This is a genomic window from Flavobacterium sp. 1355, assembly GCF_017833415.1.
Taxonomy (GTDB): domain Bacteria; phylum Bacteroidota; class Bacteroidia; order Flavobacteriales; family Flavobacteriaceae; genus Flavobacterium.
On the sequence record NZ_JAFICC010000006.1, the window covers coordinates 230,685 to 288,355 of the forward strand.

Annotated in this window: 53 protein-coding genes (1 of these 53 only partly in view); 37 read left to right on the plus strand and 16 right to left on the minus strand. The window is 33.7% G+C overall.

The window, feature by feature from the left end; translation table 11 throughout:
- Positions 1-2,314 carry the 3' portion of an outer membrane beta-barrel family protein gene (locus JOD96_RS09775; protein WP_245188383.1) on the plus strand. 29 nt of this gene lie to the left of the window's left edge, so the window shows 2,314 of its 2,343 coding nt (coding positions 30-2,343); its start codon lies beyond the left edge, outside the window; its stop codon occupies positions 2,312-2,314.
- Positions 2,315-2,384: 70 nt separating this feature from the next.
- Here the strand turns inward: JOD96_RS09775 and JOD96_RS09780 are convergent, their stop codons facing one another.
- Positions 2,385-3,644 (minus strand): aspartate kinase, encoded by a 1,260-nt coding sequence (locus JOD96_RS09780; protein WP_209564093.1) that lies wholly within the window; start codon positions 3,642-3,644, stop codon positions 2,385-2,387.
- Positions 3,645-3,856: 212 nt separating this feature from the next.
- A complete protein-coding gene (locus JOD96_RS09785) occupies positions 3,857-4,330 on the minus strand; it encodes a GNAT family N-acetyltransferase (RefSeq protein ID WP_209564094.1) in 474 nt (157 codons plus the stop codon).
- 171 nt (positions 4,331-4,501) lie between these two features.
- On the opposite strand from JOD96_RS09785, the gene fbp reads away from it, so the two are divergent.
- Complete coding sequence (fbp, locus tag JOD96_RS09790; RefSeq protein WP_209564095.1) at positions 4,502-5,506, plus strand: class 1 fructose-bisphosphatase; 1,005 nt, start codon at positions 4,502-4,504, stop codon at positions 5,504-5,506.
- Positions 5,507-5,660: 154 nt separating this feature from the next.
- On the opposite strand, the gene JOD96_RS09795 is transcribed toward fbp, so the two are convergent.
- Positions 5,661-6,092: a TerB family tellurite resistance protein gene (locus JOD96_RS09795; protein WP_209564096.1), complete on the minus strand. Its 432-nt coding sequence runs from the start codon at positions 6,090-6,092 to the stop codon at positions 5,661-5,663.
- Positions 6,093-6,261: 169 nt separating this feature from the next.
- On the opposite strand from JOD96_RS09795, the gene JOD96_RS09800 reads away from it, so the two are divergent.
- From JOD96_RS09800 to JOD96_RS09825, 6 genes are all read left to right on the plus strand, one after another.
- The gene (locus JOD96_RS09800) at positions 6,262-6,855 is read left to right on the plus strand and encodes a HupE/UreJ family protein (protein ID WP_209564097.1); all 594 of its coding nucleotides are present in this window, start codon (positions 6,262-6,264) and stop codon (positions 6,853-6,855) included.
- 5 nt (positions 6,856-6,860) lie between these two features.
- The gene (locus JOD96_RS09805) at positions 6,861-7,292 is read left to right on the plus strand and encodes a deoxycytidylate deaminase (RefSeq protein WP_209564098.1); all 432 of its coding nucleotides are present in this window, start codon (positions 6,861-6,863) and stop codon (positions 7,290-7,292) included.
- The gene (locus JOD96_RS09810; protein WP_209564099.1) at positions 7,293-8,870 is read left to right on the plus strand and encodes a S41 family peptidase; all 1,578 of its coding nucleotides are present in this window, start codon (positions 7,293-7,295) and stop codon (positions 8,868-8,870) included.
- Positions 8,871-8,887: 17 nt separating this feature from the next.
- Positions 8,888-9,250 (plus strand): nuclear transport factor 2 family protein, encoded by a 363-nt coding sequence (locus tag JOD96_RS09815; protein ID WP_209564100.1) that lies wholly within the window; start codon positions 8,888-8,890, stop codon positions 9,248-9,250.
- 85 nt (positions 9,251-9,335) lie between these two features.
- Positions 9,336-9,647, plus strand: coding sequence for a hypothetical protein (locus JOD96_RS09820; RefSeq protein ID WP_209564101.1), 312 nt, complete (start codon positions 9,336-9,338; stop codon positions 9,645-9,647).
- Positions 9,648-9,825: 178 nt separating this feature from the next.
- On the plus strand, positions 9,826-10,050 hold the full coding sequence (locus JOD96_RS09825; protein WP_209564102.1) for a hypothetical protein: 225 nt from the start codon (positions 9,826-9,828) through the stop codon (positions 10,048-10,050).
- A 1-nt stretch (position 10,051) separates the two neighbouring features.
- Here JOD96_RS09825 and JOD96_RS09830 read toward each other — a convergent pair whose 3' ends face one another.
- The 3 genes from JOD96_RS09830 to JOD96_RS09840 all read right to left on the minus strand — a co-directional run bounded on the left by JOD96_RS09830 (position 10,052) and on the right by JOD96_RS09840 (position 11,540).
- Positions 10,052-10,657 carry an FAD-dependent oxidoreductase gene (locus tag JOD96_RS09830; protein WP_209564103.1) on the minus strand — a complete coding sequence of 202 codons (606 nt, stop codon included), beginning with the start codon at positions 10,655-10,657 and terminating at the stop codon, positions 10,052-10,054.
- Position 10,658: 1 nt separating this feature from the next.
- Positions 10,659-10,859 (minus strand): hypothetical protein, encoded by a 201-nt coding sequence (locus tag JOD96_RS09835; protein WP_047778985.1) that lies wholly within the window; start codon positions 10,857-10,859, stop codon positions 10,659-10,661.
- A gap of 102 nt (positions 10,860-10,961) precedes the next feature.
- Positions 10,962-11,540 (minus strand): MarC family protein, encoded by a 579-nt coding sequence (locus JOD96_RS09840; protein WP_035681888.1) that lies wholly within the window; start codon positions 11,538-11,540, stop codon positions 10,962-10,964.
- Between the two features lie 260 nt (positions 11,541-11,800).
- On the opposite strand from JOD96_RS09840, the gene JOD96_RS09845 reads away from it, so the two are divergent.
- The 17 genes from JOD96_RS09845 (at position 11,801) to JOD96_RS09925 (ending at position 34,000) form a co-directional block, all read left to right on the plus strand.
- Positions 11,801-12,370 (plus strand): DUF3109 family protein, encoded by a 570-nt coding sequence (locus JOD96_RS09845; RefSeq protein ID WP_209564104.1) that lies wholly within the window; start codon positions 11,801-11,803, stop codon positions 12,368-12,370.
- Positions 12,371-12,705: 335 nt separating this feature from the next.
- The gene (locus tag JOD96_RS09850) at positions 12,706-13,683 is read left to right on the plus strand and encodes a ribonucleotide-diphosphate reductase subunit beta (RefSeq protein ID WP_209564105.1); all 978 of its coding nucleotides are present in this window, start codon (positions 12,706-12,708) and stop codon (positions 13,681-13,683) included.
- Between the two features lie 265 nt (positions 13,684-13,948).
- Complete coding sequence (locus JOD96_RS09855) at positions 13,949-16,339, plus strand: ribonucleoside-diphosphate reductase subunit alpha (RefSeq protein WP_209564106.1); 2,391 nt, start codon at positions 13,949-13,951, stop codon at positions 16,337-16,339.
- A gap of 521 nt (positions 16,340-16,860) precedes the next feature.
- Positions 16,861-17,697 (plus strand): prephenate dehydratase, encoded by an 837-nt coding sequence (locus JOD96_RS09860; protein WP_209564107.1) that lies wholly within the window; start codon positions 16,861-16,863, stop codon positions 17,695-17,697.
- An 80-nt stretch (positions 17,698-17,777) separates the two neighbouring features.
- Positions 17,778-18,923, plus strand: a complete 1,146-nt coding sequence (locus JOD96_RS09865) for a pyridoxal phosphate-dependent aminotransferase (RefSeq protein WP_209564108.1) — start codon at positions 17,778-17,780, stop codon at positions 18,921-18,923.
- Between the two features lie 208 nt (positions 18,924-19,131).
- Positions 19,132-19,992: a prephenate dehydrogenase gene (locus JOD96_RS09870; RefSeq protein WP_209564109.1), complete on the plus strand. Its 861-nt coding sequence runs from the start codon at positions 19,132-19,134 to the stop codon at positions 19,990-19,992.
- Between the two features lie 12 nt (positions 19,993-20,004).
- Positions 20,005-21,087 (plus strand): bifunctional 3-deoxy-7-phosphoheptulonate synthase/chorismate mutase type II, encoded by a 1,083-nt coding sequence (locus tag JOD96_RS09875; RefSeq protein ID WP_026983484.1) that lies wholly within the window; start codon positions 20,005-20,007, stop codon positions 21,085-21,087.
- A 317-nt stretch (positions 21,088-21,404) separates the two neighbouring features.
- Positions 21,405-22,382 (plus strand): ribosome small subunit-dependent GTPase A, encoded by a 978-nt coding sequence (gene rsgA / locus JOD96_RS09880; protein WP_209564110.1) that lies wholly within the window; start codon positions 21,405-21,407, stop codon positions 22,380-22,382.
- A 74-nt stretch (positions 22,383-22,456) separates the two neighbouring features.
- A complete protein-coding gene (gene dtd / locus JOD96_RS09885) occupies positions 22,457-22,909 on the plus strand; it encodes a D-aminoacyl-tRNA deacylase (RefSeq protein ID WP_209564111.1) in 453 nt (150 codons plus the stop codon).
- A gap of 64 nt (positions 22,910-22,973) precedes the next feature.
- Positions 22,974-24,881 carry a DUF3857 domain-containing protein gene (locus JOD96_RS09890; protein WP_209564112.1) on the plus strand — a complete coding sequence of 636 codons (1,908 nt, stop codon included), beginning with the start codon at positions 22,974-22,976 and terminating at the stop codon, positions 24,879-24,881.
- Between the two features lie 9 nt (positions 24,882-24,890).
- Positions 24,891-26,912: a transglutaminase-like domain-containing protein gene (locus JOD96_RS09895; RefSeq protein WP_209564113.1), complete on the plus strand. Its 2,022-nt coding sequence runs from the start codon at positions 24,891-24,893 to the stop codon at positions 26,910-26,912.
- A 3-nt stretch (positions 26,913-26,915) separates the two neighbouring features.
- Positions 26,916-28,907: a DUF3857 domain-containing protein gene (locus JOD96_RS09900; protein ID WP_209564114.1), complete on the plus strand. Its 1,992-nt coding sequence runs from the start codon at positions 26,916-26,918 to the stop codon at positions 28,905-28,907.
- 2 nt (positions 28,908-28,909) lie between these two features.
- A complete protein-coding gene (locus JOD96_RS09905; RefSeq protein ID WP_012022600.1) occupies positions 28,910-29,236 on the plus strand; it encodes a nucleotide pyrophosphohydrolase in 327 nt (108 codons plus the stop codon).
- Between the two features lie 99 nt (positions 29,237-29,335).
- Positions 29,336-30,565, plus strand: a complete 1,230-nt coding sequence (aroA, locus tag JOD96_RS09910; protein ID WP_209564115.1) for a 3-phosphoshikimate 1-carboxyvinyltransferase — start codon at positions 29,336-29,338, stop codon at positions 30,563-30,565.
- A 345-nt stretch (positions 30,566-30,910) separates the two neighbouring features.
- Positions 30,911-31,960 carry a tRNA preQ1(34) S-adenosylmethionine ribosyltransferase-isomerase QueA gene (queA, locus tag JOD96_RS09915; RefSeq protein ID WP_209564116.1) on the plus strand — a complete coding sequence of 350 codons (1,050 nt, stop codon included), beginning with the start codon at positions 30,911-30,913 and terminating at the stop codon, positions 31,958-31,960.
- Between the two features lie 176 nt (positions 31,961-32,136).
- A complete protein-coding gene (kynU, locus tag JOD96_RS09920) occupies positions 32,137-33,414 on the plus strand; it encodes a kynureninase (RefSeq protein WP_209564117.1) in 1,278 nt (425 codons plus the stop codon).
- Between the two features lie 136 nt (positions 33,415-33,550).
- The gene (locus JOD96_RS09925; RefSeq protein ID WP_209564118.1) at positions 33,551-34,000 is read left to right on the plus strand and encodes a YMGG-like glycine zipper-containing protein; all 450 of its coding nucleotides are present in this window, start codon (positions 33,551-33,553) and stop codon (positions 33,998-34,000) included.
- A 58-nt stretch (positions 34,001-34,058) separates the two neighbouring features.
- Here JOD96_RS09925 and JOD96_RS09930 read toward each other — a convergent pair whose 3' ends face one another.
- Positions 34,059-35,864, minus strand: a complete 1,806-nt coding sequence (locus JOD96_RS09930; RefSeq protein WP_209564119.1) for a hypothetical protein — start codon at positions 35,862-35,864, stop codon at positions 34,059-34,061.
- Positions 35,865-36,029: 165 nt separating this feature from the next.
- Complete coding sequence (locus JOD96_RS09935) at positions 36,030-37,586, minus strand: hypothetical protein (protein WP_209564120.1); 1,557 nt, start codon at positions 37,584-37,586, stop codon at positions 36,030-36,032.
- Between the two features lie 102 nt (positions 37,587-37,688).
- Here JOD96_RS09935 and JOD96_RS09940 point away from each other — a divergent pair, with 102 nt between their 5' ends.
- Positions 37,689-40,076, plus strand: a complete 2,388-nt coding sequence (locus tag JOD96_RS09940; RefSeq protein ID WP_209564121.1) for a penicillin acylase family protein — start codon at positions 37,689-37,691, stop codon at positions 40,074-40,076.
- A 112-nt stretch (positions 40,077-40,188) separates the two neighbouring features.
- Here JOD96_RS09940 and JOD96_RS09945 read toward each other — a convergent pair whose 3' ends face one another.
- The 5 genes from JOD96_RS09945 to JOD96_RS22430 all read right to left on the minus strand — a co-directional run bounded on the left by JOD96_RS09945 (position 40,189) and on the right by JOD96_RS22430 (position 43,807).
- Positions 40,189-40,641, minus strand: coding sequence for a hypothetical protein (locus tag JOD96_RS09945; protein WP_209564122.1), 453 nt, complete (start codon positions 40,639-40,641; stop codon positions 40,189-40,191).
- A gap of 223 nt (positions 40,642-40,864) precedes the next feature.
- Positions 40,865-41,281, minus strand: a complete 417-nt coding sequence (locus JOD96_RS09950; protein WP_209564123.1) for a DUF6157 family protein — start codon at positions 41,279-41,281, stop codon at positions 40,865-40,867.
- 117 nt (positions 41,282-41,398) lie between these two features.
- The gene (locus JOD96_RS09955; protein ID WP_209564124.1) at positions 41,399-42,850 is read right to left on the minus strand and encodes a serine hydrolase; all 1,452 of its coding nucleotides are present in this window, start codon (positions 42,848-42,850) and stop codon (positions 41,399-41,401) included.
- Positions 42,851-43,213: 363 nt separating this feature from the next.
- Entirely contained in the window at positions 43,214-43,606 is a 393-nt protein-coding gene (locus JOD96_RS22425) for a GNAT family protein (RefSeq protein ID WP_317195287.1), read from the minus strand.
- A gap of 12 nt (positions 43,607-43,618) precedes the next feature.
- Entirely contained in the window at positions 43,619-43,807 is a 189-nt protein-coding gene (locus JOD96_RS22430) for a hypothetical protein (protein WP_245188384.1), read from the minus strand.
- A gap of 478 nt (positions 43,808-44,285) precedes the next feature.
- Between JOD96_RS22430 and JOD96_RS09965 the strand changes: the two genes are divergently transcribed.
- Complete coding sequence (locus JOD96_RS09965) at positions 44,286-45,626, plus strand: FAD-dependent oxidoreductase (protein WP_209564125.1); 1,341 nt, start codon at positions 44,286-44,288, stop codon at positions 45,624-45,626.
- Positions 45,627-45,700: 74 nt separating this feature from the next.
- On the opposite strand, the gene JOD96_RS09970 is transcribed toward JOD96_RS09965, so the two are convergent.
- Positions 45,701-47,221 carry a helicase HerA-like domain-containing protein gene (locus tag JOD96_RS09970; RefSeq protein WP_209564126.1) on the minus strand — a complete coding sequence of 507 codons (1,521 nt, stop codon included), beginning with the start codon at positions 47,219-47,221 and terminating at the stop codon, positions 45,701-45,703.
- A gap of 378 nt (positions 47,222-47,599) precedes the next feature.
- Here JOD96_RS09970 and JOD96_RS09975 point away from each other — a divergent pair, with 378 nt between their 5' ends.
- The 8 genes from JOD96_RS09975 (at position 47,600) to JOD96_RS10005 (ending at position 54,117) form a co-directional block, all read left to right on the plus strand.
- Entirely contained in the window at positions 47,600-48,424 is an 825-nt protein-coding gene (locus tag JOD96_RS09975; protein WP_209564127.1) for a MotA/TolQ/ExbB proton channel family protein, read from the plus strand.
- 50 nt (positions 48,425-48,474) lie between these two features.
- Complete coding sequence (locus JOD96_RS09980) at positions 48,475-49,107, plus strand: ExbD/TolR family protein (protein WP_209564128.1); 633 nt, start codon at positions 48,475-48,477, stop codon at positions 49,105-49,107.
- Positions 49,108-49,126: 19 nt separating this feature from the next.
- Complete coding sequence (locus JOD96_RS09985; protein ID WP_209564129.1) at positions 49,127-49,699, plus strand: ExbD/TolR family protein; 573 nt, start codon at positions 49,127-49,129, stop codon at positions 49,697-49,699.
- A gap of 38 nt (positions 49,700-49,737) precedes the next feature.
- Positions 49,738-50,538: an energy transducer TonB gene (locus JOD96_RS09990; RefSeq protein WP_209564130.1), complete on the plus strand. Its 801-nt coding sequence runs from the start codon at positions 49,738-49,740 to the stop codon at positions 50,536-50,538.
- Positions 50,538-50,768, plus strand: a complete 231-nt coding sequence (locus JOD96_RS22435) for a hypothetical protein (RefSeq protein ID WP_245188385.1) — start codon at positions 50,538-50,540, stop codon at positions 50,766-50,768. Before JOD96_RS09990 ends, JOD96_RS22435 begins: the two co-directional genes overlap by 1 nt.
- 4 nt (positions 50,769-50,772) lie before the next feature.
- Positions 50,773-51,696 carry a PstS family phosphate ABC transporter substrate-binding protein gene (locus JOD96_RS09995; protein WP_209564131.1) on the plus strand — a complete coding sequence of 308 codons (924 nt, stop codon included), beginning with the start codon at positions 50,773-50,775 and terminating at the stop codon, positions 51,694-51,696.
- A gap of 16 nt (positions 51,697-51,712) precedes the next feature.
- The gene (locus JOD96_RS10000; protein WP_209564132.1) at positions 51,713-53,383 is read left to right on the plus strand and encodes a tetratricopeptide repeat protein; all 1,671 of its coding nucleotides are present in this window, start codon (positions 51,713-51,715) and stop codon (positions 53,381-53,383) included.
- A gap of 101 nt (positions 53,384-53,484) precedes the next feature.
- The gene (locus tag JOD96_RS10005) at positions 53,485-54,117 is read left to right on the plus strand and encodes a 7-carboxy-7-deazaguanine synthase QueE (protein ID WP_209564133.1); all 633 of its coding nucleotides are present in this window, start codon (positions 53,485-53,487) and stop codon (positions 54,115-54,117) included.
- Between the two features lie 73 nt (positions 54,118-54,190).
- Here the strand turns inward: JOD96_RS10005 and JOD96_RS10010 are convergent, their stop codons facing one another.
- Positions 54,191-54,736 carry a YfiT family bacillithiol transferase gene (locus JOD96_RS10010; protein WP_209564134.1) on the minus strand — a complete coding sequence of 182 codons (546 nt, stop codon included), beginning with the start codon at positions 54,734-54,736 and terminating at the stop codon, positions 54,191-54,193.
- 13 nt (positions 54,737-54,749) lie between these two features.
- Positions 54,750-55,457, minus strand: a complete 708-nt coding sequence (locus JOD96_RS10015) for a class I SAM-dependent methyltransferase (RefSeq protein WP_209564135.1) — start codon at positions 55,455-55,457, stop codon at positions 54,750-54,752.
- A 74-nt stretch (positions 55,458-55,531) separates the two neighbouring features.
- Between JOD96_RS10015 and JOD96_RS10020 the strand changes: the two genes are divergently transcribed.
- Complete coding sequence (locus JOD96_RS10020; protein WP_209564136.1) at positions 55,532-56,026, plus strand: YkgJ family cysteine cluster protein; 495 nt, start codon at positions 55,532-55,534, stop codon at positions 56,024-56,026.
- A 102-nt stretch (positions 56,027-56,128) separates the two neighbouring features.
- Entirely contained in the window at positions 56,129-57,364 is a 1,236-nt protein-coding gene (locus JOD96_RS10025; protein ID WP_209564137.1) for an ABC transporter permease, read from the plus strand.
- The last annotated feature ends 307 nt before the right edge of the window (positions 57,365-57,671 follow it).

Below are 57,671 nucleotides of genomic sequence, written 5' to 3' on the forward strand. Positions count from 1 at the left end.
TTCAGGTAAGGTTGTTAATCAGAATAATGAACCCATGATGGGTAGCGCACTGTTGTTATCTGTTCGGGATTCTGTGATTATTAAACAGCATGATTTTTTAGAAGGGGAGTTTCAATTATCAAATATCAATCAAAAAGAAGTTTTAATGAAACTAACATCGGTAGAATTTGCCGATATGTTTTTACACATTTCCTATGAAGGAAAGGAAAATGTAAATCTGGGTTCGGTTATAATTTCTGAAAAAAACAATCAATTAAACGAAGTCGTCATAAAAAGCCAGGCGCCATTATTAAAATATGCTGCAAATGGAACAATAAGCGTAAATGTGGCCAATACTTTGCTTGCAACCAGCAATTCCGTTAATGAATTATTGGGACGTGTGCCGAATGTTGTAGTGTCTGAAGGGCAAGTCAGTGTTTTAGGAAAAGGCGAAGCCATAATTTACTTAAATGGAATTTTGATTAATTATGAACGTTTTGCAGCTATTCCCGTTTCGCAAATTGCCAGTATTGAAGTAGTTGCTAATCCATCATCAAAATATGATGCAGAAGGAAAAGCTGTCATTAATATTATTACCAAAAAAAATATTGAAAACGGTATAATGGGTTCGGCAACACAACAAATTACCGTTTCTAAATTTGCAGGAACAAGTACCAATACATTATTTGATTTTAATTATACCAAGGGGAGATTTTCCTTTGTAACCAATTACGGATTGCAATTGGGAAAAGGAAGAGAATTATTATTTACCACCAGAACAAGGCCAAATCCTGATGAATATATGAGGTCAGAATTGACCACAGACTGGAAAAGGCAGTTTAATAATTATTCTAATTTTGGTTTTGGACTGCAATATACATTCTCGCCAAAAAGTTACCTTTCTTTAGCATACAGTGGCAACATTGAAGATTTAGGAGGAGTTGTAGCAAGCCGGAATTTAATAACAGATAATACAAGTTCCAGTTTTTATGCAACCGATATTGCCAAAAACGATGTGTTACTCAATCAATTTGTCAATTTAAATTATAATTTGATTACAGACAAAAAAGGGTCTTCATTGTTTTTAGCAGGTCAATATTCTGATTTTAACGGAAACATAAATGATTTTATTGAAGAAAACGGAGTAGTAAATAATTTAAATACGCTCAAATATCTCAAGAATATTGTAGGCAGTACAACTGATATTATTACTGTTCAGGCCGACCTTTCAAAAAAAATAAACGAAAAAAATAAATTAGATGCCGGAGCAAAATTTAGTTATGCCAATATAAATTCGGCAACAGATTTTTTGACTTCAGAAAATAAAGAAGCAGGTTTTGAACCAGATGAGGAACTTTCGAGCGATTTTAGTTATGAAGAAAAAATAAAAGCGGTTTATTTTTCTTATGGCAGAACTTTTAGCGAAAAACTCGATATTTCTATTGGTGCCCGCGGCGAATGGACACGCTATAATCTCGCGACAACAGCAAGAGGAAATCAGCAATTTGAAAAAAGCTACAACAATTTTTTCCCGAACCTGCTTTTAAATTTTACCATTTCAGATCATCTAAAAGGACATTTTTCATACGTTTCAAGAATTACAAGACCAAGATATCAGGCTTTGAATCCGTATGTAATTTATCAGGACCCGTTTACAACTATAGAAGGAAATCCAAATTTGCTGCCAGAAAAAGTTCATGCTTTTGAAATAGGAGCGATGTTCAAAAAGTTTGATTTCAAACTGGGCTACACCTATAAAATTGATGCTATTAGTGGTGCGGCATTGCGTGGGGACAAACCAAATAGTTATGTATTACGTTCCTTAAATCTGGAAAAGGAAGATAGTTTTTTTGCTTCGGCATCACGATCTATTAGCAACAAATGGTGGAATTCTGTTAATACGCTAAGTATGAGCGTTACCAAAGTAACAGATAATTTTTACGAATACGAAACAGGCCCTGTAAAACCTCAGATCTATTTATACTCAAACAATACTTTTACAATTCCAAACCTGTTCAAAATACAATTGCTTGCCTGGTATCTGGGAGAGAAAAGTTACGGACTGCGAAGTGATAACGACAGGTCTGTAGTTACGTTAGGAATTGAGAAAAACTTTTTTAAAGATGCCTTAAAACTGAACTTTACTGCAAATGATATTTTTAACACCTTCAACGTTTCAGGAAATTATGATGTCGGACAAACCGAAATTTATTATCACAGAACGTATACAATGAATTACTTTAGACTTGTAGCAGCGTATAGTTTTGGAAATTCAAAAAAGACAACGTATAAGAAAACCGAAATTGAGCAAAGTGAAAATAACAGGGCGAGATAAAAATTAAAAAAAGGGGTTTCACCATAAGTAAAACCCCTTTCAGAACTAATTTTTTTTTAACCGAAAAAAACTAATTTAATTCCTTTGTTACAATCTGCATCGTCTCGCGGCTTACCTGTTTTAATAAAACCGCTTTGTTTTGTTCAACAGTCTGAGCAGCTTGTTCAGTAAAATGACGAATGGTATATAATGTCACATTTTCGCTGTAATCTACTTTGAATTTTTTCGACAGAATTGCGTTCAGTTCATTGAAATTCCCAAATTTATCTTCTACACAAACAGAGAAACTAATAGCAGAATTCTGGATCAGGTTTACTTTGATTTTGAATTCATGGAATAAGCCAAAAATTTCACTGATATTTTCCTCCATAATAAAAGAGAAATCTATTGACGAAAGAGAAATCAAAAGTTGCTCTCTTTTTACGATAAAACATGGATATTGCGGTTCTAAATCGACCCCTTTTGAAACACAAGTTCCTTTTAATAATGGATTAATGAACGATTTTACATAAAGCGGAATTTCTTTTTTCTGTAAAGGCTGTAATGTTTTTGGGTGAATAACCGTTGCGCCATAAAAAGCCAGTTCGATTGCTTCACGATAAGATATCTGGTTTAACAAACTTGCATTTTCAAAATAACGCGGATCAGCATTCATTACTCCCGGAACATCTTTCCAGATTGTCACGCTTTCAGCATTCAGGCAATACGCAAAAATTCCGGCAGTGTAATCAGACCCTTCACGTCCTAACGTAGTTGTAAAATTATTTTCATCGGCACCCAAAAATCCCTGTGTAATATTTAATATTTTTCTCGGAACATTTGTACTGATATTTAGTTGAGTAGCTTCCCAGTCTACCTCTGCATCTCTGTAATTTGCATCGGTTTTAATAAAGTTACGAACATCAAGCCACTGTGTTTTAATTCCCATGAAGTTCATGAAATGACTTAAAATAGTAGTCGAAATCAATTCTCCCACACTCACAACCTGATCATAAACAAAATTGTAATTTGGTGACTTATTATGCTCAAGGAAATTTTCAAGTTCAGAAAACTGAAAATTCACTGCCGCAAAAACCTCATGGTTTTCATCTTCAAATAAATCTAATATTATTTGATTGTGGTAATTTTTTATTTCTTGCAAAGAAGCGTTAAGCGCCACAGGATTCTCAAAATAATTCTTGATAACAACTTCAAGAGCATTCGTCGTTTTTCCCATAGCCGAAACTACCAAAATTACATCCTCATAACCTACTTTCTGTAAAACGTCGTACACGTTTTTAATTCCATTTGCATCTTTTACAGATGCTCCTCCAAATTTAAATACTCTCATTGTTAATTTTAGATTTTTAGTTTTAGATTTCAGATGAATGAAATCTGCTATTTTTTATGGTTTTTTTGCCACAGATTAAATGATTCTCCAGATTTTTTAGCCACTAATTTCACAAATTTTCACTAATTTATTCGTGCCAATTCGTGAAATTCGTGGCATACTGACAAAGATTTTAAAATCATTTCAATCGTGTAATCTGTAGCAGAATATTTTTAATTTTTCTCTAAGAAAGAATTAATTCCCGCTTCATCCATTTGAACAACCTGCCATCCGTCAAGAATTTTTGCGCCGGAATTTTTATAGAAATTGACAGCCGGTGTATTCCAGTCAAGAACATTCCATTCCACTCTTCTTACATTATCTCTTTTTCCCTGTTTCATTATTTCAGCATATAAAGCTGAACCTAAACCGGTGCCTCGCATTTTTTCTTTTACGATTAAATCTTCCAGATGAATCGTTTTTCCTTTCCAGGTGGAATAGCGATAATAGTATAGCGCAATGCCAACAATTTCTTCTTCAACTTCGGCAACAAATACATGAAACAATGGTTTTTCTCCAAAACCGTCGCGTATTAAATCTTCTTCTGAAATAACAACAGCTTCTGGTTCTTTTTCGAATATTGCCAACTCTTGTATTAATCCCAAAACCGACCTCATGTCTTCAGGATTTCCTTTTCTAATATTCATGTATTCGTATTATTAAGTGTTTATTAGCTAAAAAAGTACGTTTTTAATGTGTACTTTTTGCGTTTGATTGTCAAATTTACAATAGTAGCAAACTAACGAAATAATTTTTAAACCATTCTCACAAAAAAAACGATATTTGTGACTTAAAAATAAAACTACAACGATATAGTAATGGAAGAACGCAATAAAACACTGGGAGAGTTTATTATTGAGAACCAAAAAGCATTTCAGTATTCGTCGGGAGAGCTTTCCCGAATTATCAACTCTATACGTTTGGCGGCAAAAGTCGTAAATTATAAAGTAAACCAGGCCGGCTTAGTCGATATTATCGGAGCAGCAGGCGAACAAAACATTCAGGGTGAAGACCAGCAAAAATTAGATGTGTATGCAAACGAAGTATTTATCCAGACGTTAATAAACCGTGAGATTGTCTGTGGTATCGCTTCAGAAGAAAACGACGATTTTATTACAGTTCAGGGGAGCGATAACTGTCATAATAACAAGTACGTGATCTTAATGGATCCGCTCGACGGATCATCAAACATTGATGTGAATGTTTCTGTCGGAACCATTTTTTCTGTTTTCAGAAGAATTACTCCAATAGGGACGCCGGTAACAAGCGAGGATTTTTTACAGCCGGGCGTAAATCAGGTAGCGGCAGGCTATGTGATTTACGGAACATCAACAATGTTGGTATATACAACTGGTTTTGGGGTAAATGGATTTACATTGAACCCTGCAATCGGGACATTTTATCTTTCACACCCGAATATGAAATTTCCAAAAGACGGAAATATCTATTCAGTAAATGAAGGGAACTATGTTCATTTTCCGCAAGGAGTAAAAAATTATATCAAATACTGTCAGAGAGAAGAAGAAGACAGACCATACACTTCAAGATATATCGGAAGTCTGGTAGCTGATTTTCATCGAAACATGATCAAAGGCGGGATTTATTTATATCCAACAAGTTCAAAAGCTCCAAAAGGAAAATTACGTTTGCTATACGAATGTAACCCGATGGCGTTTATCGCAGAACAGGCCGGAGGCAAAGCAACAGATGGTTTCGGTAGAATAATGGAGATCCAGCCAACCGAACTGCATCAAAGAGTTCCGTTTTTCTGCGGAAGTTATAATATGGTAGAAAAAGCAGAGGAGTTCATGGCAGCTGAGTAGTTTTCAGTCTCAGTTTTCAGTCACAGTGACAGTTTTCATTCATGTGTACATAAAATAAACCCGATAGTTTTTTACGCTATCGGGTTTTTATTTTTTAGTTTGAGTACTATTTTCAGCATAAACTGAAAACGGTCGCCGAAAACTGAAAACTTTCTTATTTATTCATATTCTCCATTTCAAAAGAGAAAGTGTCCAAGTCTACTTTCTTATCGATAAGGGATAAAGCTTTAGAAACAATATAATCAACGTTTCCTGGAGTAAAGCCTAATGCTAATCCCATACGTTTTAACATAACTTCTTGTTGGTCTCCTAAGTGGTGATCAATATGTACCATTCTCGCCAAATCATACAAACGCTCTACACGTTGTGCATACAAATAAGGAGGGTTTATTGGATGTTTCCACGGATCAGAAAGAATTTCTTTATATTCTTCATCTGAGATCTCTAACCTTGCTGCAAGTTTATCCAAAAAGGCCTGCTCTTCTTCATTAATTTTTCCGTCAGCAAAAGCTACACGTACAATTGCAGAGAAATGACCTTTATTTCTTTGTTTGAATTCGTTATCAAATAATTCTGAAAATGACATAATTAATCGTTTTTATCGAGCAAAGATAAATCTTATTTTAATTTAACAAATTTAATTTTCTCATAAAATTTAACTTATTTTTCTGCGTTGTTTTAATAAAGGGTTTTCTTTAATTTTCAAAATTAATCGTAAGTTTACAACCCCTTAATCAATTAATACCAGTACTTCTATGTCACAATTTTGGATCTATTTTCAAATAGGATTGAAGCATGTTTTAGATATTCATGCCTATGATCATGTTCTTTTTCTGATTGCATTAACCGTTCCTTACACCTTCAAAGACTGGAAGCGTATTTTGCTCCTGGTAACTGTTTTTACACTTGGTCATACGCTGGCTTTGGTACTTTCTGTTTTTGGAATTATTGCTGTGAAAGTTAATATTGTAGAGTTCTTAATTCCGATTACGATCCTCATAACTGCCTTATATCATTTATTTACAGCAGGTAAAGCAACCAAGAACGACGGACTCAATCTGGTGTTTTTTGTAACCTTGTTTTTTGGGATTATACACGGACTTGGATTTTCAAATTATTTCAAGACAATATTAGGAGGTACGGCAACGTCAAAATTGTTACCTTTGGGAGAATTTGCATTAGGAATTGAAACAGCACAGATAATTGTTGTTTTTGTGGTTCTCGTAATATCATATATTGTTCAGACCGTTTTTCGTTTTTCAAAACGAGACTGGGCACTTGTAATGTCAGCTTTTATTGTAGGAGTTGTCATTCCGATGATTATCGACAGCCCTATTTGGAACAGATAAAATAAATGGAATTAAATAAAACAAATAAATACGATAAAGCGTATTTAAGAATTGCCAAAGAATGGAGTTTGCTCTCTTATTGTAAACGCAAACAAGTAGGCGCCATAATCGTAAAAGACCGAATGATTATTTCTGACGGTTACAACGGAACGCCTTCCGGTTTTGAGAATTGCTGCGAAGACGAAAACGGGTTAACCCGCTGGGACGTTTTACACGCAGAAGCAAATGCAATCTTAAAAGTGGCAAGATCAACACAATCCTGCGAAGGGGCGACTTTGTATATTACGCTTTCTCCTTGTAAAGATTGTAGCAAATTAGTACATCAGTCCGGTATAAAAAGAGTTGTTTACCAAGACGGATACCGGGACGATTCAGGAATTCAGTTTTTAATAAAAGCAGGTATAGAAGTTGTACATATTCCGGTTTTAGAAGAATAGATGAAATTTAATTCAAAATATTTGCCCATTGTAATAGGAGCTGTTTTTGCTCTTGGCACTGTCCTCGGAAGCCTTATGAATGCTCCCGTTGAGGATCAGCTTTTGGCTAAAAATTACTCGAAAACCAAACTGAATAAATTGATTGATTTTATCAATAATGAATATGTTGATAGTGTCAATACCGATTCGATTGTAAACCTCACAGTCGATAATATTTTATCTAAATTAGATCCTCATTCTGTTTATATTCCGCCAAGCGAGCAAGCTGAAGTTGCCGAAAGTATGAAAGGAGATTTCGTCGGAATCGGAATTAATTTTTATATGTACAAAGATTCTGTTGCCATTATAAAACCGCTTGAGAACGGCCCTTCGGCAAAAGCGGGGTTAAAATCAGGAGACCGAATTTTATTTGCAGGAAAAACAAAACTGTTTGGAAGAAGATTGCCTTCAGACAGCTTATTTTCAAAATTAAAAGGAATAAAAGGTTCTGAAATTGAGCTGACTGTTTTTAGAAAATCAGAACAAAAAAATCTCAAGTTTAAAGTAAAAAGAGACGTAATACCAATAAAAAGTGTTGACGCTTCTCTTCTCGTAGGAAATAAAACAGGGTATATTAAAATTAACCGTTTTGCCGAAACTACTTATAAGGAATTCAAAACAGGTTTAAGCCGATTGCAAAAACAAGGAATTCAGTCTTTAATACTCGATCTTCGTGATAATGGCGGCGGTTATATGGAAGAGGCAGTGGCTGTTGCCGATGAGTTTCTGAAAGACAAACAGCTTATCGTTTTTACCAAAAGCAAAAACGGCACTACAGATAAAACATTTGCTAATGAAGGCGGCAGTTTTGAAACCGGAAAAGTATATGTGCTGATTAATGAAAACAGTGCATCGGCAAGTGAAATTTTAGCAGGGGCGCTACAGGATAATGATCGCGGAACTATTGTCGGACGCCGCTCTTTCGGAAAAGGACTGGTACAGCGCGAAATGGATTTTACCGATGGTTCTGCTGTAAGATTGACAGTAGCCAGATATTACACACCAACAGGAAGATCCATTCAAAAACCTTATAAAAAAGGTAATGAAGAATATTATAAAGAATCTGAAGACCGCATTAAATCTGGGGAACTTTATGCAAAAGATAGTATTAAAGTAGCGGATTCTTTAAAGTTTAAAACTCCGAAAGGTAAAATTGTTTACGGCGGAGGCGGAATTGTTCCGGATGTTTTTGTTCCGATGGAAGCAGAACACGGAAATGAAAATGTTGCTTATTTACTACAAACCGGCATTGTCGGACATTTTGTTTTTGAAGAACTGGATAAAAACAGAAAAGCTTTTGAAGGCCTTAAGTTTAATGAGTTTTTGGTTAAAATGAAAAGTTCAGATCTTTATTTTAAAAAGTTTAAAGACTATATTCTAATGACGGGTCTGGATTTAAAATTAGATAAAACAAAATCACTTGTAAATCGTCATATTACTGCAGAATTTGCCAGACAATTGTATGGCGAACTGTATTATTATGATGTCATTCTAAAAGAGGATGCAATGGTAAAAGCAGTTTTAAAACCTAAAAAGTAATTTTAAATTTTTTTCAAATGGATATAAATGCCGTTATAAATGCAGAAATAGAACTTTTGACTGCAATTAAAAATGCAGATGTTCCTGCCTTAGAAAGATTACTACACCCTGATTTACTTTTTAATATGCCTGATGGACAAACTATTACCAAACAGTTTGATTTAGATTCTTACCGCTCAGGAAAAATGAAGATTGAAGCACTTGAAGCTTCAGATCAATTAATTAATATTATTGGTGATACTGCAGTTGTAAGCGTTTTGGTTTTGTTAAAAGGCAATTATGACAACCAGCCTGTAAATGGTGTTTATCGTTATCTGCGTGTCTGGAAAAAATCAGAAACAAATATTCAGGTAATTGCAGGCAGCTGTGTATCAGTTTAAAAGAAATAATAATAATTTTTTAAAAGAAAGTATAACAAAACTAGCATAATCTTCGCGAGCTTTGCAGATACTAAATATATAAATTATGAAAAATTTAAAGAGAATAGGAGCTTTGATCGTTTTAATGACTTTTGTTATATCATGCGCATGTATGAAAGATAAAAATACAATTTCCGGAAAAGTCGAATCTGTAGAGTTTGGAAAAGACGGTTATACAGCAAAAATTAATACTGATAAAAATGAAGTTTATTTTGCTACAATCAGTATTGTAAATGTTGGAGGTCCTGAGAATTATAAAGTATTAAAACAAGGTGATGAGGTTACTGTAAAAGGAGAATTCTGGAAAACAGATACCGAAAAACACATCAAAGTAAAAGAAATTGTTTCGGTTAAATAGATACATAAGATTAAATAAAAAATTCCCGCAATTAACTGCGGGAATTTTTATTTAATCTCGTTTTTGATAATTAAAAAAGAATAACGTTTTGAGAATAATTAATGGAATCCTTACTGCTGTGATAATTGGAATAACTGCTTTTTTTAGCTTTTTTTGGATTGGAAGCTATGAACAAAAAATGCGGCTAATTGCTGAACTTCCTTTTTCATTTGTTAAACATGCCATTGGAGCTTCAATTATTGGGTCAATAGGAATTGTTATTTTGCTTCTCGTTAATTTTCTTCATGGCAAAATTGTTGAGAAAAAAGTAAACGTTGCTTCCTTAAAACGTATTGCTGTTGTAAGTTTTTTGAGAATAATTGCTGTAGCTGTTTTTGGGACAGCCTTGTTTTTTTATTCTTAAATTATCGAATACTGTCGTGTGAGTGAGTCTGTACGCCATTATTCCATAAGGTAAGAATATCAGTTGCGACAGCAGCACCGCTTCCTGCAGCAATTGCCAGCTGGCTTCTCCAGCCTGCCAAAGTCCCTATTACATAAATTCCTTCTGCTACTTTATGATCGTTATTCTTTAGCTGAATACGTTGTTTTTCAGGAAGTGCCTTTTTGTGTGGTTCAATGTATTGCATTAAACCTTCGATATCAAAAGTATTTGCAGAACCAATTCCGATTACGATACTTTTAGTTTTATACGAATTTTTGTTTGTAGTAACCGTAAAGTCAGGAAAAGCTCCTTCAACTTTGATTACTTTTTCATTGGGAATCTGGACAATGTGAGGATAAGTTTGGGCTAAATCCTGAGTACTTTCAAAAAGTAATTCTGATCCTAATTTTCCCGGTGTTATGCCATAAGCATTGTAGAAAACTGCTTCTTGTAAAGACGAATTCTTTTGGTGGGTAAAAATTCCGATTTTTTTGTCGGTTACAAAAACTTTGTTTTTAGCGGAACCTAAAACCAGCGCACAAGACATGCCTGAAACACCACCGCCAATAATTAAAGTGTCAAACATATTATCTTCCGTTCGTTTTTTCTTCGATTTTTTTTGAAATTCTAAAAATCAAAAGAATCAAAACAGCACAAAACGAAGCTGCGATTCCAATAAAAGCTACTGCACTATCCCCTTGAAAAGGATTTTTAAAGTCAAGCAGCGTAATATTAAAAACAATTAAAGCTAATGCCAAAAGCACTAAGATTGAAGTGAAAATTTTCATAAGATTGTTTTTGTTTGTCTAAAATAATAAAGTAAACTCTGGCCATAAAACCTAAAGTTGTATTTAGAAATTTTAATGGGGGTAAATTTATAAAATTAAATGTTAGACAAACAAACCTTTAACATTAGCAGCGAATAATTTAACAGCAATTGCTAAAAGTATTACTCCAAATGTCTTGCGAACTACGCCCAGTCCGTTTTCTCCTAATAAAGTTTCTATTTTTTTAGACGATTTCAAAACAACATAAACCAATATAATATTCAATAAAATGGCAATAATAATATTTATAGTATGAAATTGAGATCGAAGTGAAAGTAAGGTAGTCATTGTTCCTGCTCCGGCAATTAATGGAAAAGCTAACGGAACAATCGAAGCAGATCCTGGTTCTTCATCACGATAGATCCTGATTCCTAAAATCATTTCCAAAGCCAGAAAAAATAAAACAAAAGATCCGGCAACAGCAAACGAGTGTACATCTATACCAATAAGGTTTAGCAGGCCTTCTCCAACAAAAAGAAAAACGATCATAATCATTCCGGCAACAATAGAGGCTTTTTCAGATTCGATGTGACCCACTTTTGCTCGAAGGTTTACAATGATCGGAATTGATCCTACGATATCAATTACTGCAAAAAGAACCATTCCGACAGTGATAATTTCCTTAAAATCAATTTCTAACATGTTTTTCTAATTTAGTATTTAAAAGATGTGCAAAGGTAAATAATAAAGTTAGGCCTTTTTTAGATATAAAATTCAAACCTTCACTTTTGTTATAAAAACATGTAATAACGACTAAAAAAGTGATTTTTGTAACAATTGTTGTGTTTCGTTGTTAATTTCTGTAGTAATCAGGCAAATTTTCTGAGGAGAATTTTTATCTCCTATATATGTATATAGTTTGACTATCTTTGCACTTTAATAAATTTAGTATTTTTTAGGTCATGTTTCAATTAGGTAAAACCATTATTTCAGAAGATATTCTTGAAAAAGAATTTGTGTGTAATCTATCAGCCTGCAAAGGAGCCTGCTGTGTTGACGGAGATGCCGGCGCACCTTTGAGTGAAGCAGAGACTAAAATCATGGAAGAAATTTATCCAAAAGTAAAACCTTTTTTGCGCAAGGAAGGGATTGCTGCTATTGAAGCACAGGGAACCTGGGTAAAAGGAACTGATGGTGATCTTGAAACACCTTTAATAGACGAGAAAGATTGTGCCTATGTTATTTTTGATGGAAAAACAGCACTTTGCGGAATTGAACAGGCCTATAATCAAGGAATTATAGACTGGAAAAAACCGGTTTCATGCCATTTATATCCAATACGTGTAAAAGACTTTACAGAGTTTGCCGCAGTCAATTATGATAAGTGGGATATTTGCGATGATGCATGCTCATTAGGAAAAGAATTAGAGGTTCCGGTTTATAAATTTGTTAAGGAAGCTTTAATCCGTCGCTTTGGCGAAGATTGGTATCTGGAACTTGAAAAAGTAGCTCAGGAACTCAAAAATTCCTAAAAAAATAAGTTTAAAAAATACACTTCTAAGGCTGTATTTTTTAACTCAAAAGATTAAAGTTTTGACTCAAAAAAAACTTTTAAAAACAATTTAAAATTTCTTGCTTTTTATTCTAAAAAGTCTATATTTTACGGCACTTAACGAGTAAATGATAATTTTAAAATGCTCATTTACAGTATTTTAATTATTGTCTGAAAAATTGACCACTTTTTCCCCGTTGTTAAAAACTACGTCAAATTGTGAATAAGTTTGGCTTTCATTTTTGGCAACAAATGACAATCTTTGTACTACCCTGAAAAAGCAAAAAATCAGTAAAAAAATTAAACATAAAAGCCATGTCGCAAGTCGAACCAATTTTACAAGAAAACAAGAACCGTTTCGTTATTTTTCCTATCAAACATCATGATATTTGGGAATGGTATAAGAAGATGGAAGCTAGTTTTTGGACTGCAGAAGAAATCGATTTGCATCAGGATTTAACAGACTGGAACAATAAGTTAAATGATGACGAAAGATATTTCATTAAACACATTCTTGCGTTTTTTGCTGCTTCTGACGGAATCGTAAATGAAAATCTTGCTGAAAACTTCGTAAACGAAGTGCAATATGCTGAAGCGAAGTTTTTTTACGGATTTCAAATCATGATGGAAAACATTCATAGTGAAACATATTCATTATTGATTGATACTTACGTAAAAGATGAAGCTGAAAAAGCAGAATTGTTCAACGCTTTGGAAGTTTTTCCTGCTATTGGCAAAAAAGCAGAATGGGCTTTAAAATGGATTGAGTCTGATTCATTTGCCGAAAGATTAATTGCTTTTGCTGCCGTTGAAGGAATCTTTTTCTCTGGTGCTTTCTGTTCCATTTACTGGTTGAAAAAACGTGGTTTAATGCCAGGCTTAACTTTTTCTAACGAGTTGATTTCTCGTGACGAAGGTGTACATTGTGATTTTGCAGTACACCTGCACAATCATCATTTGGTAAACAAAGTATCAAAAGAAAGAATTAAAGAAATTATTGTAGATGCCTTAAATATTGAAAGAGAATTTGTTACAGAATCCCTTCCGGTAAGTTTAATAGGTATGAATGCAACTTTAATGACACAATACCTGGAGTTTGTTGCTGACAGGCTTTTAGTAGAATTAGGTTGTGAGCGTGTTTATGGATCAGCGAATCCATTTGATTTCATGGATATGATTTCTCTTCAGGGAAAAACTAATTTCTTTGAAAAACGTGTTGCAGAATATCAAAAATCTGGTGTAATGAACACCGATAGTGATGCTCAGAAAATTTCATTCGATGCAGATTTTTAGACAACAAAATAGTTTAGTGTTTTACCCCAAATGAACATTAATTAAAATTACAATTTTATAACAAAACATTTTAGAATCTCTTTTCCCAAATCGCAGATTCAATAATTTTCAACGCTTTTTCGGTCTGATTTCAGATTGGAATAGGGCAGCTATTGAGAATGCTGTAATTCTCAAAAAATAATTTAAAAATACGCAATGTTTAAGTACTGGAATTCGTTTTCTAAGAGACTTTCATTTTTTCAATAAACCAAAAAATAGTAAGCTTATGTATGTAGTAAAAAGAGATGGCCACAAAGAGCCCGTAATGTTTGATAAGATTACAGAAAGAATCAAAAAATTGTGTTACGGGTTAAATGAACTCGTAGATCCTGTTAAGGTAGCGATGAGAGTTATCGAAGGATTGTATGACGGAGTTTCTACATCTGAACTTGATAATCTTGCAGCAGAAACAGCGGCTTCTATGACTATTGCGCATCCTGATTATGCACAATTGGCAGCTCGTGTGGCAATTTCAAACTTACACTCTAATACTAAAAAGTCGTTTTCTGAGACGATGAAAGATATGTACCATTACGTAAATCCAAGAAATGGTCAGGATGCGCCATTGCTTTCGGATGAAGTATTTAAAGTAATTCAGGAAAACGCAGCTTTCTTAGATTCTCATATCATTTATACAAGAGACTTTAATTACGATTACTTTGGTTTCAAAACTTTGGAGCGTTCGTATTTATTGAAAATCAACGGAAAAATCGTAGAAAGACCACAACATATGTTGATGCGTGTTTCTGTTGGTATTCACTTAGACGATTTAAAATCAGTAATCGAAACTTACGATTTAATGTCTAAAAAGTTCTTTACGCATGCAACGCCAACGTTGTTTAATGCCGGAACTCCAAAACCTCAAATGTCTTCTTGTTTCCTTTTGGCAATGCAGGATGATAGTATTGATGGTATTTATGATACATTAAAACAAACGGCTAAAATCTCGCAGTCAGCGGGAGGAATTGGTCTTTCTATTCATAACGTTCGTGCGACGGGATCTTACATCCGTGGTACAAACGGAACTTCAAACGGAATCGTACCAATGTTGAGAGTGTTTAACGATACGGCTCGATACGTAGATCAGGGTGGTGGAAAACGTAAAGGTAGTTTTGCGATTTACATCGAAACCTGGCATGCTGATATCTTCGAATTTTTGGATTTAAAGAAAAATACAGGAAAAGAAGAAATGCGTGCAAGAGATTTATTCTTCGCGATGTGGACTTCAGATTTATTCATGAAACGTGTTCAGGAAGATTCAACATGGACTTTAATGTGTCCTAACGAATGTCCTGGTCTATATGATGTTTACGGAGAAGAATTCGAAGCAATGTATACCGATTATGAATTTAGAGGAAAAGGCAGAAAAACCATTCGTGCACGTGAATTATGGGAGAAAATCCTGGAGTCACAAATCGAAACCGGAACACCTTATATGTTGTACAAAGATGCAGCAAACCGTAAATCGAACCACAAAAATTTAGGAACAATTCGTTCATCAAACTTGTGTACAGAGATTATGGAGTATACTTCTAAAGATGAAATTGCGGTTTGTAACCTGGCTTCTATTTCATTGCCAATGTTTATTGAAAACGGAAAATTTGATCACGAAGCACTTTACAATGTTACAAAACGTGTAACCCGCAACCTGAACAAAGTAATCGACAGAAACTACTATCCTGTAAAAGAAGCAGAAAACTCAAATATGCGTCACCGTCCGGTAGGATTGGGTGTGCAAGGTTTGGCAGACGCTTTCATCATGTTGCGTATGCCTTTTACAAGTGATGAAGCAAAAACCTTAAATCAGGAAATTTTCGAAACATTATACTTCGCAGCCGTAACCGCTTCTATGGAAATGGCAAAAGAAGAAGGGCCATATTCTACATTTGAAGGATCTCCAATGTCTAAAGGAGAATTTCAATACAATATGTGGGGAATGAAAGATGAAGAATTATCTGGTCGTTGGGACTGGGCTTCATTAAGAAAAGAAGTAATGGAACACGGAGTTCGTAACTCATTATTAGTGGCGCCAATGCCAACTGCTTCGACTTCGCAAATTCTTGGAAACAACGAAGCTTTTGAACCATATACATCAAACATTTACACACGTCGTGTACTGTCTGGGGAGTTCATTGTAGTAAACAAACACTTACTTCATGATTTAGTAGAAAGAGGTTTGTGGAATGAGACTTTGAAACAAGAAATCATGCGTCATAACGGATCTGTTCAAAATATTGATGTGATTCCACAAGACCTGAAAGAATTGTATAAAACAGTTTGGGAAATGTCGATGAAGGATATTATCGATATGTCTCGTCAAAGAGGTTATTTCATTGATCAATCGCAATCATTGAACTTGTTCATGCAAGATGCAAACTATTCTAAACTTACGTCAATGCACTTCTACGCTTGGCAATCAGGTTTAAAAACAGGAATGTATTACCTAAGAACGAAATCGGCCGTTGATGCGATTAAATTCACGTTAAACAATGATAAAAAAGAAGAAACACCAACATTAGTTGCAGCAACCGAAGAAATCAGTGTTGAGGATTATAAAGCAATGCTTTTGAAAGCTCAAGCGGCAGATCCTGAGGATTGTGAAATGTGTGGGTCTTAATAATTTTAGAGTTCAGATCTAAGATTTTAGATTTTTAGAAAATAGAAAGCAGTTATTGTAATGATAGCTGCTTTTTTTGTGTTCAAGTCTTAGCGAGGAACGAAGCAATCACACTAAAATGGATTTACGAATTTGATTTACGAGATGAGATTGCTTTATTTGTGTAAAGACCAAAGAAAGGAGAATCGTAGTATTTCAACCTCAGAACCTTTTTCTCCAAATCACATTTTCACCCCCATTTTTTTGCAATATCATACAAAAGCAAGGCAATTTGTTAAGAAATCCTTTTTTGTTTCATAAAATGCAATATTTTTTTTGGTGCGGTAAAAATAATTTATACATTCGCAGAGAATTTAAATAATAACACAAACAAAATGGCAACTAACCGTTTTTATTTTAGCAACTCTTTTTATTTCTTCTTTAGTAGAAGTGAGGATTGTGCTATGGTTATTTGAAAAATATAAAAGACAAATAAAACTAATATACAATCCTGATGCAAATCAGGATTTTTTTTTGAATATATGACAACTAAAATTGCAATACAAGGTATAAAAGGTTCTTTTCATCATCAGGTGGTTAAGGAGTATTTCTCTGAAAATGTGGTTATTGATGAATGTTTGTCTTTTGAAGAATTGATCGACAGTCTGATTTCGGGAAAATCGGATCAGGCAGTAATGGCGATTGAAAATTCGATTGCAGGACCAATTATTCCGAATTATGCATTGATTGACAAGAATAATTTACACATTATTGGAGAGCATTATTTGAGCATTCACCAAAATTTAATGACTTTAAAAGGTCAGAAAATTGAAGATATAAAAGAAGTTCATTCGCACCCAATGGCACTATTGCAATGTATGGATTTTCTGAAGCAATATCCGAACATCAAATTGGTTGAAGATAAAGATACAGCCGAAACTGCCAGAAGAATTCAGGAAAAACAATTGACAGGAATCGCCGCAATTGCAAGCAGAACGGCTTCTGAAATGTATGATTTAGAAATTATCGCTCCAGAGATTCAAACGATCAAAAACAACATGACTCGTTTTGTAATTATTAAAAAACAGAATTCATTTTTACCGGAAAGCGAAATTAACAGAGCTTCAATTAAATTTGAATTAGATCATAAAAGAGGAAGTTTAGCAGCAGTTTTAAATGTAATGAGCGACTGCAAACTGAATTTAACAAAGATTCAGTCGCTTCCGAAAATTGAAACGCCCTGGAAATATTCGTTTTTCGTAGATGTAACATTTGAGAAATACGAAGATTTTGCAAAAGCCAAAACGTTATTAAATATAATGGCAGAATATTTTAAGGTTTTAGGAGAATATAAAAATACTAAACCTTACATAGGTTAGAGGTTATTTGTTAAAAGTTAGAAGTTTAAGAAGAATGCTTAAAGCTTACGGCCTAAAGCGTAAAGCAAAAATTAGAAAAAATGATTACAACAGCAAAAAGATTAGATACAGTTGAAGAATACTACTTCTCCTCAAAATTGAGAGAAGTACGTCAGCTGCAGTCTGAGGGGAAATCTATCATCAATATGGGAATCGGAAGCCCTGATTTGAGTCCGTCGAAAGCAGTAATTGAAGCGGTTACCGCGGCAATTCAGGATGAAAACGGGCATGGTTATCAGAGTTATCAGGGATTGCCGGAATTGAGAAAGGGAATGGCAGATTTTTATCAGAATCAATTTGGTGTTGCATTAAATCCGAATAATGAGATTTTGCCTTTGATGGGTTCGAAAGAAGGAATTATGCATATTTCGTTGGCTTTTTTAAATGAAGGCGATCACGTTTTAATTCCAAATCCGGGGTATCCAACTTATACGTCGGTAACCAATTTGGTAGGAGCTGTTCCGGCTTATTATGATCTGAAAGAAGCAAATGCATGGGAACCGGATTTTGCAGCTTTGGAAAAACTGGATCTTTCGAAAGTAAAAATAATGTGGCTGGGTTATCCGCACATGCCAACAGGAGCGAGAGGAAGTTTAGCGTTATTTGAAAAATTGGTTGCTTTTGCTAAAAAACACAACATATTATTGGTAAACGATAATCCGTATAGTTTTGTTTTGAATGATAATCCGATGAGTTTGTTGCAGATTGAGGGAGCTAAAGAAGTGGCTCTGGAATTGAATTCATTAAGCAAAACCTTCAACATGGCAGGCTGGAGAGTTGGAATGGTTTTAGGAAATCCGGAAATTATCGATGCAGTCCTGAAAGTAAAAAGCAACATGGACAGCGGAATGTATTACGGAATTCAAAAAGGTGCAGTTGCAGCCTTGAATTGTGATAAATCATGGTTCGAAGATCAGAACAAAATTTACAGACGCCGTCGTGAATTGACCGAAAAGCTTGCAGAAAAATTAGGCTGCGAAGTTTATAAGGATGGAGTTGGACTTTTTGTTTGGGCAAAATTGCCGGAAGGAATCGAATCAGCAGAAAAGTTCATTGACGAAATATTATACGAGAAACATATTTTTATCACACCGGGAACAATCTTCGGAAGTAATGGCGAAGGATATATCAGATTCTCGTTGTGTGTGAAAGAAGAAAAAGTACAAGAGGCGATCGACAGATTTTAGATTTCCTGCAAGGTTTTCAAAACCTTGTAGGTATGAGTTTGAAGGTCTTAATATAAAACACCTACAAGGTTTTGAAAACCTTGCAGGAGATGTAAAGCTCTTATGAAAACGAGAGGCTCTAGCCCTGATAGAAGCGGCATCCTTTTATGGTGGGGTCACCATAAAAGATACAGCGGATAGCAGGTATCAGCTTCAAATAAAAATAAATATGAAAGTATACGTAATAGGAATAGGGTTAATAGGCGGTTCGATGGTGCTGGACATCAAAGAGAAACATCCTGATTCGACTATTTTTGGAATAGATAATAATGAAAAACATTTGCAGGAAGCAATTGACTTGGGTGTTATCGATCAGGCAGGGAACTTTGAGGATTTGGCTGAAGCCGATTTTGTAATTGTTTCGGTTCCTGTTGATGTGGCACTGGTTGTTTTGCCAAAAGTATTGGATTTGGTTGGAGACAAAACAATTGTTTTTGAAGTCGGATCCACTAAAAAACCAATTTGCGATGCAGTGGCCAGTCATCCGAAAAGAAGAAATTTTATCGCCACGCATCCAATTGCAGGAACAGAATTTTCCGGACCTTCAGCAGCGATAAGAGGTTTGTTTAAAGGAAAGACAAACATTATTTGCGAAGTGGAAAAAACCACTTTTAAATTGCAGGAAAAGGCGTTACAGCTTTTTAGCGAAATCGGTATGAGGATTCGATATATGGACCCGACTTCACACGACAAACACATTGCTTATGTTTCGCATTTGTCGCACATTAGTTCATTTATGCTCGGAAAAACGGTGATGAACAAAGAAAAAGATGAACAGGATATTTTTGATATGGCGGGAAGTGGATTTGAAAGTACGGTTCGTTTAGCAAAAAGTTCTCCCGCAATGTGGACACCGATTTTTAAACAAAACAAAGAACACGTTATTGAAACTTTAGAAGAATATATTTCAAATCTCAGCCGGTTTAGGGATTTGCTAAAAGAAGATAATTACAACGCCATTTTTGAAGAAATGGAAAGCACAAATAAAATAAAAGAAATACTAAACGGATTAACAACAACTAAAAAGTAAATTAGAATTAAGATGGAAAATAAGAAAGAAATGAGAAAGTGGTTAGAAGATTTCAATTTAAATCACCCACTTGTGATAGCTGGACCTTGTAGTGCAGAAACGGAAGATCAGGTTTTGAAAATTGCTCACGAATTAAAAGATTCAAAAGTTAGTGTATTCAGAGCCGGAATCTGGAAACCAAGAACGCGTCCGGGAGGATTTGAAGGTGTTGGAGAAATTGGTTTAAAATGGCTGCAAAAAGCTAAAAAAGAAACTGGTTTATTAATGGGTACTGAGGTTGCTACTGCAGCGCATTGTAAACTGGCTTTAGAACATGATATCGACGTTTTATGGGTTGGTGCACGTACAACTGCAAATCCATTCGCAGTTCAGGAAATTGCTGATACTTTAAAAGGAACTGATAAAATCGTTTTGGTTAAAAACCCTGTAAACCCTGATTTAGCTTTATGGTTAGGTGGTGTTGAACGTTTACATATGGCAGGAATTGAGAAATTGGGAGTTATTCACAGAGGTTTCTCTACTTACGAAAAAACAAAATACAGAAATATTCCGGAATGGCAAATTGCTATCGAATTGCAAAATAAATTTCCTGATTTACCATTAATCATCGATCCGTCTCACATTACAGGAGATCGTAAAATGATTTTCGAAGTAACACAGGAAGCTTTAGATTTGAACTACGATGGTATGATTATCGAAACGCACTACGATCCGGACAATGCCTGGTCTGATGCTGCGCAGCAAGTTACTCCTGATGCTTTGAAACAAATCATTAAAGATTTGACAATCAGAAAAACAGATGATACTACAGATGAGTACAGTTCAAAAATGACAAAACTTAGAGCTAACATCGACGTTTTGGACGCTAACTTATTAGAGTTATTAGGAAAACGTATGAAAGTTGCTGACGAAATTGGGCAGGTGAAAAAAGATGCAAACGTAGCGATTCTTCAAAACAATCGTTGGAATGAAATCTTAGGAAAAATGATTTTAGAAGGTGAGAAAAAAGGTCTTACTGAAGAGTTTGTTCTGAGAATGTTCAAAGCAATTCACCAGGAAAGTATTGGTCACCAGGAGAAAATCTTCAATGCATAATTGGAATTAAACCATTATAAGTGATATAAGTAAATTTGAGTCTTTTGCTAATGTGAAATTTAATTTTCTTATATCATATATTAAAAATGATTGTTTTTTTAAAATCCCCATCACTTTGAAGAAAAGTGTTTGGGGATTTTTGTTTTATATAACATAGCCCACGGTTTCAACCGTGGAGACGGATTTATAATCTTTATCATCACCACGGTTGAAACCGTGAGCTATGTTTAAAATTATTCATTTATCTTTGTAAGGATTTCGGTTTTGAATCTGAAATCTAATCCCGAAGTTTCGGGACAACAATATAAAATTAAAGAATGACAGGACTCGTATATAAATCTACAGGAAGCTGGTACACTGTAAAATCTGAAAAAGGCGATTTTATAGAATGCCGTATGAAAGGGAAGTTTAGGATGAAAGGTATTAAAAGTACCAATCCTATTGCTGTGGGCGATATTGTAGATTACGAACTTGAGGAAACTTCAGATGCTCTTACGGGAACGATTTTTAATATTCACGAAAGAAAGAATTATATTGTTCGTAAATCGGTTAACCTGTCGCATCAAATGCATATTATTGCGTCGAATATTGATCGTGTTTTTTTATTGATTACGATTAATAATCCGCCAACAACCTTTAACTTTATAGATCGTTTTTTGGTAACTGCCGAGGCTTATAACATTGAAACTATTTTGGTTTTTAATAAAATAGATACTTTTGATGAGCCCACTTTGGAAGATCAATTGTATATGCAATATGTCTATCAGCAAATTGGTTACAAATGTCTTCGTGTTTCTTCAACAGAAATGAAAGGTATTGACGAGCTAAAAGAAATGATGATTGGCAAAGTAAGTATGTTCTCAGGACATTCAGGTGTTGGGAAATCAACTTTGGTAAATGCGATGGAACCTTCTCTGCATCTTAAAACCAAAACTATTTCAGAGGCCAGCAAACAAGGTCAGCATACAACTACTTTTGCTGAAATGTATGATTTGTCTTTTAATGCAAAAATTATCGATACTCCGGGAATAAAAGGTTTCGGAATTGTAGATATGGAAAAAGAAGAAATCAGCGGTTATTTTCCGGAATTCTTCAAGCTGAAAGATCAATGCAAGTTTAACAACTGTCTGCATAAAGAAGAACCGCATTGTGCTATCAAAGCCGCTTTAGAAAGGGACGAAATCGCCTGGTCCCGTTATAATAGTTATCTTAAGATTCTCGAGGGTGATGATGAGCATTATCGAACGGATACTTACGGGGAAGACCGTGCGGCGAGTGATGAAACAAGGAAATAAAAAAATAAGACGAAAGTCAATCAAAAGTGATACTTATAGACTTTAAACTTTAAAAACTTTAAGCTTAAAAATAAATGAAAGTTGTTCTTCAAAGAGTTTCACAAGCATCTGTTACTGTTGACGGAAACAAAACTGCAGACATTCAAAAAGGATTATTAGTTTTAGTAGGTATTGAAGATGCCGATACTCAGGAAGACATTGAATGGCTTGCTGGAAAAATCATTAAAATGAGGATTTTTAGCGATGAAAATGATGTCATGAACTGCTCGGTTCAGGATATTGATGGCGATATAATTGTAGTAAGTCAATTTACACTTCATGCTTCTACAAAAAAAGGAAACCGTCCTTCTTATATAAAAGCTTCAAAACCAGAGTTTGCAATTCCGATGTATGAAAATTTTGTAAAAGCTTTAGAAAAAGAATTTCAAAAGAAAATTCAAACCGGAATTTTTGGTGCCGACATGAAAGTCAGTCTGTTAAATGATGGTCCGGTAACCATTTTGATGGATAGTAAAAATAGAGAATAAAATTTCTTAAAGATATGTTAAGGATTTCTAAAAATAATATATATTTGACGAAATTACTTACTAAATGAAAAGCCCTTTTTTTGCGTTATTTTTTTTATTTTTTACGCTTATTTCTTCTGCTCAAAAGAGCGAATATACTATATCTTCAATTAACGATACTCTGAAGGAAAATGCCAATGCTGTTGTTCGACTTAACCAAGTTGATATTGTGATAGCCTCACAAAGAAGCATGAATATTAAAGCACAAAGAGTTGTAACGGTTCTGAACGAAAAAGGAATGAGTGAAATTGATGCTTATCAGCATTATGACAAAACCACAACGATAAAAAATATTGAAGCAGTTGTTTACGATGCTTTTGGTAATGAAATTAAAAAAATTAAACGAAAAGATTTCAAAGACCAAAGCGCTGTAAGCGGAAGTACTCTTTTCTCAGATAGCCGTGTTTTATTTCTGGATTATACTCCTATTTCCTATCCTTTTACCATTATATATAATAATGAAGTTGAAACTTCAAATACTGCATTTATTCCTCAGTGGTTTCCGTTGCAAGGTTATTATTTAGGCGTAGAAAAAAGTATCCTAAATGTAACCTTTCCAAACAATCTTGGATTCAAAAAGAAAGAATTTCAGTTTTCAGATTACAACATCAAAAAAACGGAAGACAGCGATACAAAATTATCCTATGTAGCAATTAATATTCCGGCTCAAAAGCAAGAGGATTATAGCCCGTCTTACAAAGACCTTTTTCCTAAAGTAATGTTAGGCTTAGAAAAATTTCATTTGGAAGGTTATGACGGAACGGCTACCACATGGGAAGCATTCGGGAAATGGTATGGCGAAAAGATTTTGACAGGGACTACAATCTTGCCGGAAGAAACTAAAGTGAAAATAAAAGCATTAGTGGGCGATGAAAAAGATCCGGTAAAAAAAGCAAAAATCATTTATGACTATGTTCAGAAAAAATCCAGGTATGTGAATATTGCGATCGGTATAGGCGGCTGGAAACCAATGCTTGCAACAGATGTTGATCGTCTTGGATATGGAGATTGTAAGGCATTGACAAACTATACTAAAGCACTTTTGCAAGCAGTAGATGTTCCGTCATACAATACAATCTTATATGGAGATACCTATAAAACAAACATTCAGTCTGATTTTGTTTCCATGCAGGGAAATCATATGATTTTGTCTATCCCTACAAACAATGGATACACATGGTTAGAATGTACAAGTCAGGATGATCCTTTTGGTTATCAGGGAATTTTTACAGATGACAGAGATGTTCTGATAGTAAAACCAGAAGGAGGAGAAATTGTCCGGACTACTATATATGAAGACAAAACAAATACTCAAAAAGACAAAGGAAGTTATACAATTGATGAAAACGGAAATTTTTCGGGATCAATTTTTATAGTTTCTGAGGGAACTCAATATAGTATAAAATCCAGAGTGGAGCATTTACAGCCTACAGAAAAGGAAGCACACTACAAAGACTATTGGGATAATATCAATAATTTGAAACTGGGAAAAATAACTTTTACAAATGACAAGGAAAATATTCGTTTTACCGAAGATGTGCAGCTCAGCGCAATAAATTATGCTTCGATTGCCGCTAATAAAATGATTTTTCCTGTTGATGCATTCAATCAAAATGGCACAAATATAAAAAGAATCAGAAACAGGAAAAATCCTTTCCAGATCCAACGCGGTTATTTAGATACAGACGAAATCGAAATCAGCCTTCCGTCAGGTTTTACAATTGAGTTTTTACCTTCAGATTTTGAATTGAAAGGAAAATTTGGTGAGTACAAAACCGAAATCATCAAAAAGGAAAATAATAAACTGACCTACAAACGCTCTATGTTTTTAAATAAAGGAAAATATTCAAATAAGGAATATGATGAATACCGTCTTTTTATGGAGCAGATATCAAGAAACGATAACGCCAAAATTATATTAACTAAGAATTAATTCAAACCAATGAAAATTAATCAATTACCAGTTATTTTCTTTTTCTTCTTTTCATTTTTTAATCTTACTGCCCAGGAATTTAAGCTTGGAAAAGTAACTATTGCAGAACTACAGGAAAAAGTACATCCTAAGGATTCTTCGGCTTCAGCTGCTATTTTATACAAAAGAGGGAAATCCAGAATTGAATACGATCAGACTGATGGGGCTTTTGTTACACTGACTGAGGTTGAAACCAGAATAAAAATCTATAAAAAAGACGGTTACAATTGGGCAAACCAGGAAGTTGTATACTATTCGGGAACAGGCGGGCGTGAAAAAGTTTCGTTTTCTGATGCAAACACATTTAATTTGGTGAACGGTAAAATCGAGAAAACAAAACTTCAAAGTGACGGAACTTTTGATGAGACTATAAACAAATACAGAAGCAGAAAAAAAATAGCGATGCCTAATGTAAAAGAAGGATCTGTAATTGAATTTAGATATTTGATAAGATCTGAGTTTAGAGAAATCAGGGATTGGGATTTTCAAACCAGTATTCCGGTAAATTTTTCTGAATTTACAACGTACGTCCCTGAATATTATGTTTATAACTCAAGACAAAAGGGTTACGTTTTTCCTAAAGTAGTGAGTGAAAAAAACAACAAGTCTATAAATTTTTTAAGTAAAGAAAGACAATCTTCCGGAGGGTTTAGCGCAGTAACAACTACTTATTCTTCTGATAAAGTAGATTATATGGAAACTAAAACAACTTATACTGCCGAAAATTTTCCGGCAATGAAAGACGAAGCTTTTGTAAATAATATTGATAATTATACATCTAGCGTGCAGCACGAATTATCAATGGTTAAATTCCCTAATCAGCCCAGTAAATTGTTTTCTACAGACTGGAATTCTGTTGTAAAAACAATTTATGATTATGATAGTTTTGGTCCTGAATTAAATAAAACAGGGTATTTTGAAAATGACGTAAAGGCAATTTTGGCGGGTCTAAATTCACCAGAAGAAAAAATATTAGCTATTTTAAACTATGTAAAATCAACCGTAAAATGGAACGGCTACCATGGTTATGACTGCGATCTGGGAGTCAAAAAAGCATACAAAGAAAAAACAGGAAATATTGGTGATATCAATTTGATGCTTACAGCCATGCTGCGTTATTCTGGCTTAGAAGCAAACCCTGTGTTGGTTAGTACGCGTTCCAACGGAATTGCCATTTTTCCTAACAGAACAGCTTTCAATTATGTGATTGCCGCTGTAGAAACTCAGAACGGTAATATTTTATTAGATGCCTCTGATAGATTTTCTGTTCCAAATATTCTGCCTTTCAGAACATTAAACTGGTCAGGAAGATTAATTCGTAAAAACGGAACTTCAGAAGAAATAAATTTAATGCCGGAAAAAGTATCTAACGATATTATTTTTATGAGTTACGCTGTAGATGCAGACGGTAAAGTTTCCGGAAAAACGCGAAAACAATGTACAGATTATAATGCGATGTCTTACAGAAGTAGCATCGACGGGGTTAAAGAAGATTCATATCTTGAAAAGCTTGAGAATAAAAACAATAAAATTGAAATCAGCGAATACAGCAGAACAAATGAAAAAGAAATTTTATTGCCGGCCATAGAAACTTATTCTTTCAGAGGGGAAAATTTAACGGAAGTAATAGGAGGTAAAATATATCTTAATCCGATGTTGTTTTATGCCAATACAAGTAATTCGTTTAAACAAGATGTTCGCGAATATCCCGTAGATTTTGGATATCCGTTTTCTGATAGATATAATATTACGATTCAGATACCAGAAGGATTTGCAGTAGAAACATTACCTGCCCCGGCTGCAGTTTCTATGGAGGATAACCTAGGGAGTTTTAAATTTAATATTGCCGTAAGCGGGAATACGCTTCAGCTGGCTATCGTTCATCAAATAAACGAGGCGATTGTTTCTGCAGAAAAGTATGAGATGCTAAAGGAATATTACAAGACAATGATTGCTAAAGAATCTGAAAAAATTGTTCTGAAAAGAATCTAAAATATGAAATTACGCATCATCGGTACTTTGTTTTTTCTTGTTTGGAACTTTTTTTCAATAAAAGCACAAAGTTATGAATTAGGCAAAGTAACCCTTTTGGAATTACAGGAAAAAGTAAATCAAAAAGATACTTCTGCGCCTGCTGCAATACTTTTTAAAAAAGGAAGAACTTTCTTTACCTATAATGAAGATAAAGGTTTTATAGCAAATCATGTCTATGAATTTAAAATCAAAATTTATAAAAAAGAGGGGTTAAGCTGGGCAAATCAGCAAGTGCGATATTATATAGGGTATGAAAATATAAGTGAGGACAGATTAGAATTTTCGGATGGGATCACTTATAATCTCGAAAATGGAAAAATTGTAAAAACAAAACTCGATAATCAGGGATCTTTTAAAAAAAAGATAAATAAATACTGGAACGAAAAAGCAATAACATTACCCAGTGTAAAAGTAGGTTCAATTATCGAATACAAATACATTTTAAAATCAGAAAATATTGTTCGATTTCCTGATTTTGAGTTTCAATATCAAATTCCGGTAAATTACTTTGAGTATAAAATGGAAATCCCGGAAGTGTATATTTATAAACCAATTTTGATAGGTGGTTATTCCATAGAAACCGATGCTAAATTGGTAAATGGACATCAGACTTATGAAAACAAGCACAATCAGTCCAGTTCACTTTCATACCGACAAATTAATTCAGTTTATAAAGGGAAAGACATTCCGGCCTTAGTAAATGAACCCTATATTAGTAATGTTGAAAATTACAAAGGCACAATTCAGCATGAATTGGAAAGAATTCGTTATACCGACAAACCAGACAAAGATTTTACAGTTACCTGGGAAGGTGTTGCAACAAATATTTTTAAAAATGATAAATTCGGAAAAGAGCTTAATGTAAAGAAATTTTTATTAGAAGATGTAAAACGTTTATTGCAAAATGTTGAATCTCAAAATGAAAGATTAAACATTATTTTTAAATTCGTTCAAAACAAAATGAACTGGAACGAAGTTAATGATTATGATACTGAAAAAGGGGTTGAAAAGGCGTATCTTGACCAAACAGGAAATGTAGCAGAAATTAATTTTATCCTGATCAATATGCTGCAATTAGCAGGAATAGAAGCAAATCCGGTTTTAGTTAGTACAATAGAAAACGGCGTACCTGCTTATCCTACCAGAACAGGTTTTAATTACGTTATCGCTGCTGCAGAAATTGACGGAAAACAAATTCTGCTGGATGCAACGCATAAATATACGATTCCAAATATTTTGCCTTTAAATGTTTTAAACTGGAAAGGCAGACTTATTAAGATTGACGGAACTTCGAAGGAAATTGATTTGATGCCTGTAACACTGTCCAGGGATTATTCAAACATTCTGGTTAAGATGGATGTTTCAGGAAAAATGGAGGGTAAGGTCAGAATTCAGAAAACAGATTATGATGCGTATGATTTCCGAGTTCAAAATGCCAGTAAAAATGAAGAGAACTATCTTGAAAAATTAGAACAGCAGCTTGGAGACCTAAAAATTACAGATTATAAAATAGAAAATGGAAAAACAAATTTGATAAACCCCATTTCTGAATCTTACTCTTTTACATCAGAAAATCAAACAGAAATTGTCGGAGATAAAATGTTAGTCAATGCATTATTGTTTTTCACAAGAAGCAAAAATCCTTTTACACAGGAAAAAAGACAAAATCCAATTTATTTTGGATATCCTTCGCAGGAAAAATTCAACTTAAATATTGAAATCCCCGAAGGATATTCAGTCGAATCCATGCCAAAGTCAATCAGAATTTCATCAGAAAATAAAGAAATTGTTTTTACATTCATTACCTCAAATGTCGATAATAAAATTCAGATTAGTTGTTCAAAAGAAATTTACAATAGTATTTTTGCAGCAGATCAATATGATGGTTTAAAAGACCTCTTCCAAAAAATGATCGTGAGCCAAAATGAAAAAATCGTACTTAAAAAAATATAATCATGGATTTGAAAAACGCACAACTTGATGTTGATACCTGGATAAAAGAACACGGAGTTCGTTATTTTAATGAATTAACAAACATGGCGCAGCTTACCGAAGAAGTAGGGGAAGTTGCGAGAATAATTGCGCGCCGTTATGGTGAGCAATCTGAAAAAGAAAGTGATAAGAATAAAGACCTGGGCGAAGAACTGGCAGATGTTGTCTTTGTTGTGTTATGTCTGGCCAACCAAACGGGAATAGATTTACAGGCAGCTTTTGATAAAAAAATGGATTTAAAATCTGTCAGAGATAAAGATCGTCATAAAAACAACGATAAATTGAAATAATTGTGAAATATCAAAGCCTGATTTTGAATTATGAATGAGGAGTGGTAAATTGCGCGTTCGAATTATGTTACTCATAATTTGCAACACATAACTAATATCATGAATTTAAAATTAAGCACGAATTCGCAATACATTATTGATAATTCCCAACTAAATATTACAGGATCAAAAAGCGAAACTAATCGTTTATTGTTGTTAAAAGCGTTATTTCCAAATATTACTCTTGCCAATACTTCAAACTCAGATGACAGTGAAGTAATGCAGAAAGCACTTGCAGGAAATGACGAAATTGTTGATATCCACCACGCCGGAACAGCTATGCGTTTTCTAACAGCTTATTTTGCTGTGAATGAAGGCAGAGAAGTTGTAATGACAGGTTCAAGCAGAATGCAGGAGCGGCCAATTAAAATTTTAGTAGAAGCTTTGGCACAATTAGGGGTTGAGATTTCATACCTGAAAGAAGAAGGTTATCCTCCTATAAAAATTAAAGGAAAAAAAGTTACAGCTTCAAAAGTAAATTTAGCTGCCAATGTGAGCAGCCAGTATATTTCGGCACTTTTATTAGTAGCTTCAAAATTAGAGAACGGTTTAGAATTGACCCTTGAAGGAGAAATTACTTCTATTCCATACATTAAAATGACTTTGGCTCTTTTAAAGGATTTAGATATTCAGACTAGTTTTGAAGGAAATGTAATTAAGGTTTATCCAAAAGAAGCAGTTAAAACAAAAGAAATGATTGTAGAATCTGACTGGAGTTCAGCTTCGTATTTCTTTAGTCTTGTGGCGCTGGCAGATGCTGCAAAAATAACTTTGAGCAGTTACAAGGAAAATAGTTTGCAGGGAGACTCAGAATTAGTTTCTCTTTATGAGAAAATGGGAGTGAAAACGACTTTTCAGAACAATAAAATGACTCTGGAAAAAGTGGCCGGATTCAATTATCAAGATGTAACTTTTGAATTGAACAATACGCCCGATATCGCTCAGACAATTGTAGTAACTTGTTTAGGTTTAGGAATCGGATGTCATTTGACAGGACTTCATACTTTAAAAATTAAAGAAACAGACAGACTTGAAGCACTAAGAATCGAGCTTACAAAATTGGGAGCAAATATTTCGGTAACAAATGATAGCCTGACTTTAGTGCCTTCTCAAAACATTAATCATAATATACATATCGCGACTTACAACGATCATCGTATGGCAATGGCATTTGCACCACTTGCGGTCAAAGTACCGATAATTATTAATGATGCAGAAGTAGTTTCAAAATCATACCCGGATTTCTGGAACGACTTAAAAGCGCTAAACTTTCAAATTTCAGAATTGTAATTAAAATAATAGCCACGAATTTTATTAAATCTGAATTCCTGGCTAAAAATTCAAAAACATAACCTTTGGTTTTAACCAGAGGTTTTTTTATGCATAAGTTTTTTGGCTTTAGTCAAATTTAAAAACCAATTAATAGGGACTTATATCTCTTTACGGTTTGAAAAGTTAAAATTGACTTAAATAATATGTTTTTTAAACAATGAGAATCCCCACAAAATCAAGGGCTTTTGAAAATAAACGTCAAAACACTTGACAACGCCTATCTCACAATCGTATATTTGCAACCGATTTAACATTTTAGATAAAAAAATCTAAAATCTACACTCTAAAATCAACAATTCAAATATGAAATTATCACACTTCAATTTCAATTTACCGAAAGAACTTTTAGCTGAGTTTCCAGCAGAAAATAGAGATGAATCTCGTTTAATGGTAATTGACCGTCAAAAACAAACTATCGAACATAAAATGTTTAAAGACGTTATCAACTATTTTGATGACGGTGACGTTCTAATTCTAAATAATACAAAAGTTTTCCCTGCACGTTTGTATGGAAATAAAGAAAAAACAGGAGCAAGAATTGAAGTTTTCTTATTAAGGGAATTAAATTCTGAGCAGCGTCTTTGGGACGTTTTGGTAGATCCCGCCAGAAAAATTCGTATTGGGAACAAACTTTATTTTGGAGACGACGATTCTTTAGTAGCTGAGGTAATTGACAATACAACTTCTCGTGGCAGAACTTTACGTTTCTTATACGATGGTTCTTATGAAGAATTCAGAAACAAATTAACGGAGCTTGGAGAAACTCCAATCCCAAAATATATCAATAGAGAGGTTACTGCTGAAGATGCAGAAAGATACCAGACTATTTATGCAAAAGAAGAAGGAGCTGTAGCAGCACCAACTGCAGGTTTGCACTTCTCAAAACATCTTTTGAAAAAATTAGAAATCAAAGGGGTAAATTTTGCTGAGGTTACTTTACATGTTGGTTTAGGAACTTTCAATCCGGTTGAGGTTGAAGATTTGTCTAAACACAAAATGGACTCTGAAGAATTGATTATCAAACAAGAAGCTTGTGATATTGTAAATGCTGCAAAAGTAAACAAAAAACGCATTTGCGCTGTTGGAACCACTTCAATGCGTGCAATCGAAAGTTCAGTTTCTTCTCAGAATACGCTGAATCCTTATGAAGGCTGGACAAATAAATTTATTTTCCCTCCTCATGATTTTAGTATTGCAAACTGTATGATTACAAACTTCCACACACCAAAATCAACTTTATTAATGATGATTTCTGCTTTCTGTGGTCATGATTTAATGAAAAGAGCATACGATGAAGCAATCAAAGAAGAATATAAATTCTATTCTTACGGAGATGCAATGTTAATTATCTAATTATTTACAAAAGGTAAATTGATTCATATAAAGAAACCTGTCAGTAATGGCAGGTTTTTTTTGTTTTGGGTTTTTCTAAAACTTGAAACTTGAAACCTGAAACAAGAAAATGCTAATTGTTAAATTTAACCGTTATATTTCAAAAGGTGTTATTTTAGCAGACAAAACAAAATAAAATGACTTTTCAAAATACGCGCGAATTTGCGAAACAACTTGATTCACAAGATTCTTTAAATCATTATCAGGATCAATTTATTTTCCCGAAAGTAAATGATAAACGGGTTATTTATTTCACAGGAAATTCTTTAGGATTACAGCCAAAACGTACCAAAGCATATATAGATGAAATAATGAATGACTGGGCAGAACTTGCTGTAGAAGGTCATTTTTATGCACAAAAACCATGGTGGGATTATCAGGAAAGATTTGCCGAACCTTTGAGCAAAATTGTTGGAGCTTTACCATCAGAAGTTACTGTAATGAATACTTTGACAGTAAATCTTCATTTGCTTATGGTTTCATTTTACAGGCCAACAGCAAAACGCTTTAAAATTATTTGCGAAGAAAAAGCTTTTCCTTCCGATCAGTATATGTTTCAAAGCCAGGTTCATTTTCATGGATTTAAGCCAGAAGACGCAATTGTTGAGATTAAACGCCGCGAAGGCGAACACAATATTCGGCTTGAAGATGTGCTGGCTAAAATTGAAGAAATTGGTGATCAACTTGCTTTGGTCTTAATCGGCGGAGTGAATTATTATACCGGACAGGTTTTTGATATCAAAACGATAACCGCAGCCGGACAAAAAGCCGGAGCAAAAGTAGGTTGGGATTTAGCACATGCTGCAGGAAATATCAAATTAGAACTTCATAACTGGAATGTAGATTTTGCTGCATGGTGCAGTTATAAATATATGAATTCGGGACCAGGAAATGCTTCCGGATGTTTTGTCCACGAAAGACATCATAACGATCCTGACTTACCACGATTTGCTGGATGGTGGGGACATAATAAGGAACGTCGCTTTAAAATGGAGCCAAATTTTGATCCCGTTCATGGAGCAGGAGGGTGGCAAATCAGTAATTTGCCTGTACTTTCTTTAGCACCGTATCTGGCTTCTGTAGAAATGTTTGCTGAAGTTGGAATGGATGCCCTAATCGCCAAAAGAGACCACATTACAGCCTATTTAGAATTTATTCTTCACGAAATTGACAATGAAGTTGACAGTACTTTTGAAATAATTACACCTTCAGATCCAAAAGAAAGGGCTTCTCAGTTATCTGTCTTTTTGCATGGAGAGGGAAGAAGCTTATTCGAATATTTAATGAAAAACGGAGTTATCACTGACTGGCGTGAACCCAATGTTATTCGTTTAGCTCCTGTTCCTTTATACTGCTCTTATGAAGATATGTATGATTTTGGACAGATTCTAAAAAAAGGAATTTTAGGAAAGTAATTGCTACGTCCAGGTTTTAATAAATTAATTTGTGAGTCATTATTTTAATTCTGTAACCTTTTACAAAAATGTTGTAATAACTTATAAGTCTCTTATTACTTAATTTGTAGTGTACAATTTTTTAAAAGCTACAATCATGAAAGCCTTATATATATTTATCGCAGCCTTGTCTATCATTTCTTGCCAGAATCAAAATAAAGAAGAATTAAATAAAGCAAAACAAGCTAGTATTGATTCAATGAAAGTTGAAATTAATAAGCAAAGAATTATTGATTCAATGAAAGTTGAAATGGCAGCTTTAGAAGAGCAAAAAGCAGCTCAACAAAAAGCAGCGGAACAAGCAGCTCAGCAAAAAGTGGTAGTAGTACATCAAAATGACGGTACTGCGACTGCAGCACCAGCCAAGAAAAAAGGATGGAGTGCTACAGCAAAAGGTGCTGTAATTGGAGCCGGTGTAGGAGCAGCGACAGGTGCTATTATCAGTAAGAAAAAAGGTGAAGGTGCTATTATTGGTGGTCTTGCAGGAGCAGCTTTAGGTACTGGAACAGGTGCTGTTATTGACGAAAACAATAAGAAAAAAGAATAAACATAAAATATTTTGAATTAGTAAACCCCAGAAACACATGTTCCCGGGGTTTTAGTTTTTAGCAATTTTCCGGAATTTTAATCGCTGTTAATTCCGATTTATAGAAATTGAATTGTTCTTTAATTTTGTGGAGATCAGTTTTAAAATAGAATGTTGATTCTAACAAATTCTGATAATATTCAATGCCTTCAAAAAGATTGGATTTAAATGTATTCCATTTTTTTAGCTGATTTGAAGTCACTTCTCCCGAAATACTTTCAATTTCATTTCTAAAATAATCCACGTACATTTTTAATTCTTTAACCAAAACATTTGGCCGGTCGAAATCACAAAGAACAGATTTTTTTCCATAAATATGCTGTATCATTTCCTTTAGTGAAACTTCCTGGTCAAAATAGGCCATATTTGGTCCCGGACATATTACCACGCCCTGCGCCTGACCTTTTATCTTAATATTATTTTCGAGATATGAAGCGTTAGCAAGACCAACACAAAGACAGGATTTTTCGGTAATCTGTGTTTTTACTTTTTCATAATAAGAGACTGAAATGGTATCTTTTGAATTTTCTAACTCCTGTAGTTTTATATCCTGGTACTTTTTTGAAGCCGTACAGATTCCTGTTTTGTCATACTCTTTGCTTAAAGCCAAAAAACGTTTAGGGCAGGAACTCCCCGCTTTATTATCCTGAATTCGTTTTTGCTTGAGGATTTCATTTGATGTGCCTTTCAAAGAATTAAAAGGAACTCCTAATGGAGAGATATTACTTAAGTATAGATCTTCTTCTTTGGCCTTCATCAATAAATTTCTTGTTTCCTGATCTACACAAGTAGCTTCGGGAACCAATAAAAAAGGAGATCCCCAACCCACAGAATCTACTTGATAGGTCTCTAATAAAAATTCATGTTCCTCCGCAGTTCCAATTCCGCCCTGAACGGTAATTTTTGTAGCCAGCGGCTGTTCGGGAAAAGGCATATTTTTTAGCTGTAGCGCCTTAATCATCAATTCGTGTGATGATTGTGCTAATTCTTGTTTTTTTTGCCTGAATTCTTCTAAAATCGTCCCCAAAAGCAATCCTTCTGTTGCAAATGCATGTCCGCCGCAGTTTAATCCGGATTCAATTCGGTATTCAGAAACCCAAAGTCCCTTTTTAGCTAGGAAATTACCCTGAATCATAGCAGATCGAAAATCGCTTACTTTAAGAATAATTTTCTTTTTAAGCTTATTATTCATGTCGGGATAAAAATCTTTAAAATTTTCAAAATAACTATAAAGTCTGGGATTCATTCCGGCAGAAAGAACAACAGAAGAAGTAAGGTTGCTATGAGCAAATCCTCTTAAGGCAGCATGTGCATCATTAAACTCAATTGGAAGCTGTTCGTTTTTTTTGAAATTATCCTTGTCTAATTTCGTCATAATATTTACATCAATTTCACCGGGGAAAAGGTGTGACTCGATATAATGCTGAATATTTTCTTTAAAAGAAATTCCGTCATCCAGTAAGTTTTGAAAACCTTTTTTAATGTCTGAAGAATTGGGCAGCATCGACATAAAGTTCTCCAAAGCGGTTTTACTTTCTGTTAATTCAGTTTTAAAACTTTCAAATTTTTGCTTTACGATTTTGTCAACCAGGTTTAGATATGAAGTAATTCTTTCGGCGCGATAATCGTGAAATTTCTGACTTATTTCTTCGTATGGAATATTGAATTTAGTGCTGTAAAAATTACGCATCTTTTCGATTAAATCATCATCTGCAATTGATACAACAGACGAAATTCCGTATTGTGCCACTCGTATCGGGCTATCTATCGTATAGGCAAGACCCATTACAGGAATATGAAAAGTGTGTAAAGGATTTTTTGTCATGTGTTTTCAGATTAAAATAAAAACAAATGAAAAGAAAAATATTTTTTCAAAACCTGATAATTGTCAGGTTAGAAAGATTGTTTGCCACGAATTACACTAATTTTCACGAATTAAAAATTTTATGATACTAAAAATTAGTGTAATTCGTGGCGAAAGTAAATAACCCTAAATCAAAATCTTCTTCAAAGACTCTGCAATGCTTCGCCATAAAAAGTTATAAAACGACTTTTCCTTAATTCTTTCTAATTCAACATCTGCATTTTTTGGTTTTTCGTCAGAATCATTTTTGACCAGTAAATTAACAATCGCAGATTTCAGTTTGGCTTCTTTTTCCGGTTTTTTCTTTTTAAACAATTTCACCTTCAAATCATCATATTCCAGTGAGGCATTTCCTTTAGAAACATCGTCATTACCATAAAAGTTAAAATGGTATTTTTTGAAAGTTCCCGAAAAAGTGGTGTTCATATAAGGCTTTGAAAATCTTTCCATCGCCGCGACGTTAAAATTCGAAATAACTCCTTCAATATGAAAACTGTCCTTAAGATCCAGAATATTAAAATTCCAATTTACATCGAGACGGGAATCTTTCATAAACAGGCAGTTGATTTTAATCTTCACATCCGCTGTTTTTTTTAGCCCAAAGCCGCTTTTCAGATTTAAGGCACGCAGATTAAAGTGGTCAAAATTTAAAACACCCGGACCTTTCGTAAAATTAATTTCTTCTTCATAAACCAATTTTGATTTTTTTATTTGTAAAGTGTCGACCTGCAACGGAAATTTAATTTTACGTAACAAAGCATTGTAAAGATGTTTTTTGCTCAGATCATCTTTTGGTATTTTATTTCTGTAAATATTGGCATCAACGTGATTCATAACAATCGAATTTGCCTTAAAGAAAAAACGATCATTTTTAAAACCCCAGTCCATTTTATTGATTTCGGCAGAATCTAATTTTATAGTATAGATGTCCTTTTCTTTTTCAAGTTTTTGTACAAAAACTTTTCTTGAATATTCTGGAAGAAATGAAAAATTATTGATTTTTAAATAATTATTTTCAGTAGCGATTTTTCCAATATTAAAATGGTAAAACTGACTTGGTTTATAATAAATGCTATCGCAAACTAAGGTATATTTTTCATATTGAAGCGGAATTTTTTCTTTTAGAGTGGTATCTGTAATCAGGATTCCTTCAAGTTTTAGGATAATTTTTTTGACATTCAGTATCGGTTTGTTTGTATCTAATGAAACTACATCAACAGCACCGTCGTTTATGTAAATATTTCGAACAGCAATTATTTTTCGAAAAGGGTCTACTATTTCACTTTTAATGCTTTTGCTGTTGTTCAGTAATTTTTCACCTTTCTTGTATAAAATTACCCGGGGTTTGTTTATGATAATACTTTCGGCCTGAATGATATCGCGAAATGCCAGATCCCAGATATTAAAATGTTTAATTGTGACTGATTCTATTTTTGTAAACAACCCGTTTTTACTGTCTTTAGGTTCATTTTTTGGATGAACAAGCAAAGTTGTTGCGTAGATATTTTGAGAAATAAGTGACACTTCAATTTTCTCGTAATTAATATTGTAGGCAGTTTTATTTTTCTCGTGTATGATTATTGGCAATTGTTTTTTTATCCAATAATTGAGACCGATATTGATTAAAATTACAAAAACAAATAGAGAAATTATTCCTATAGCTATTTTTTTATAGATAGACATTTATGGTATTGGTTTTAAATACATAAATTTAGGCTTTTAAAAAGAATATGTTTTTACATGATTCTGTTATGAAATTACATTATTTATGATTCAATTTTAAATATGAAAAAAATTAAAAAAATCCTTTTGGTTTTAGTGGTGTTAATTGTAGTTCTGGGAATTGCTCTGTGCGGCTATATCTTTCATCTAAAACCCAAATATGACGGAGAGTTAGAGCTGAAAAATCTACAGAAAGAAACAACAGTCTATTTTGATGATTTTGGAGTTCCTCATATTTATGCCGAATCAGAAAAAGATGCCATGACAGCTTTAGGTTATGTACATGCACAGGAAAGATTATGGCAAATGGAATTATTGCGACGCATCGCACCAGGAAGATTGTCTGAAATTTTCGGATCGGTTGCGCTCAAAAATGATAAATTTTTCTCTGGAATTGGCATCGAAGAAGCTTCGGCAAAAGCCATTTCTAAATTAGATAAAAGCAGTCAGAGTTATCAGTTGACAATGGCATATCTGGACGGAATTAACCAGTATTTGGAAGAAGGTACAACACCACTTGAATTTACGTTGGTTGGTGTGAAAAAAGAAAAATTTACCATAAAGGATGTTTATAATATTTTTGGATATATGTCTTTCAGTTTTGCAATGGCTCAAAAAACAGATCCTTTATTAACAGACATTCGCAATAAATACGGGGCTGAATATTTAAAGGATTTAGGAATTGAAGGGAAGTTTAATACAACACAGCTTAAAAGCGCAAAGGAAAACCTGAAAGAATACACTACAATTTCAAAATCGGTTGCAGCATTACTGGAGCAATCACCGATTCCACCATTTGTAGGAAGTAACAGTTGGGTTGTCGGGCCAAATAAAACAAAAACAGGAAAAGTAATTTTTGCCAATGATCCGCATATTGGTTTTTCACAGCCCGGAACCTGGTATGAGGCACATCTTGTCACGCCCCAATATGAATTGTATGGTTGTTATCTTGCCGGAACTCCATTTCCGTTATTGGCCCACAATCGCGATTATGCATATGGATTAACCATGTTTGAAAATGATGATATCGATTTTTATCAGGAAAAGAATAAAGCAGGGGATCCAAACCAATATTATACTCCGACCGGTTTTAGTACTTATGAAATAAGAAAGAAAACCATTAAAGTAAAAGACACATCTGATGTTGTACTGACACTGAAATCCAGCCGTCATGGACCAATTATGAATGATTTACTCGAAAGATTAGATCGTAAAAACCCAATTGCAATGTCGTGGATTTATACCCAACAGCCCATTCAGATTCTGGATGCCGTTTACGGGCTTTCGCATGCTAAAAGCAAAGACGATTTTAGAAATGCCGTAAAATTGGTTGCAGCTCCCGGATTGAATGTAATGTATGGAGATGCAAAAGGCAATGTAGCATGGTGGGCAACAGGAAAACTTTATAAACACAATAAAGGTGTTAGTTCTTTTTTTATTCTGGATGGCGCCAGCGGTAAAGATGATATAACAGAGTATCTGGATTTTTCTAAAAATCCATCGGCTGAAAATCCAGAATGGGGCTATGTTTATTCTGCCAATAACCAGCCGGAAGCTATTGATGGTTATTTATATCCGGGATACTATTTGCCTGAAGATCGTGCGAAAAGGATTTCTGCGCTATTAGAACCAAAATCAGATTGGGATAAAGAAGAAATCAGCAAGATGATTTATGACAATACGTCTCCGGTTGTCACAGGAACAGTAGAAAGTTTAATTTCTAATGTGAATAATAATTCGCTTTCTGACGAAGAAAAAAAGGCAATTTCAGTTTTAAAATCATGGAAAGGAACTCATAATATAGAAGACGTTGCACCAACAATATACAGCAAATGGATTTATTTGTATCTGAAAAATACGTTTGAAGATGAAATGGGTGAAGATAATTTTAATTTATTTCTGGGTACACATTTAGGAAAACAAATTATTGCCAGACAAGTCTCTAATGAAAATTCTGTTTGGTGGGATAATATCAAAACGAAAAATGTAAAGGAAACCAGAACAGAAATTATCTCAAAATCATTTCATCAGGCAATTACAGAACTTCAAAAACAATTAGGAAATTCGATAATGGAATGGAATTGGGGGAAAGTTCACACTGTAGAGCACGAACATCCGTTGGGAAAAGTAGCAGCTCTGAGAAAATTATTTGATGTTGGACCTTTTGCAGCCCCAGGCTCAAATGAGGTAATTAATAACCAGTTCTTTGGTTATAATGATGATGGGAGATATTATGTAAAAGGAGGACCGTCAACAAGAAGAATCGTAGATTTTTCGGATATCGAAAACAGTTGGAGCATTCTCCCAACCGGACAATCCGGAAATCAGTTTAGTAAACATTACAATGATCAGGCAGAAATGTATAACGCCGGAAAATTCAGAAAAATGAAACTGAACAAAGAAGAAATCATAAAGACATCAACAAAACTGGTTTTTAAACCAAAGAAATAAGTGCAGGTTCAGGTTTTCAATTTTCAGAGTTAAACCTTTGATCCTTTGTTCCTCTGTAACTCTGAACCTAAAAAAAAAGGGAATAAAGTTCTAAAACTTTATTCCCTTTTTTTTACTTGATATTTAAATATTTCCCCATAACCACATCCCTGGCATAAATGTCCAGATTGTTAAGAAGGACTTTGTTTGTTGTCATCGCATTTGTACTTTGATATGCACTATCTTTCTCGTAAGCTTTTAATAAAGTCTCTAATTCTACCTCATTATAAAAAGCAAACATATTATAAACAGCGTCTCTAAAATTTTTAAAATTGATGGTTTCTGTAATTTGCATGGTTTTTTGATCATTCCAATTCTCCTTAGAAGCCGTTTCATTTACTTTACTTAAGCAATAATCAACAAAATAAGTTTTATAATTAGTAGCTTCAATAATTTTGTTGACTATAATAGTATTTTGTTGGGAAGGCATTGGTGCTTTTGCGGCAGAAGTTTGTGAAGTACAAACAGAAGGAATAAACATAGATAATACTAAAACTAAAAAGGCATACTTTTTTAAATTCTTCATAGGTTTTCAAAATTGCTCACAACTTTTACCTGACGTAAATAGAGTTGATTTGGGATTATAAAAAATGTTTTTGGGCACGGCTAAAATAGTATTTTTTTGCTTTAATTTTTAGGATAAAAATAATTTTCAAACAAAAAAACTCTGAGAATACACTTTTGAATTTGTATTGTCAGAGTTCGTAAGATATCGATTACTGTTTATGTAAAATTTATCTGTATTTGCATTATTTTCTTGAAGTCCTCATTGCTTTTACGACTTTCAAATTCTGATCTTTTGAGAGTTCCTCATATTCTTTTGTTTCTCTGCCAAAAAGAGCAATTTTTCCTTTTTCATTATTGTGAATGCCCCAGCCGTAACGTTTTGTCAAAGGCGAAGCTCTTAAACACGCTTGTCCTTTGGAAAAGAATTTTTTTCGGGCATCTTCATATTCTGATTTAGTTAAATCATTTTTGTCTGCAAAAACCTGAAACAAAACATCATCTGAAGTATATTTATAAGGATTTTGACTGATCATTTCAAACGCAATAGAGGCTACAGTTTTTGCATCACCTTTCTGTTTGGGAACCTCGCCGCTTATTGCAGGACAATCTTCTGCAACTTCTATAAAAGTATTCTCGTAATTGGTGGTATGAACTTTCATCTTAATCAGTTTAAGGCATAAAAATTGTTTAGCTAAAATAATGCTTTTCAAATAAAAACTCCGCCAAACAAATTCAAAATCTGTATTGTCGGAGTTTATTATACTATTATTTAGAGATTATTTTTTCTTAGATATTTCTTCTAATATTTTTTTTCCATTTTCGTTTGTCGGATCCAGTTCAACAGATTTTGAATAATTAGTTATCGCCAGTTTTTTATCACCATCGGCTAAATACGCTTCCCCTAAACTATCATAAGCATTTCCAGATTTCGGGAAAGTTTCTACATTAATCTTAAAAACTTCTATAGCCTCTTTCTTTTTTCCGCTTCCAAGCAGTTGATATCCAATATTGTTTATATGGCCTTCCTTGATGCTGTATGTTGGATCTTTTTTTAGTTTTTCATACAATTCTGTACCGGCTTTTACACCTTGTTCTGAAAACACATCTAAAAGTTCAATCGCCATTGATTTTTTAGGCTGGTCATAAGTTTGATTGTATAAAATAGCACGAATAGCCTCATTCATTTCGCCTAAAATTGTTCCGCCAGTATTATTTAGCAAAACAACTAAATTTTTATCAGCCGGCACGCGGGAAATAATCGTATTAAATCCGTTAATGCCCCCGCCATGTTCTATAATTTTATATTGCTTATCGCCAATTTTTTCTTCAGATAAAAACCATCCGTATCCATATGATTCATCTCCAAAAGAGATATAAGATTTAAACAGAGATTCCATTGATTTTTCTGAAAGCAGTTTAGTAGTATAAAGAGCCTGGTCCCATAGATATAAATCTTCGACAGTTGAATATAAAGATCCTGCTGCATACGGAATACTCATATCAATAAAAGAAGAGTTAACATAGCTTTTTCCTTTTTTCTCATAACCTGCGGCTCTGTTTTTAAGTATAACTTCGCTATGGTCAAAACCGGTGTTTGCCATTTTTAAAGGTGTAAGAATAGTTTCCTGTAAGTACTGCTCGTATGTTTTGCCTGTTATTTTTTCGATAATGTAACCCAGTAAAAAATAGCCGGAATTACTGTAACTGAATTTTTCACCCGGTTTAAAATCCAAAGGCAACTTGTTAAACGTTTTTACAAACTCTTCAGGAGTACTTGGGTTGCGGCTTTTTTCTTTAAGGAAGTTTGGCGCAGAAGTATAATTGGGAATTCCGGATGTATGTGTAATTAAATGATGAATGGTTATCTTATCGCCATTTTCTTTTGGATAATCTGGCAGATAGGTTGTGATAGGAACATCAAGTTTTAGTTTTCCTTCTTCGGCCAGTTTTACAATTAAAAAAGCAGTGAATTGTTTTGTAATAGATCCTAGTCTGAATTTGGTGTCGGGCTGATTTGAAATATTCCATTCCATATTAGCCTGGCCAAAACCTTTTTTAAAAATAATTTTTCCGTTTTCAGCAACCAATGCCGAACCATTAAATTGTCCGTATTCATTGTATTTACTTAAAAGATCGTCGATTTGCCTGGCTTTGTCTTGTGCAAAAATGCTGACTGAAGCAAGCTGCAATAGTACACAAAGCACGATTAGTTTGATTGATTTTTTCATACTGATTGATAATTATGGGTTTAAGATTAGTGAAATGATTCGTTTTTGATTGATGACTGAAACCTTGTAACAATTAGAAATTCAATAAACTAAATCGAAAGTACGATTTTTTTTACTTGAATAAATCCAGGTGTTAAAATGTTAGACGACTGAATTGCGATTTGGTTTCAACTTTGAGCCATTTTTTTTATCACTTTCCTGAAAAAATATCCGAACAGACACTAAATACTAGTTTTTATAAGGTCTGTGTTCGTAACTTAACAATTCTTTTCATTTCTAATCGGTGCTATTTCTTTTCCAATTATGAACAAATTTAATTGTCTTAAAAATGATTAAAATAAGCTTTTTTTTTAGTTATTATATTCAAACAAACTCCCCGAAATATTCACATTTTGTATTCTCCCATTCTTCAAGAATAATGCTATAATAGACATCGTCTTTGCTCTTTCCTTCAGAATCGATATAATTGTTTCTAAATAAACCCTCTTTTACGGCGCCCAGTTTTTCAATAGCATTTTGGGATCTTGTATTTTCAAGATCGGCACTGAATTGTATTCTATTAAACTGAATTTTTTCGAAACCAAAATTCAATAATTCATATTTACAGGCTTTGTTTAGACCAGTTCTCTGAAAATCTTTGCCGTACCAGGTCCAGCCAATTTCGCATTTTTGGCTCGCATGATTTAAATAGCCGTAACGCGTGCTTCCGGCAACTTGGTTTGTAGCCTTATCAATAATTAAAAACGGATAACAAATTCCGTTTGCTTTTTACATTAATGTATTTTGGATGTAATTTTCAAAATCCTCATTGTTTCGAACATACATTCCCATATATTTCCAGATTTCATCATCAAAAATAATTTCTTTGAGTTCGGTGTTTCTTTCGTTTTCAAAAGGAATTAATAGAGCTTTTTCATTTTCCAGAATGATTTTTGATTGTAACAATTCACTATTCATTGGTTTAAAGTTTTGGGCACAAAGTCACAAAGCCGTAAAGTTTCACATTTTTGTCATCCTGACGAAGGAAGGATCACACTGGACCTCCATACCGAAATTCACCAATCTTTGTAGAGTTATATCTGTGATCCTTATTCCATCAGGATGACAAGCGTGAAACTTTGTGTTTTTGCGTCTTTGTGAGATTATTTCTTCAACGAAAGTAGTCCTTTTTATATTCCTAATAAATTTATAAAAACAGGATTTTGTTATGAAAACGAGTCTTGCATGAGGTATAGAAACGGCATTTCCCGATTTAGAAAACCAGGGTTTTTAGCCATAGTTTTTGTTAATTGGGAATATAATGGATAATCCGGCCCGCTTTTCGGCGGGTCATGCCCACGTAAATATTAGGTTTTAGGGCAAATAATTGCTTTATTTTAAAGCTTATGAATAATTATTACTTATTTTTACGACCCAATATATTAGATTTTCCTCGATGCAAACTTCATTAAAAATTGCTGTTGTTGGTTCTGGACTTGTAGGATCGTTGCTGGCAATTTATCTTAAAAAAGCCGGGCATACCGTTCATGTTTATGATCGTAGTCCCGATATCAGAAATATAAATTTCTCTGGCCGTTCTATTAATCTGGCAATGTCCAATCGTGGCTGGAAAGCGCTTGATGGTGTTGGTGTCGGTGATTCGGTTCGGGAAATTGCAATTCCGATGGACAAACGCGCGATTCATTTGGTAGATAAGCTAAACTTCCAGAATTACGGACAGGAAGGCGAGTCAATTTATTCGATCTCAAGAGGAACGTTAAACAGGAAAATGATTGATCTTGCCGAGCAGGCCGGAGCTGAATTTTTCTTCGAGCAAAAAATCTGGGATGTTACGCTGAGTGATGCCACTTTGCATATTGGCGAAACAGAAAGAGGAGAGTGGGAGGAGAAAAAATTTGATATGGTTTTTGGTGCCGATGGTGCTTTTTCAAGAATAAGACACAGAATGCAGCGTCAGAGCATGTTTAATTATTCTCAGGAATTTTTGAATATGGGCTATAAGGAATTGAATATTCCGGCAAATTCTGATGCATCACATAAATTAGATAAAAATTCTTTTCATATTTGGCCGCGTGGTGAATACATGCTGATTGCGCTTCCTAATCTTGACGGAAGTTTTACGTGTACATTATTTATGCCTTTTGAAGGAGAAAACTCTTTTGCCTCTTTGACGGACCGCAAAATGGTGGAGAGTTTTTTTGAGAAAAATTTCCCCGATTCGATTGAAGTAATTCCCGAACTGGCAAATGACTTCTTTAAAAATCCAACCAGTACACTGGTTACCATGAAATGCTTTCCGTGGACATACGAAGATAAAATTGCTTTGATAGGTGATGCCTGTCATGCTATTGTTCCTTTTTACGGACAAGGAATGAATGCCGGTTTTGAGGACATTACGGTTTTGAATGAAATGATTGAAAAATATGGAGATGACTGGAAGAAAATTTTCTCAGAGTATCAGATCTCACGCAAACCAAATGCCGATGCTATTGCAGAACTTTCGTATAGAAATTTCATGGAAATGAGCACTAAAACCGCCGATGAGAAATTCCTGCTTCAGAAGAAAATAGAAAAGGCATTTTCAGATAAATTCCCCGACAAATGGATTCCGTTATACAGTCGCGTAACCTTTAGTGACCGCCCTTATGCTGAGGCATTAGCAATAGGAGATTTCCAAAACGGAATTATGGAAGAGATTTTAAGAATCGATAATATTGAAAATATCTGGAACACTCCCGAAATCGATAATAAAATTTTAGAACTGCTTGAAAAATAGTTCTAAACCAATAAGTATATAAGTTCATGTAAACTTTATTTAATGAACTTATATACTTATATAGGTAAATAATTTTATTTTTTGAATATTTTGGTTAACACTCCAAAAACACCTCTTATAAAAGTAGCGCTTGTCACGACCTTCAAAACAGATTTGCCTACAACACTTGCTGTGCTTGGTTCTGACTTAGATTGTTTTTGAGGAGATTGTTCTTCTTCCTTCTCTGCACTTGCTTGTTGGGCATCTGTTATTTTTTTGGTCAGAATTTCGTAAGCACTTTCGCGGTCAATCTCTTCATTGTACTTTTTTACCAGTTTTGATTTACTATTAATCGATTCGATTTCCTCAGGAGATAAAATATCCATTCTGCTCATTGGTGCCCGCATCATCGTGGCAACAAGAGGTGTAGGAACTCCTTTTTCGTTAAGTGCTGTTACTAAGGCTTCTCCAATTCCTAAATTGGTAAGCAGTTCATCAGTTTTATAATAAGCTGAAGTTGGATAATTATCAGCTGTTTTTTTAATGGCCTGTCTGTCATTTGCAGTAAAAGCTCTTAAAGCATGCTGAATTTTTAAACCTAACTGAGCCAAAACACCACTCGGAACATCCATAGGGTTTTGAGTTACAAAATACACTCCAACACCTTTTGAGCGAATTAGTTTTACAATAGTTTCAATTTGTTCTAAAAGAGCTTTACTAGCTTCATTAAAAATTAAATGTGCCTCATCAATAAAAATTATAAGCTCCGGCTGTTCTGCATCACCTTTTTCAGGCATTTGCTGATAAATTTCTGCCAATAAACTCAGCATAAAAGTGGAGAATAATTTTGGTTTGTCCTGAATATCAGTTAGACGAATAATATTAATATACCCTTTTCCATTCTCATCAATACGCATCAAATCATCAATTTCAAAAGATAATTCACCAAAAAACAAATCACCACCCTGTTGTTCCAGTTCAATTATTTTTCTCAGAATTGTTCCCGTGGTTGCAGTAGAGATTTTACCATAACTCGCTGTTATTTCATCCTTGCCTTCTTCTGTAATATAATTGATAACTTTTTTAATGTCTTTTAAATCCAGCAACGGCATGTTATTATCATCACAATATTTGAAAATAACAGATACAACACCAGCCTGGGTATCATTTAGATCCAAAATTCGTGAAAACAATACTGGGCCAAATTCAGAAACCGTAGCGCGCAGGCGGACCCCGTTTTGTTTTGACAAAGACATTAACTCCACTGGAAATGCAGCTATATTATAAGGTATATTAATTTTGGCGTGCCGTTCTGTAATAAAACCTTCCTCTTTTCCTTCTTTTGCAATACCGCTAAAATCACCTTTTATATCCATCATCAGGACAGGAATTCCCAAGTTTGATAATTGTTCTGAAAAAACCTGGATTGTCTTTGTTTTTCCAGTACCTGTTGCACCGGCAATTAATCCATGCCTGTTCAAAGTTTTCAGAGGCACCTTTACATGTGCTTCGCCAAGCGGCTCACCGTCAAGAATTGCACCTCCTAAAATAATACTGTCACCTTTAGATAAATAACCATTGTTTATATCCTGGATGAAATTTTCTTTCCTACTCATGTTTTTATTTGTAATTTAGATGGTTATAAGGGTATTATTTTCTTTTTTAACAATTTGAAAATTTTATTTAGTAGGAAAAAGCTTTTTACAATTAAAATTGTAATAAAAAAAAAATTCGCAACTTTTTAAGAAGATATCAAAGGAATGTTTGAATATTGACTAAAACGTTGTAATTTTCCTAGAAATACTTATTTTTTTTGTTTTATCTAAAAAAGAACGCCGGCAAATTAATGAGATATTTTTTAAATTGACGTTAAATTTCCTTCAATAAAATTAAAAAAAGTTTTTTTATTTAAACTAAACGTATAAATTTGCTCCTCTACAAGTTAAATATAACTAAAAAATAAAAATTATTTAAAACTATTAAAATTTAAAAAAATGGCAAACGTTAAAGTTAAAAAAGAGAGCACTTCAAATGGAGGAGGAATGATTACTGGAATCATAATTGTAGCGTGTATCTTAGTTGGGTTTTTAATTTGGAAATTCGTTATGGGTTCTCCTGCTAACTTTGAAGGTGGAAATCCTGAAACAGGCCACCCAATCAATACTTTAGGGATGGTATATAAAGGAGGTTTCATTGTACCGGCATTATTAGGGATGTTCTTAATGGTGGTTGTGTTTTCTATTGAAAGATATATTGTTATCGGAAAAGCAGCTGGAAAAGCTAATTTGGATAAATTCATGAAAAACGTTCAGGCTAGTATTAAAGAAGGAAACATCGAAGCTGCAATTGCTGCTTGCGACAAACAACAAGGTTCTGTAGCAAATGCAATTAAATCTGCTTTGATTAAATACCAAGATGTTAAAAAAGAAGGTTTCAACAGTGAAGAAGCTGCAGAAGTAATCCACAAAGAAATCGAAGAGGCAACTTCATTAGAAATGCCAATGTTAGAAAAAAACATGACAATTATTTCTACTTTAGTATCATTAGGAACTTTAGGAGGATTATTAGGAACTGTATCTGGTATGATTAAAGCGTTTGGTGCGTTAGCTTCTGCTGGAACTCCAGACCAGGCTGCTCTTGCAACAGGTATCTCTGAAGCACTTATCAACACTGCAACAGGTATCTCTACTTCAGTTTTAGCAATTATCTCTTACAACTTCTTTACTGCTAAGATTGATGATTTAACTTACTCAATTGATGAGGCTGGTACTACAATTGTAAACACTTACAGAAGATTCAGAGGAAGTTTGAAACAATAATTAATTTTTAATTATTAAATAATTACAATTAATTATAAAAATAAAAGATAATGGCTAAAATAAAAATGAAAAAGAAGTCAACATCGACAGATATGACTGCCATGTGTGATGTTGCGTTCCTTTTGCTTACGTTCTTTATCTTAACCGCTACTGCTAAAGTACCTGAGGCGTTACCAGTTGACACTCCTTCTTCTACTGTACAAAGTAAATTGCCAGATACAGATTTGGCTATTATTACAGTAGGTAAAGGTGCTGACGGAAAAACTAAAGTATTTTTTGATATCAAAGGAAGAGATCTTCGTAAAAAAACTCTGGAAGGAATGGGCGATAAATTAGGCGTTCCTTTCTCAGAAGAAGATCAGGCTAAATTTGCATTAATGGATGACTTTGGTGTTCCATTAGCAAGTCTAAAGCAAATCATTGATATGAAAGCGAGTGATAGAACAAAAGCAAATCAACCTGGTATTCCAACCGATTCGACAGATAACCAATTAAAAGAGTGGCTTTTAGTTTCAAGAAGAGCTGCAATTGATTTAAGTGGTGGAACTAAAGAATTGCAGATTGCAATAAAAGGAGATGCTAAAGAAGAATATCCTGAAATCAAAAAAATAATGGATATTTTACAAGATCAAAAAATCAATTCCTTTAACTTAGTTACAGGTATGAGAGGAAAAGACTTTTAATTAAAAAAGATACACTAAAATGGCTGAATTAAATACCGGCGACGGTGGAGGCGGAAAAGGTGGTAAAGTAAGAAGTAAAAAGCAGAACTCAAAAGTCGATTTAACGGCTATGGTGGATTTGGCATTCTTATTGATCACATTCTTTATGTTGACCACATCGTTGTCAAAACCTCAATCGATGGATTTATCTTTACCAGATAAAGATGAAAAAGATGACAAGAACATTGATATAAAAGTTGATGAGAATCGTACGATGACTGTTCTTTTAGGGGAAAACAATAAATTGGTGCGTTACGTTGGTAGATTGGAAGCGCCAGTTGCCGGAGGTGCACCAAAAGATTTTACTTATGGTAAAGACGGAATTCGCAGAGAATTAATGACCAGAGGAAAATTAGTTCTTGAATATTCTGCCGCTAAAGGAAAACCTAAAGACGGTATTATAGTTATCATCAAACCAACTAAAAAATCTACATACAGAAATTTAGTTGATATTTTAGATGAAATGGCTATTGTGGGAGTTGGTAAAACTGGATCATACGCTATTGTAAATGATGTTTCTCCTGAAGAAATGAAATTGTTAGAGCCAAAATAAGAGCGATCTATTTGTCAATAACCTAATAATCAAGAAAAATGAAATTAGATATTATAAAAAATCAGTGGCTTGATATCGTATTTGAAGGACGTAATAAGATATATGGTGCATATGAGTTAAGAAAATCAAACGGTAAGACGACTGTAAAAGCACTTATCATTGGTTCTATTATCTTCAGCTTTGCTGTTGCAGCTCCTCTTATTGCTAGTTTTTTACCAGATTCTAGTGAAGAAGAAGTAAATAATGATATTAAGATTGCGACGGTAAAAATGCCTCCTAAAAAAGAAGAGGTAAAACCAAATACGCCTCCACCACCTCCGCCACCTCCAAAACAGGATCAGGTGAAGTTTGTGAAGCCTGTAGTTGCAAAAGCAGAAGAGGTAACTGAGGAACCACCAAAAATTGAAGAAATTAAAGACAAGAAAGTTGGTTCTGAAACTATTAAAGGTGATCCGAATGCTAAAATTACTGTCGATGAACCAGTTGGAACTGGACCAGTTGCAGCAGTAGTAGAAGAAGATAACAACGTTTATAACACGGCTGGTATCGAAGTAAAACCAGATTTTCCTGGAGGAATTGATAAATTCTACAAATTTGTAGGAAACAATTATAAGACTCCTGAAGAAGAAGGTCTAAAAGGTAAAGTTTACGTTACTTTTGTAGTTGAAAAAGACGGTTCATTAACCGACATTAAAGTTTTAAGGGATATCGGTTACGGTACAGGAGCAGAAGCAATTCGTGTTCTTAAAAAATGTCCAAAATGGACTCCTGGCGAGCAAAATGGTAAAAAAGTTAGGGTACTTTACTCACTGCCTATTACTATTCAATCTGCAGAATAATGTTAAAAGATATGCTTAATAATATTCAGAAGAAATCGCTCAAAGAGCGATTTCTTCTTGTTTTAGGAATACTGTTTTTTTTAATATATCTTGTGCTTGGTTTAATGATAATGTTTTGGAAAAAATTACCATTAGACATGGAGTGGAAATATAGATATGCTTTCGGAGGGCTATTGATTATATATTCAGCAATCCGATTTTTGAGATTAATTAATTCAAATTCAGAATAGTAATATGTTAAAGTATAGTAAAGTTTTTGGAGTGATTGCTTTTGTTTTTTTGTTTGCCATGTGTAACCAAACAAGCAAGAATGAATCTAATGGAGAAACAATTTTAAAAGGATCTTTAGATATAACTGTTGACGAAACTGTAAAGCCAATTGTAGAAGATCAGATTGCTGTATTTGAAGGAACTTATTATGATGCTAAAATTTCAATTAAGCCCAAATCTGAAGCTGAACTTATAAATGATTTGTTAAATCAGAAAGCTAAAGTAGTCGTAACTACAAGAGATTTGACACAGGAAGAAAAAAGCAGATTTGACAAGAGTAAAATAAATCCTAGGGTGACACCGTTTGCTAAAGACGCGATAGCATTGATTTCGAATAAAAACAATAATGATACGTTAATTGCGTTAAAATCTGTAATTGATTTTATTCAGGGTAATGCTGATTCTAAAATCAAGGGATTAGTTTTTGACAATCCAAATTCAAGTACAGTACGTTACATGAAAGATTTGGCTAAAGTCAAAAATATTCCTGCTAAAGGTATTTTTTCATTCAAAACAAACGATGAAGTTATAAAATTCGTTTCAGAGAATGACGGAATGATTGGTGTTGTCGGTGTAAATTGGCTATCTCAACCATCGCCGAATATGGTTGATGTAGTGAAGAAAATTAACGTTCTGGGTGTAAAAGGGCTTAAAGATGATACGTATTATTACCCAACACAAAATGATCTTGCAGAATTAAAATATCCTTTGGCACGTGATTTGTATATTATAAATTGTCAGGGATATACCGGATTAGGAATGGGATTTGCTTCATTCATTGCTGGTGAAATCGGACAGCGAATAGTTTTAAAATCTGGATTATTACCTGTAAAAACTCCAAGTAGAAAGCTTAAAATTAGAAGTGAAATTATAAATGATAAAGAATAAATTAATTACTATAAAGATGAATAAATTTAAAATTTTTAGTTTTGCCTTAGTTGCTTCAGTTTCTGTTGCAAAAGCGCAGGACATCAACCAAGCTAAAAAAGCAATCGACGCTGAACAATTTGAAAAAGCTAAGTCATTGTTAAAATCAATAATTAAAGCTAAGCCATCAGATGGAGAGGCTAATTTTGTTTTAGGTAATGTGTATCTAAATCAGGCTATTGTTGATTCTGCTAAAATTTATTACTTAAATGGAATTGAAGCAGCTGATAAAAAACACTTAAATTATATCGGATTAGGTCAAATCGATCTTGATAATAAAAATACTGCCGCGGCTCAGGCAAATTTTGGTCTGGCTACAAAAGATATTAAAAAGAAAGATGTAAACGAATTCATCTACATTGGTAGAGCTTATATGAATTCTGTGAATCCTGATTATAAAAGTGCAATTGCAAGCTTGCAAAAAGCTCTTGCAATCGAACCGCAAAATGCTACGGCTCTTTTAGCCATTGGGGATGCATATTATGGAGCAAATAACCAAAATGATGCTTACAAAGCTTATCGTGATGCATTTACAGCTGATAAAACTTTATTAAGAGCTAAAATGCAATTAGGTGTATTGTTAAAAGGAGCAAAATCTTATGAAGAAGCGATTAAAGCTTTTGATGAAGTTATTGCACTTGATGCTAATTACGGTCCTGTTTACAGAGAGCTTGCTGAAACTTATTACAAATGGGCAAGAAATAAACCTTCGACATCAACTGCTAATTTGCAAAAAGCAATTACAAATTACGAAAAATATTTAAGTCTTACAGACTATTCTCTTAACTCTAGAATGCGTCATGCTGATTTTCTAATCTTGGTAAAAGATTATAAAGCTCTTGAGACAGAAGCTAACAAAATGATCGAATTAGATAAAGTTAATCCGAGAATTTATAGATATTTAGGTTATTCAGCTTATGAGAATGGAAACTATGATGTAGCCATCAAATCATTAGAAGATTACATTAAAGTGCCGACAAATAAAATAATAGCAAGAGATTATTTATATTTAGGTCTTGCTAAAATCAAAAAAGGAACTGATGCGCAAGGTGTGGTAGATCCTGCTGCTTTTGATGCTGGTGTAGCTGAAATTAAAAAAGCTGTAGCTTTGGAGCCTTTAGTAGTTGAAGACCTTGGTGATTTCGGTAAAGAATTGTTTAGTAAAAAGCAATTTGCGCAAGCTGCTGCATTATATGAATTAAGTTCGGCTAATACCGAATCAAAAAATTATTTGACTGATAATGTTTACTATGGTATTTCACTTTATTATGCTAATGTAAACAAAACTGCTACTGCTCCGGATGTTATTGCTGCTTTGGGTAAAGCTGATGCTGCCTTTGACAGAGTGCTAGTTGCTTCTCCTACATATGATGAAGCTTACCTTTATAAAGGAAGAATTAATAATTTGTTGTCAAAAGATGATCAGATTATCAAAAACTATGAAACGTATGTTACTAACATAACTGCTAAAGGTGCTGAGGAATTAGCTAAACCAGCTACAGTTAAAAAAATAGTTGAAGCTTACAATAGTATTGGTGCAAGTTATGCTAATACAGATAAAGCTAAAGCAATTGAATACTTCAATAAAACTTTAGTTTTAGACCCAGCAAATACTTACGCTGCACAATCTATAAAAGCTTTAAAATAATTAAGTTTTACATTAAAAATACAAACCGATAGTTTCTTTGAACTATCGGTTTTTTTATGTTCCGTATTTAAATGACTATCTTTGCACTTTAAAATAAAAGAATGTTATCAAAAGAAATACAATTGGAAGTGAATAAAGGTGCTATGTTGCCTTTAATGGAAGAGTTTTATACGATTCAGGGAGAAGGTTTTCATACAGGAACAGCTGCTTACTTTATACGTATAGGAGGCTGTGATGTAGGTTGTCATTGGTGTGATGTCAAAGAAAGTTGGAACGCAGAATTACACCCGCCAACTAGTATAGATCTAATTGTAAAAAATGCAGCAAGTTATGCTAATACTATAGTAATTACCGGAGGAGAGCCATTATCTTGGGACATGACATTGCTTACACAACAATTAAAAGAAAAAAACTTAAAAGTTCATATTGAAACTTCAGGGGCATACCCACTATCTGGAACTTGGGATTGGATCTGCCTTTCTCCAAAAAAGAATAAATTGCCAACTCAAACGGTATATGATAATGCACATGAGCTAAAAGTGATAATTCATAATAAACACGATTTCATTTTTGCAGAAGAACAAGCTGAACTTGTAAATAGTAACGCAATTTTATTCCTTCAGCCAGAGTGGAGCAAAAAAGAAGAAATGACACCATTAATTGTTGATTATGTTATGAATAATCCAAAATGGAGAGTTTCACTACAGACACATAAATATTTAAATATACCATAAACAAAAAGTCTCTTCAACTGAAGAGACTTTTTGTTTATTAAGTGTTTACCATGTATAAAAATGAAACAACTTTTTATTTCCAGTTTTTGTATTTTTTTAAATTGGTAATATGTGCCAGATGATGATTTCCGTGCCAGGCATATGTTCCGATAACTTGTTTAATGCTGTATTCAGTATTATTTTCGGGATGTATAAATGATTTTTGTAAATCAGTTTCTGATAAGTTTTGCATAATAAAGGTCCATCTATAATGCAATCCTTCTAATAAGTTTAGGGTAGGAGCAATCGGCATTTTTAGATTATCAGGCAATTCGGCCCATATTACTTCATCATACGCTTTTATTATCGGAATATTTTCAGTCAAAGACCATTTTGTTCTAATAAAACCATTCATGTGACTTTCGGCACAATGGTGAATAAGCTGTCGTAGACTCCAGCCGCCTGGACGATATCGTGTATCTAATTGTTCATCGCTTAAATGAAGAGTTTCCTTTTTAATTCTTTCAGGAAAAATTCTAATTTCTTCAATTTTAGTTGAAATATACTCGGATGTATAGGTTGAAGGCACTTCAAATTTTCCTATTGGATATTTTAATTTTTCTAAATCTAATTCTTCCATATTTTTTCTGCTTTTATATAGTAAGTCTCGCTAAATAATCAAAATGTTCTCCTTCTGTTATAAGTTCACACTTTAAGCCATTTGCAATAGCAGCATTCTGAAGTGTGTTATAATCCAAATATAACCAGTTAAAAGGTTCTTCCTTTTCTCCCTTGTATGAAATGTTAAAAACAAGTTCCCCATAATAATCATTATTCGAGGGAATCCATTTTCCGCCATCTTCATCTTCATCAAACATATAAATAATATCAGAGCTGTCTAATAAAATTTGACCGCCAGGATTCAATAATGATTTTAGTTTTAATAAATATTGATTACAATTTTCTAATTTTCCAAAAATACCAACACCATTCATTAATAAAAGTATTGAATCAAATTTTTCACCTTCAAAATCCAGAATATCTTGAACTTTAGCATTTTTTACTCCACGTAGCCTGCAGGTTTCTATAGCATGGTTGGAAATATCGATAGATGTTACCTCCAAATTGCGATCATTTTGCAGTGACAAACTATGGCTCCCGGCTCCGCATCCTACATCCAGAACTTTTCCATTCGCCAATTGCAAGGCTTTTTGCTCAATTTTGGGCATTTCATTATAAGAGCGGAATAAATAATCAACACTCATTTCATCTTCTTCCGAAATTGAAGTTTCTGTAATAATATCCTCAGGAGAATTATTGGTCTGAAAATCATACATTGCTTTTCCAAAAAGATCTTTCATCGTATTTTAATTCAAAGTTTAGGGTTTCAAGTTCAAAGTTGCTTAATTTTGCACATCAACTTTAAATTTTAAACTTGAAACAAATTTTAAATAACTTAAATAAGTTAGCCAAAGATAAGCATATCGAAAACAAAAAGTATTTTGATAAGCTTAAAAAGAAACAGCCAAAAAACTTAGATTATGTCATGCAGGAATTACATGATAAGGAATTTAAGCGAACAGACTGTTTAAAATGTGCTAATTGCTGCAAAACAACCGGGCCTTTGTTTACCCTCGCAGATATTGAAAGAATTTCCAAATCATTTAAACAAAAGCCACAACAATTTATTGACCAATATTTAAGAATTGACGAAGACAAAGATTATGTCTTAAAAAGTGTGCCCTGTACTTTTTTAGACAATGAAAACTATTGTATGATTTATGATGTTCGGCCTAAAGCATGCAGAGAATTTCCACATACAGATCGCAAAAAATTTCATCAAATTTCAGATCTGACACTTAAGAACGTTGCAATCTGTCCAGCGGCATACAATATTGTAGAAGAAATGAAAAAGAAATTGCCCTTGTAGAATTAAATATTTTGTAAATTGTTTTAATAACAAATCATTATTGCTTTTTTAGCTGTAATTTTGAATCTTAATAAAATCCAATATTAATATAAGACACCAAATTTGAATTTAGAATATTTTATAGCCAAAAGACTTATTACTGCCAGAAATTTCAAAAGCAGTATTTCGGCTCCAATTATAAAAATTGCCATTTCGGCTATCGCTATAGGTATTATCATGATGTTGGTTTCAGTTGCAACAGGAATAGGCTTGCAGCAAAAGATACGCGAAAAAGTTTCTGCTTTCAATGGTCAGGTTATTATTTCCAATTATGACAACAATAATTCTGAAGTAACTCTTGTTCCAATTTCTAAAAACCAAGATTTTTATCCTGATTTTAAATCAGTCCCTGAAGTTAGTCATATTCAGGCTATCGCTAGTAAAGCTGGAATCATCAGAACCGAAAATGCTTTTGAAGGAATAATTTTTAAAGGAGTAGGTTCAGATTATGACTGGAATAATATTAAAGAATATTTAGTAGAAGGAAAATTACCGGATTTCTCCAAAAATTTAAATGAAGAAGTTATCATTTCCAGATTTTTGGCCAATAGGCTTAATCTGAAAATTGGTGATAATTTTAATACCTTTTTTATTAAAGAAGAACAAGGTAAAATGCCAAATAGCCGTCGATTCAAAATAACCGGGATTTTTAATTCAGGTTTTCAGGATTTTGATGCAACTTATATAATAGGAGATATTCGCCATATACAACGTATAAATAAATGGAGTCCAGATCAGGTCGGTGCATTTGAGGTTTTTGTCAAAGACTTTAATAATATCAAAACGACCGGTAACCAAATCTACGAACAAACTTCTTCAGATTTAGACACTAAGACCATAATAGAGAAATACAGCTATATTTTTGATTGGCTTCAGCTTTTCGATTTTAACATTATTGTTATTCTTGCAGTAATGATTTTAGTAGCAACTATAAATATGGTAGTAGCATTGTTGGTTCTTATTTTAGAACGAACACAAATGATCGGAATTTTAAAAGCATTGGGAGCAAATAACTGGACAGTAAGAAAAATATTTTTATATAATGCTTTTTATCTAATAATGAGAGGACTTTTTTGGGGAAACCTAATTGGAATTTCATTATTGTTAATTCAGCAACAATTTGGCGTTATTCAGCTCAATCCAGAAAATTACTATGTTAATCAGGCTCCGGTATATATAAATTGGGTGTATGTCATATTGCTCAATTTGCTTACAATAACTGTTTGTTTCCTGGTGCTATTAATTCCTTCCTATATAATTACCAAGATATCTCCCGTAAAAGCAATACGCTTCGATTAAATTAAATATAACATTTATTATAAATAACCCGACAAGTTTATACCTGTCGGATTGTTTTTATGTCTGATGTATAAGTATACTATATGCTATAATAACAGTATTATTGGATATTTACACATTATTAAATTTGGGTTTTAATAAGGAGCTATTTCCCGCTATCCGTTCCAATCTTTTGTGTCTCGTTAAAGAAACGAGACACAAAAGGATTTCCACTTCTATCGGGGCTAGGGAAGCTGTTTCAAAAGAAGATAATCTTTTCCGGAAGAATAGTTGCGCCTTGACATCTTTGCGAGAATCAACGATAAGC

Excerpts from the sequence above, each read along its gene's own strand:
- JOD96_RS09780 (WP_209564093.1), bottom strand. The coding sequence starts at position 3,644 with ATGAGAGTATTTAAATTTGGAGGAGCATCTGTAAAAGATGCAAATGGA.
- JOD96_RS09785 (WP_209564094.1), bottom strand. The coding sequence starts at position 4,330 with ATGAATATTAGAAAAGGAAATCCTGAAGACATGAGGTCGGTTTTGGGA.
- fbp (WP_209564095.1), top strand. The coding sequence starts at position 4,502 with ATGGAAGAACGCAATAAAACACTGGGAGAGTTTATTATTGAGAACCAA.
- JOD96_RS09795 (WP_209564096.1), bottom strand. The coding sequence starts at position 6,092 with ATGTCATTTTCAGAATTATTTGATAACGAATTCAAACAAAGAAATAAA.
- JOD96_RS09800 (WP_209564097.1), top strand. The coding sequence starts at position 6,262 with ATGTCACAATTTTGGATCTATTTTCAAATAGGATTGAAGCATGTTTTA.
- JOD96_RS09805 (WP_209564098.1), top strand. The coding sequence starts at position 6,861 with ATGGAATTAAATAAAACAAATAAATACGATAAAGCGTATTTAAGAATT.
- JOD96_RS09810 (WP_209564099.1), top strand. The coding sequence starts at position 7,293 with ATGAAATTTAATTCAAAATATTTGCCCATTGTAATAGGAGCTGTTTTT.
- JOD96_RS09815 (WP_209564100.1), top strand. The coding sequence starts at position 8,888 with ATGGATATAAATGCCGTTATAAATGCAGAAATAGAACTTTTGACTGCA.
- JOD96_RS09820 (WP_209564101.1), top strand. The coding sequence starts at position 9,336 with ATGAAAAATTTAAAGAGAATAGGAGCTTTGATCGTTTTAATGACTTTT.
- JOD96_RS09825 (WP_209564102.1), top strand. The coding sequence starts at position 9,826 with ATGCGGCTAATTGCTGAACTTCCTTTTTCATTTGTTAAACATGCCATT.
- JOD96_RS09830 (WP_209564103.1), bottom strand. The coding sequence starts at position 10,657 with ATGTTTGACACTTTAATTATTGGCGGTGGTGTTTCAGGCATGTCTTGT.
- JOD96_RS09835 (WP_047778985.1), bottom strand. The coding sequence starts at position 10,859 with ATGAAAATTTTCACTTCAATCTTAGTGCTTTTGGCATTAGCTTTAATT.
- JOD96_RS09840 (WP_035681888.1), bottom strand. The coding sequence starts at position 11,540 with ATGTTAGAAATTGATTTTAAGGAAATTATCACTGTCGGAATGGTTCTT.
- JOD96_RS09845 (WP_209564104.1), top strand. The coding sequence starts at position 11,801 with ATGTTTCAATTAGGTAAAACCATTATTTCAGAAGATATTCTTGAAAAA.
- JOD96_RS09850 (WP_209564105.1), top strand. The coding sequence starts at position 12,706 with ATGTCGCAAGTCGAACCAATTTTACAAGAAAACAAGAACCGTTTCGTT.
- JOD96_RS09855 (WP_209564106.1), top strand. The coding sequence starts at position 13,949 with ATGTATGTAGTAAAAAGAGATGGCCACAAAGAGCCCGTAATGTTTGAT.
- JOD96_RS09860 (WP_209564107.1), top strand. The coding sequence starts at position 16,861 with ATGACAACTAAAATTGCAATACAAGGTATAAAAGGTTCTTTTCATCAT.
- JOD96_RS09865 (WP_209564108.1), top strand. The coding sequence starts at position 17,778 with ATGATTACAACAGCAAAAAGATTAGATACAGTTGAAGAATACTACTTC.
- JOD96_RS09870 (WP_209564109.1), top strand. The coding sequence starts at position 19,132 with ATGAAAGTATACGTAATAGGAATAGGGTTAATAGGCGGTTCGATGGTG.
- JOD96_RS09875 (WP_026983484.1), top strand. The coding sequence starts at position 20,005 with ATGGAAAATAAGAAAGAAATGAGAAAGTGGTTAGAAGATTTCAATTTA.
- rsgA (WP_209564110.1), top strand. The coding sequence starts at position 21,405 with ATGACAGGACTCGTATATAAATCTACAGGAAGCTGGTACACTGTAAAA.
- dtd (WP_209564111.1), top strand. The coding sequence starts at position 22,457 with ATGAAAGTTGTTCTTCAAAGAGTTTCACAAGCATCTGTTACTGTTGAC.
- JOD96_RS09890 (WP_209564112.1), top strand. The coding sequence starts at position 22,974 with ATGAAAAGCCCTTTTTTTGCGTTATTTTTTTTATTTTTTACGCTTATT.
- JOD96_RS09895 (WP_209564113.1), top strand. The coding sequence starts at position 24,891 with ATGAAAATTAATCAATTACCAGTTATTTTCTTTTTCTTCTTTTCATTT.
- JOD96_RS09900 (WP_209564114.1), top strand. The coding sequence starts at position 26,916 with ATGAAATTACGCATCATCGGTACTTTGTTTTTTCTTGTTTGGAACTTT.
- JOD96_RS09905 (WP_012022600.1), top strand. The coding sequence starts at position 28,910 with ATGGATTTGAAAAACGCACAACTTGATGTTGATACCTGGATAAAAGAA.
- aroA (WP_209564115.1), top strand. The coding sequence starts at position 29,336 with ATGAATTTAAAATTAAGCACGAATTCGCAATACATTATTGATAATTCC.
- queA (WP_209564116.1), top strand. The coding sequence starts at position 30,911 with ATGAAATTATCACACTTCAATTTCAATTTACCGAAAGAACTTTTAGCT.
- kynU (WP_209564117.1), top strand. The coding sequence starts at position 32,137 with ATGACTTTTCAAAATACGCGCGAATTTGCGAAACAACTTGATTCACAA.
- JOD96_RS09925 (WP_209564118.1), top strand. The coding sequence starts at position 33,551 with ATGAAAGCCTTATATATATTTATCGCAGCCTTGTCTATCATTTCTTGC.
- JOD96_RS09930 (WP_209564119.1), bottom strand. The coding sequence starts at position 35,864 with ATGACAAAAAATCCTTTACACACTTTTCATATTCCTGTAATGGGTCTT.
- JOD96_RS09935 (WP_209564120.1), bottom strand. The coding sequence starts at position 37,586 with ATGTCTATCTATAAAAAAATAGCTATAGGAATAATTTCTCTATTTGTT.
- JOD96_RS09940 (WP_209564121.1), top strand. The coding sequence starts at position 37,689 with ATGAAAAAAATTAAAAAAATCCTTTTGGTTTTAGTGGTGTTAATTGTA.
- JOD96_RS09945 (WP_209564122.1), bottom strand. The coding sequence starts at position 40,641 with ATGAAGAATTTAAAAAAGTATGCCTTTTTAGTTTTAGTATTATCTATG.
- JOD96_RS09950 (WP_209564123.1), bottom strand. The coding sequence starts at position 41,281 with ATGAAAGTTCATACCACCAATTACGAGAATACTTTTATAGAAGTTGCA.
- JOD96_RS09955 (WP_209564124.1), bottom strand. The coding sequence starts at position 42,850 with ATGAAAAAATCAATCAAACTAATCGTGCTTTGTGTACTATTGCAGCTT.
- JOD96_RS22430 (WP_245188384.1), bottom strand. The coding sequence starts at position 43,807 with ATGAATAGTGAATTGTTACAATCAAAAATCATTCTGGAAAATGAAAAA.
- JOD96_RS09965 (WP_209564125.1), top strand. The coding sequence starts at position 44,286 with ATGCAAACTTCATTAAAAATTGCTGTTGTTGGTTCTGGACTTGTAGGA.
- JOD96_RS09970 (WP_209564126.1), bottom strand. The coding sequence starts at position 47,221 with ATGAGTAGGAAAGAAAATTTCATCCAGGATATAAACAATGGTTATTTA.
- JOD96_RS09975 (WP_209564127.1), top strand. The coding sequence starts at position 47,600 with ATGGCAAACGTTAAAGTTAAAAAAGAGAGCACTTCAAATGGAGGAGGA.
- JOD96_RS09980 (WP_209564128.1), top strand. The coding sequence starts at position 48,475 with ATGGCTAAAATAAAAATGAAAAAGAAGTCAACATCGACAGATATGACT.
- JOD96_RS09985 (WP_209564129.1), top strand. The coding sequence starts at position 49,127 with ATGGCTGAATTAAATACCGGCGACGGTGGAGGCGGAAAAGGTGGTAAA.
- JOD96_RS09990 (WP_209564130.1), top strand. The coding sequence starts at position 49,738 with ATGAAATTAGATATTATAAAAAATCAGTGGCTTGATATCGTATTTGAA.
- JOD96_RS22435 (WP_245188385.1), top strand. The coding sequence starts at position 50,538 with ATGTTAAAAGATATGCTTAATAATATTCAGAAGAAATCGCTCAAAGAG.
- JOD96_RS09995 (WP_209564131.1), top strand. The coding sequence starts at position 50,773 with ATGTTAAAGTATAGTAAAGTTTTTGGAGTGATTGCTTTTGTTTTTTTG.
- JOD96_RS10000 (WP_209564132.1), top strand. The coding sequence starts at position 51,713 with ATGAATAAATTTAAAATTTTTAGTTTTGCCTTAGTTGCTTCAGTTTCT.
- JOD96_RS10005 (WP_209564133.1), top strand. The coding sequence starts at position 53,485 with ATGTTATCAAAAGAAATACAATTGGAAGTGAATAAAGGTGCTATGTTG.
- JOD96_RS10010 (WP_209564134.1), bottom strand. The coding sequence starts at position 54,736 with ATGGAAGAATTAGATTTAGAAAAATTAAAATATCCAATAGGAAAATTT.
- JOD96_RS10015 (WP_209564135.1), bottom strand. The coding sequence starts at position 55,457 with ATGAAAGATCTTTTTGGAAAAGCAATGTATGATTTTCAGACCAATAAT.